Consider the following 56,641-nt stretch of genomic DNA (forward strand, 5'->3'; position numbering starts at 1 on the left):
CCCTCGCCGCGCGCTCCCTCGCCCGGACCCCGTCCCGCCCGGCCCTCGCCCGGTCTCGATCCGCCGCTCCGCCATCACTCGACCACCAGAAGGACACCGGCGGCCGCAGGCTCGCACTCCGATCCGCCACCCTCTCGCCGCACCCTCCGAGGCGAACCGGCGATCCGCGTGTCAGCGGATCGTCGTAGCCGGACGCACGACGCTCTCACCGACCCGGCCACCCTCCCCAGCCGACCGCGCCGAGCCGGTCGGGGACCGGCTCGCCACAGGCACCGCGAACCGGCGATCCGCGTGCCAGCGGATCGTCGTAGCCGGACGCACGACGCTCTCACCGACCCGGCCACCCTGCCCAGCCGACCGCGCCGAGCCGGGCAGGGACCGGCTCGGAATTCAATACAGACAGTTCGGCCCCAGCAGGCTCTTCAGCTCGCCGAAGAGGTCCGGGGTGATGCGCACGGGGAACGGCACCTCGAACACGCGGGCCGTGTCGCCCTTGATGAGCTTCAGCCGCACCTCGGTCTGGCCGGAGTGGCGGATGAGCACGTCGCTGAGCTGCGAGACCGTGTCGGTGGTCGCGCGCGACTCGGGCATCGAGACGGTGAGCGGTCCCGAGTCGCCGTCCTGGCTCATCTCGGGGGCGAACAGGCTGAACGCGTGCAGGTTCATCCCGTCGTCGCGCATGCTGACGCGGCCTCTGACGACGACGATGGAGTCGTTCGTGAGCGCCGGGGCGAACTCCTGGTACGCCTTCCCCATGAACATGCAGGTGATCTCGCCGCCGAAGTCCTCGACCTGGATCATCCCGTACTGGTTGCCGGAGGCCTTGGCCATGCGGTGCTGGACGCTCGTGACGAGGCCCGCGACGACCACGGTCTCGCCGTCGGCGATCGTCTCCGAGATCAGCAGGTCGGCGATCGTGGTGCTGTAGTGCTTGGCGAGCTCGGTCTCGAGTCCGGCGAGCGGATGGTCGGACACGTAGAGCCCGAGCATGTCGCGCTCGAAGGCGAGCTTGTCGCGCTTGGCCCATTCGGGCCGCTCGGGCACCTGGATCGCGGCCTGCGGCTCGTCCCAGAGGCTGTCGAAGTCGAAGCCGACCTGGCCGTTCGCCTCGTTGCGCTTCTCCCCCACCGCCGCCTCGACGGCGTCCTCGTGCACCTCGACCAGGGCGCGGCGCGTCGAGCCGAGCGAGTCGAAGGCGCCGGCCTTGATCAGCGACTCGATGGTGCGCTTGTTGGTCACCTGCAGCGGCACCTTGCGGAGGAAGTCGTGGAACGTCTCGAAGCGGCCCTTCTCCTCGCGGGCGGCCCGGATGCCCTCGACGACGTTCATGCCGACGTTGCGGACGGCGCCGAGGCCGAAGCGGATGTCGGTGCCGACGGCGGTGAAGAAGCCGATCGACTCGTTGACGTCCGGCGGGAGCACCTTGATCCCCATCCGCCGGCACTCGTTGAGGTAGGCGGCCATCTTGTCCTTGGAGTCGCCGACGCTGGTGAGCAGCGCGGCCATGTACTCCGCGGGGTAGTGCGCCTTGAGGTACGCCGTCCAGTAGGAGACGACGCCGTACGCCGCCGAGTGCGCCTTGTTGAAGGCGTAGTCGGAGAAGGGCAGCAGGATGTCCCAGAGGGTCTTGACGGCCTCCATCGAGTAGCCGTTGGCGATCATGCCGCCCGAGAAGCCCTCGAACTGCTTGTCCAGCTCGGACTTCTTCTTCTTGCCCATCGCGCGCCGCAGCAGGTCGGCCTGCGCGAGCGTGAAGCCCGCGAGCTTCTGCGCGATCGACATGACCTGCTCCTGGTACACGATCAGGCCGTAGGTCCCTCCGAGCACCTCCGAGAGCGGCTCCTCGAGCTCCGGGTGGATCGGGGTGATCTCCTGCACGCCGTTCTTCCGCAGCGCGTAGTTGGTGTGGGAGTCGGCGCCCATCGGGCCCGGCCGGTAGAGCGCGAGGACTGCGGAGATGTCCTCGAAGTTGTCGGGCTTCATCAGTCGGAGAAGGCCGCGCATCGGGCCGCCGTCGAGCTGGAACACGCCGAGCGTGTCGCCTCGGGCGAGGAGGTCGTAGGCGGCCTGGTCGTCGAGCTCGAGGTCCTCGAGCACGAGGTCCTGTCCGCGGTTGGCGCGGATGTTGTCGAGGGCGTCGTCGATGATCGTGAGGTTCCGCAGCCCCAGGAAGTCCATCTTGATCAGCCCGAGCGACTCGCACGCGGGGTAGTCGAACTGCGTGACGATCTGGCCGTCCTGCTCCCGCTTCATGATCGGGATGATGTCCAGCAGCGGATCGCTGGACATGATGACGCCGGCCGCGTGCACGCCCCACTGGCGCTTGAGGTTCTCGAGCCCGAGCGCGGTGTCGAAGACCAGCTTGGCCTGCGGGTCCTCGGCGATGACGTTGCGCACGTCGAGCGCTTCCTTGTAGCGCGCGTGGGCGGGGTCGTTGATGCCGCTGAGCGGGATGTCCTTGCCCATGATCGCGGGCGGCATGGCCTTCGTCAGCTTCTCGCCCATCCCGAACGGGAAGCCGAGGACGCGCGAGGCGTCCTTGAGAGCCTGCTTCGCCTTGATGGTGCCGTAGGTGACGATCTGCGCGACGCGCTCGTCGCCGTACTTCTCGGTGACGTAGCGGATGACCTCGCCGCGGCGACGGTCGTCGAAGTCGACGTCGAAGTCGGGCATGGACACGCGGTCGGGGTTGAGGAAGCGCTCGAAGATCAGGCCGTGGCGCAGCGGATCGAGGTCGGTGATCTTCATCGCGTAGGCCGCCATCGAGCCGGCACCGGAGCCGCGGCCGGGACCGACGCGGATCCCGTTGCGCTTGGACCAGTTGATGAAGTCGGCGACGACGAGGAAGTAGCCGGGGAAGCCCATCTGCAGGATGACGCGGGTCTCGTAGTCCGCCCGGTCGCGCACTTCCTGGGAGATGCCGTCCGGGTAGCGCTCGCGCAGTCCGGCCTCGACCTCCTTCACGAACCAGGTGTCCTCCGTCTCGCCCTCCGGCACCGGGAAGCGGGGCATGTAGTTCGCCGAGGTGTCGAACTGGACGTCGCAGCGCTCCGCGATGAGGAGCGTGTTGTCGCAGGCCTCGGGGTGGTCGCGGAAGACCTGGCGCATCTCGCGCGGCGACTTGAGGTAGAACTCGTCCGCGTCGAACTTGAAGCGCTTGGGGTCGTCGAGGGTGGTTCCGGACTGCACGCAGAGCAGCGCCGCGTGCGAGGTCGCGTCGTGCGCGTGCGTGTAGTGCAGGTCGTTGGTGGCGACCAACGGGAGGTCGAGGTCCTTCGCGAGCCGGATGACGTCGCCGATCACCCGCCGCTCGATGTCGAGGCCGTGATCCATGATCTCGGCGAAGAAGTTCTCCTTGCCGAAGATGTCGCGGTAGTCGGCGGCCGCCTGGCGGGCCTCCTTGTACTGGCCGAGACGCAGGCGCGTCTGGACCTCGCCGCTCGGGCAGCCCGTGGTGCCGATCAGGCCCTCGGAGTACTGCGAGAGGATCTCGCGGTCCATGCGCGGCTTGAAGTAGTAGCCCTCGATCGACGCGCGCGAGGAGAGGCGGAAGAGGTTGTGCATGCCCGTCGTGGTCGAGCTGAGCAGCGTCATGTGGGTGTACGCGCCGGAGCCGGACACGTCGTCCCCTCCGCCGTCGCCCCAGCGGATGCGGGTCTTGTCGGAGCGGTGCGTCCCCGGGGTGAGGTAGGCCTCGGTGCCGATGATCGGCTTGATCCCCGCCGCCGTCGCGGTGCGCCAGAAGTCGAAGGCGCCGAACACGTTCCCGTGGTCGGTCACGGCGATGGCCGGCATGCCCTCCTCGACCGCCGCGTCGATCAGCGGCTTCACCCGCGCTGCACCGTCGAGCATCGAGTACTCGCTGTGCACGTGGAGGTGGACGAAGGAATCGTTACTCGGCAAGGATGCGCCTCCGGCGGACTGCGGGCAGGGGAGGGATGGCCGGCGACAAGGGAGGGCCCGTGGACACGGCGGGAAGAAGTCTAACCGCGCCGGACGCGGGTCTGGCCGGGAGAGCGCGGATCACTCCCCGCGCAGCACCTCGAGGGCGTGCACCAGGTCCTCGGGGTAGGACGCCTCGAACTGCACCCACTCCCCCGAGCCCGGGTGGGTGAAGCCGAGCCGGACCGCGTCGAGCCACTGGCGGGTGAGGCCGAGCCGCTTCGAGAGGGTCGGATCGGCGCCGTACATCGCGTCGCCGACGCACGGGTGGCGCTGGGCGGCCATGTGCACGCGGATCTGGTGGGTGCGGCCGGTCTCGAGGTGGATCTCGAGGAGGGAGGCGAACGGGAAGGCCTCGATCGTCTCGTAGTGGGTCACCGAGGGCTTGCCGTCGGCGCGGACCGCGAACTTCCAGTCCGAGGACGGGTGGCGGCCGAGCGGGGCGTCGATCGTGCCGGCGAGCGGGTCGGGGTGGCCCTGCACGACCGCGTGGTAGACCTTCTCGACCGTGCGGTCGTGGAACGCGCGCTTGAGGTGCGTGTAGGCGCGCTCGGACTTCGCGACGACCATGAGGCCGCTCGTGCCGGCGTCGAGCCGGTGCACGATGCCCGCGCGCTCGGCCGCACCGGAGGTCGACACGGTGAAGCCCGCGGCGGCGAGGGCGCCGAGCACCGTCGGTCCCTCCCAGCCCACGGCGGGGTGCGCGGCCACTCCGACGGGCTTGTCGATCACCACGATGTCGTCGTCGTCGTGCACGATGCCGAGGCCGGGGACCGCCATCGGCACGATCCGCGGCTCCTCGCGCGGGCTCCACTCGACGCTCAGCCAGGTTCCGGCGTGCACGCGGTCGCTCTTGTCGAGGACCCGTCCGTCGGCGCTCACTCCGCCCGCCTCGGCGACCTCGGCCGCGAAGGTGCGCGAGAAGCCGAGCAGCTTCGCGACGGCCGCGTCCACGCGGAGGCCGTCGAGCCCGTCCGGGACCGGCAGCTCTCGGGACTGCGCCATCAGCGTCCGCCGGGGCGGTCGGCGTCGCGGGCCGCCTCCTCGACGGAGGAGGCCGCTGCGGGGGCGCCTGCTCCGGGGGTGGCGGGAGCGCCGTCCTCGGACGCGACCTGCTCCTGCTCGTCGCGGCCCGCGCGCTCGCGGGTGCCGTCGAGGCCGACGCCCCGCACGCTCAGGAGGACGAACAGCGCCATCGCCGTGCAGATCGCGATGTCGGCGACGTTGTAGATCGCCGGGAGCAGCCACGGCGTGAAGAGGAAGTCGACGACGTGTCCGAGCCCGAAGGAGGGCTCTCGGAACAGCCGGTCGAAGAGATTGCCGAGGGTGCCGCCGAGCAGCAGGCCGAAGAAGACGCCCCACGCGGTGGAGCGGATCCGGCGCGAGAACCAGATCACGGCGACGACGACGCACGCCGCGATGATCGAGAAGATCCAGGTCGACCCGCTCGCGAGGGAGAAGGCGGCACCCGGGTTCTTCACGTAGTGCAGGATCAGGACGTCGCCGAGGACGTGGACGTCCTCGCCCAGGGTCAGGTTCGTCGTGACCAGGAACTTCGCGGTCTGATCGATCGCGAAGACCGCGAGCGCGACGAGGCCGAGGGTGACGAGCACCCTCGGCCTGACGTCCGCTGCGGCGGGACTACGCCCCAAAGCCCGACAGCGAGGACTCCGTCGACGCCGGCTGGGTGTCGAGGTCGCGGAGCTGGCCCTCGATGTAGCTCTTCAGCTTCTGGCGGTACTCGCGCTCGAAGGTGCGGAGCTCGTCGATGCGGTGCTCGACCGTCGCGCGCTCCTCCTCGAGCTTCGCGACCTGCTGGCGCTGCTTGGCCTCGGCCTCGGCGACGATGCGGGCAGCCGTGGCACGGCCCTCGGCGACGAGCGCGTCGCGCTTCTCGGCACCCTCGCGCACGTGCTCCTCGTGGAGGCGGCGGGCGAGCTGCAGGAGTCCGCTGGAGCTCTCGGCCTCGTCGACCGGAGCCGACTGCGAGGAGCTGACGGGAGCGACGACCGGTGCGGGAGCCGGGGTGGGCTCGGGCTCGGGCTGCGGCTCCGGCTCGGGTGCCTCATCGACCACCGGGGCGGGAGCAGGAGTGCTCTCGCGCGGGGCGTCGGAGACTCGGGCGTCCGAGGGGCGGCTGTCGCCGGAGGACAGGCGCTGACGAAGCTCCTCGTTCTCCTGGTTCAGGCGGCGGAGCTCCACGACGACCTCGTCGAGGAAGTCGTCGACCTCGTCCTGGTCGTATCCCTCACGGAACTTGGTCGGCTGGAACCGCTTGTTGACAACGTCTTCGGGAGTGAGCGCCATGGCTTTCCACCTTCGATTTCAAGTAGGTACACGTTTAACAACGCGCGACTAAAGCTAGCAACTTCAGGCGCACGGCGCAGTGCTGACACCGCGGGGAACGTCCGGACGTGCCAACGATACAGGGACGGTCAGGCGCGCTGGAGCCACGTGGCGATGTACATGCCCACGATGACGCAGAGCATGGTGAGGCTCCAGCCGAAATCGAGGGCGATCGGACCGATCGAGACCGGCTTGATCAAGCGTCGGAAGAAGCCGATCGGCGGGTCCGTGACGGTGTAGACGCCCTCCGCGGCGACGAGGCCGGCACCGCGGGGGCGCCAGTCCCGTCGGATCACGCGGACGAGGTCGAGCACGAACCGCGCCCACATCGCGAAGAAGTAGAGCAGCAGCACGAAGTACAGGACGCTCCCGAGGAGCGAGACGACGGAGGTCACCGGGGGCCAGGGCTCCCCGGGATCAGGACTTCGCGAAGAACGACGCGTCGGCGTCGCTCTCGGCGGAGGCGGAGTCGCCGGCGACGGTGATGTGCGACGGCGAGAGCAGGAAGACCTTGCTCGTCACGCGCTCGATGCGGCCGTAGAGGCCCTGCGAGAGTCCGCTCGCGAAGTCGATGAGGCGGCGGGCGTCCGCATCGCTCATCTGCGAGAGGTTGATGATCACGGGGATGCCGTCGCGGAAGTTCTCCGCGATGACCTGCGCGTCGCGGTACTGCTTCGGGTGGACGGTGAGGATCTCGTTCATCTCGGCGGGTGCCGTCGCCTTCGGGGTCTGGGGGGTGGGCTTGCGGAGCGGGGTGACCGTCGCGCGGGGCTGCTGCACCGGCTCGACGGGAGGGACGGGCTGCACCGGGGAGACCGGTGCGCGGTGGGCCGTCGCCGGGGCCGCCTCGACGGGCTCTGCGCGCTCGTACTCGACCTCTTCGTCGGCGAGTCCGAGGTAGACCATCGTCTTCTTCAGCGGGTTGGCCATGGGGTGTCCTCCGTGTCGTGTGTGCTCCCACAGGTGGGTCACCACGAGGTTAGGTGCGGGCGGGGCGTTCTCCGGTGATTGCCGATCCGATTCGCAGGTGTGTCGCACCCTCCGCGATCGCCTCGGCGAAGTCGTTCGACATGCCCGCCGAGATCGCCGTGGCGGAGGGCTCGACGGCGCGCACGCGGTCGGAGATCGACCGGAGCCGGGCGAAAGCCGGACGGGGCTCCTCGTCCAGCGGAGCGACCGCCATCACGCCGCGCAGCGTGAGGCCGTGCGCCCCGGCGAGAGCCTCGGCGAGGGGCTCGACGTCGGCGGGCGACGCTCCCCCGCGGTCGGGATCCTCGGTGAGGTTGACCTGCAGGAACACGTCGAGCGGCTCCTCCCCCGCCTCCAGCAGCGGGACGAGCGCGAGCCGGTCGACGGAGTGGACGGCGTCGGCGTAGCGGCGCACCTGGCGCGCCTTCTTGCTCTGGAGCTGCCCGATGAAGTGCCAGCGCGCAGCGGTCCCCGCCAGCTCGGCCGACTTCTCCTGCGCCTCCTGGTGCCGGTTCTCGCCGAAGTCGACGACGCCCAGCTCGAGGAGGTCGCGGAGCAGCGACACGGGGTGGAACTTGGTCACCACGATGGTCGTGACCGAGGACGCCTCGCGACCGGCCGAGCGGGTCGCGTCGGCGACCCGCTCGGAGACCTCGGCCCAGCGCGCGGCCAGCTCCGGATCCGGCACGACTACTTGAGGAAGTCGGGGATGTCCAGGTCGCTGTCGTCGTCGTCGAAGGACGGGTCGGCGACAGGGGCCGGGGCGGCGACGGGGGTGCTCGACCAGATCGAGCCGGCCGCAGGGGCGGCGGCGGGAGCCGGGACGGGCTCGGCGGCCGACTCGCTCGCCGAGCTCTGCTGCTGGCGCGGCTGGGCGATCGCGGCCTGAGCGGTCCCGCCCGGCTCTCCGCCGTCGAAGCCCGCGGCGATGACGGTGACGCGCACCTCGTCGCCGAGCGTGTCGTCGATCACGGCACCGAAGATGATGTTCGCCTCGGCGTGCACCGCCTCCTGGACGAGGCGCGCCGCGTCGTTGATCTCGAAGATGCCGAGGTTCGAGCCGCCCTGGATCGAGAGGAGCACGCCGTGCGCGCCGTCGATGCTGGCCTCGAGCAGCGGTGAGGCGACGGCCAGCTCGGCCGCCTTGATCGCGCGATCGGCGCCGCGCGACGAGCCGATGCCCATCAGCGCCGAGCCCGCGCCCTGCATGACCGACTTCACGTCGGCGAAGTCGAGGTTGATCAGGCCGGGCGTGGTGATCAGGTCGGTGATGCCCTGGACGCCGGCGAGGAGCACCTGGTCGGCGGTCGCGAAGGCCTCGAGCATCGAGATGCCGCGGTCGCTGATCTCGAGCAGGCGGTCGTTCGGAACGACGATGAGCGTGTCGACCTCGTTCTTCAGCGTCGCGACGCCGGCCTCGGCCTGCGTCTGCCGACGGCGTCCCTCGAACCCGAAGGGCTTGGTCACGACGCCGATGGTGAGGGCGCCGATCGACTTGGCGATCCGCGCGACGACGGGCGCGCCGCCGGTGCCGGTACCGCCGCCCTCGCCCGCGGTGACGAAGACCATGTCGGCCCCCGCGAGGACCTCCTCGATCTCCTCGGCGTGGTCCTCGGCGGCGCGGCGGCCGACCTCGGGGTCGGCGCCGGCGCCGAGTCCGCGGGTCAGCTCGCGGCCCACGTCGAGCTTGACGTCGGCGTCGCTGAGCAGGAGCGCCTGGGCGTCCGTGTTGATCGCGATGAATTCGACACCGCGCAGGCCGAGCTCGATCATGCGGTTGACGGCGTTGACGCCGCCACCGCCGATGCCGACGACCTTGATCACGGCGAGGTAGTTCTGGTTTGAAGTCACGTCTCCGGCCTCCGGGCTGAACCTTAAACCTGTAGTTGAGGCTTAAAGTTATGCTGAGTATGCATTTGGGGTTCGGCTCCGACGGTAGGCGGAGTCCGGTCGCGCTCCCAGCAGACACGCCCGCAACGCTCGAAAGAACGCGCGGATCCGCCGCCGGTCAGGGCCGGGGCGCCACGACGGCGGCCTGGGGCGAGGACACGTCGTAGGTGCCGACGACGGCGGGGTCGGTCGCGGCCATCAGCTTCTCGAGCACGACGGCCTTGAGCGCCGACTCGTCCGACCCGCCCCAGACGACTTCCGTGCCGTTCTGCAGGGTGAGCGAGACGTCGTCGCCGGTCGTGGCCGTGGCGGCCGTCACCTGCGGAGCGAGCGATGCGGGCAGGGAGCGCAGCACCCGCGCGGTCGCGCGGAAGCCGGCTCCCGAGGCGTCGCCGGACGCGGTGGTGAGGACCGGGTAGCCGGGCTGCGCCGAGTCCGCCGTCTCGATGACGACTCCGGCCGCGTCCACGAGCTCGAAGCGGCCCCCCGCCGCGATCACGCCGAGGGGCGTGCGCTCGACGATCGACACCACGAGGGTGCTCGGCGGCCGGGTCTGCACCGAGTAGCTCTGGATGAGCGGGGACGCGCCCAGCACGCGGCCGACCTCGTCCCGGTCCACCAGGGTGAGCGGGACGCCGAGCTGGTCGTCGAGCTCGCTCTGCAGGGCGGCGGCGTCGACGCGCTGGGTGCCCGAGATCTCGATCGTGCGCACGGCCATGAGCGGCGAGAAGGCCGCGACTCCGACGATCAGGGCGAGGGCGACGAGCGACCCGGCCACGACCAGGGCGATCAGGCGGCGCCGACGCGCGCGCTTCGTGAAGCGGCGGACCTCCCCCCGCTCGTAGCGCCTCCGCTCGCGGGCGGCCCGGGAGACGGCCCGGTTCTCGGCACCGGGCAGACGCAGGCCCGAGAGGGTGCGGCGGACCGCGCCCGCGCGCGACGGAGTTCGCTCGGCCGGCTCCGGGTCCACGCGGATCGCGGGGACGATCCGGATCGGCTCGGTGTCCGGCTCCGGCTCGCCGCCGCGCGTGGGGACGCTCCGACCGCGCGCCGGAGGGCGTCCGCCGTCGGGCCGCTTCACGGCCGCTCCCCCGCTTCGGGCGCGAGGACCGCGGTCATCGTGCGACCGGCGCGGCCTCGCTCGCGCCGAGCGACTCGAGCACCTGCGGGATGATCCGGTAGACGTCGCCGCAGCCGAGGGTGATGACGAAGTCGCCCTCGCGCGCGATGCCGGCCGCGAGGCGGGCCGCCTCCGCCCAGTCCGGGACGAACGAGACGTGCGACGGGTCGGCGAACTTCTCGCTGACCAGCGCTCCGGTCACTCCGGGCTCCGGATCCTCGCGCGCCCCGTAGACGTCGAGGACGATCGTCTCGTCGGCGTAGCGCTCGAGCGTCTCGGCGAACTCGCGGGCGAAGAGGCGGGTGCGGCTGTAGAGGTGCGGCTGGTGCACGGCGATGATGCGGCCCTCGCCGACCACGGTGCGCGCGGCGGAGAGGGCGGCGGCCACCTCGGTGGGGTGGTGGGCGTAGTCGTCGTAGACGCTGACTCCGCGGACCGCTCCGTGCAGCTCGAAACGGCGCTCCGTGCCTCCGAACGCCGACACGGCCCCGAGCGAGGCGGCCGGATCGAAGCCCAGGCCCACCAGCACTGCGAACGCGCCGGCCGCGTTGATCGCGTTGTGCCGGCCGGGGATGCGGAGGCGGGCCGAGTAGCGCCTGCCCTCGTACTCGACCGAGAAGCCGACGGGGCCGACGAGGTCGAGGTCGACGACGCGGACGTCCGCCCCCTCGGCCTCGCCGAAGGTCAGCACCCGTCCGCCGTCCAGCCGCTCGGTGACGCGGACGGCGCCGGGGTCGTCGGAGGAGATGACGACGAGCTCACTCGCGGAGGAGGCGAAGGTGACGAAGGCCTCCTCGAACGCCTCCAGCGATCCGTAGTGGTCGAGGTGGTCCGGGTCGACGTTCGTGATGAGGGCGACCGCGGTGTCGTACAGGAGGAAGCTGCCGTCCGACTCGTCGGCCTCGACGACGAAGACCTCGCCGGAGCCGGCGGCGGAGGAGGTGCCGAGGCTCTCGATGATGCCGCCGTTGACGAAGCTGGGGTCGGCGTCGACGCCGAGGAGGCCGGTGACGATCATCCCGGTCGACGTGGTCTTGCCGTGCGCTCCGGCGACCGCGACCAGGCGCTTGCCGCGCACCAGCCAGGCGAGGGCCTGCGAGCGGTGCAGCACGGGCAGGCCGCGCTCCTTCGCGAGCAGGTACTCCGGATTGTCGGGCCACAGGGCGGAGGTGACGACGACCGCCTCGGCGTCCCCGAGGTTCGCCGCGTCGTGGCCGATGGCGACCGGGACGCCGAGCTCCCGCAGCTGCTCGATGGGGTGGGACTCGCGGACGTCGGAACCGGTGACCCGGTGCCCGGCGTGGTGGAACAGCCGGGCGATCCCGCTCATCCCGGAGCCGCCGATGCCGATGAAGTGGACCGAGCCGAGCTCGTCGGGGACGGTGATGCCGAGGTCGGGCTTGATCACGGGGCTCTCGCTTTCGGGTGGGTCGCGGCGGGCGGGAGGGGCCTCCCGCGGTGCGCCGGATCAGTGTAGACGGTGGGCGGGAGTGCTCTCCCGAGCCGCGCGGAGCGGGCTCAGCGCGGGTCGGAGAGGGTCGACTCGATCAGGTCGACGAGCCGCCCGGAGCCGTCGCGGACTCCCACGCGGGCGGCCCGGCGCGCCATCTCGTCGCGACGGGCGGTGTCGCCCAGGAGCGGTACGAGCTCCCGCTGGACCCAGCCGGGGAGGAAGGCGGCGTCCTCGACGAGGACCGCTCCCCCGGCGTCGACGACGCCGCGCGCGTTGTAGCGCTGCTCGCCGTTGCCGACCGGGTACGGGACGTAGACCGCGGGCAGGCCGAGGGCTGTCAGCTCGCTGACCGTCGCTGCCCCCGCGCGGGAGACGGCCACGTCCGCGGCGGACAGCGCGAGGTCCATCCGGTCGCAGTAGGCGAGGAGGTGGTAGCCGGCCACCCCCGGGTCCGTGATCTCGGCGCGGTCGCCCGTGATGTGGAGGACCTGGAAGCCGGAGGCGACGAGATCCCGGGCGGCGGCGTGCACCGTCGCGTTGATCCGTCGAGCGCCGAGGGAGCCGCCGGTCACCAGGAGGGTCTGCCGGGACGGGTCGAGGCCCAGCGCCGCCATCGCCTCGTCGCGGCGCGCGGCCCGGTCGAGCTCGGCGATCTCGCGGCGCAGCGGCATGCCGACGACCCGCGCGTGCGGCAGGGGCGTGCCCTCGAAGGCCACGCCGACCGAGCGGGTCGCGCGCGCGCCGAGACGGTTGGCGAGCCCGGGGCGCGCGTTGGCCTCGTGGACGGTGAAGGGGACGCCGGCGCGGCGCGCCGCCAGGTAGGCGGGTGCTGCCGCGTACCCGCCGAAGCCGACCACCGCGTCGATCCGCCGGTCGCGGATCGTCCGGACGATGCCGGCGATGGTCGCACGGAAGGCTCCGGGGAACCGCAGCGCCGCCGAGTTCGGACGGCGCGGGAACGGCAGCCGCGGGATCACCGAGAGCTCGTAGCCGCGGAGGGGGACGAGGCGGGCCTCGAGCCCCTCGGCGGTGCCGAGCACGAGCACCTCGTCGTCCGGGTTCCGCCTGCGGATCTCGTCGGCCGTCGCGAGCAGCGGATTGACGTGGCCGGCGGTGCCGCCGCCGGCGAGGAGGTAGCGGGTCACTCCGCCGCCGCCTTCCTGCGGCGCAGCACGCCCGCGCCGGGCAGGGGCGCGGTCTGAGTGCGGGCGAAGGAGAGGACGACGCCGATGGCGAGGAGCGAGCTGAGCAGGGCGGTGCCTCCGGAGGAGATCAGCGGCAGCGGGACCCCCAGCACCGGGAGCACCCCCAGGACGACGCCGATGTTGACGAACGCCTGGCCGATCAGCCAGACCATGATCGCGCCGGTGCTGATCCGCACGAACGGATCGGAGGACGCGTGGATGACGCGGAAGAAGGCGACCGCGAGGACCACGAACAGCGCCAGGACGACGATCGCTCCGATCAGCCCGAGCTCCTCGCCGATGATGGCGAAGATGTAGTCGTTGTCCGCGGCGGGCAGCCAGGACCACTTGGCCTTGGAGTTGCCGAGGCCCACGCCGAAGATCCCGCCGGAGGCCATCGCCCAGGTGCCGTGCACCGGCTGCCAGCACGAGTTCTGGTACTCCTCGACGTTGGAGCAGTCGCCGAGGAAGGACATGATCCGGGTGAGGCGGTTGTCGCTGGAGACGGCAAACAGTACCGCTCCGATCGCACCGACCACCACGATCGGCACGAGGACCTTCATCTGGACGTTCGCGTAGAAGAGTGCGGCGAGGACGATGCCCGCCATGATCACGACCGTGCCCAGGTCGCCTCCGATGAGGACCAGTCCGATCGCCGCACCGCCGACGATCAGGACGGGGATGAGCGCGTCCTTCCAGTCCTTCGGCGACCGGTAGCGGCGGGCGAGCAGGAGCCCCAGCCAGAGGGCGAGCGCGAGCTTGATGATCTCGGAGGGCTGCATGCTGAAGGCGCCGAGGCGGATCCAGTTGCGGTTCCCGCCGACGGAGTCGCCGAGCGGTGTGAAGAGAACGAGGCACTGGAGGACGCAGCCGGCGATGAGCAGGATCGGCGTCACGCGCTTCCACACGCCGAGGGGCAGCCGCGAGACCACCAGCATCATCGGGATCCCGAGGAGGGCGAACCCGCCCTGGCGCAGGAAGCCCCCGAAGGAGTCGTCGCTCGACACGTAGGAGGTGACCGACGAGGAGGAGAGCACCATCGTCAGTCCGAACAGCACCAGGAAGAGCGTGGTTCCGAAGAGGAGGTAGAAGTTCGGCGAGTGGGAGGCGAAGACCTTCGAGAGGACGATCCGCGCGGAGCGGGCCCCGCTCCGGTCCTTCCCGCGCGGCTCAGTGCGCGAGCGGCCCGCGGGGCGGCTCGTCGTCGGAGCGGTCATCGGCTCCCCCTCCCAGGTGTGTCGCCACGGCGGCCGCGAAGGAGCGGCCCCGAGCCGCGTAGTCGAGGAACTGGTCCATCGAGGCCGCGGCGGGTGCGAGCAGGACGACGTCCCCCGAGCGGGCGAGCGTCGCGGCCGCCTCGACGGCCGCCTGCATCACCGCACCAGTGTCGTCCGGCACCGCCTCGCTCACGGGGAGGGCGGGCGCGTGTCGTCGGAATGCCGCGAGCAGCGCCGAGCGGTCGGCGCCGATCACCACGGCGCCCCGCAGGCGGCCGACGTGCGCGGCCACGAGGGCGTCCACGTCGACGCCCTTGAGCAGGCCGCCGACGACCCAGACGACCGACGGGTACGCGCGCAGCGAGGCGTCGGCGGCGTGCGGGTTCGTGGCCTTGGAGTCGTTCACCCAGGTCACCCCGTCGTGCTCGGCGACGACCTGGATGCGGTGGGCGTCGAGCTCGAAGGACGCCAGCGCGGTGCGGACGGCCGTGACCTCGATCCCGCACGCTCGGGAGAGCGCTGCCGCGGCGAGCACGTTCTGGACGATGTGCGGAGCGGCGAGGTTCCGAGCGGCGAGCTCGTCCACGGTGGTGATCTCGAGGGCACTGGTGCGGCGGTCCTCGAGGAAGGCGCGGTCGCAGAGGATGCCGTCGACGATCCCGAAGTCGCTCGGCCCGGGCACGCCGAGGCCGAACCCGATCGCCCGGGCGCCCTCCACCACCTCGGCGTCGAGCACCATCTGCTCGGTCGCCGCATCGGCGCGGTTGTACACGCAGGCGACGCGGGTGCCGGCGTAGACCTTGCCCTTGGCCGCGCGGTAGGCGTCGAACGAGCCGTGCCAGTCGAGGTGGTCGTCGGCGATGTTGAGGCACGCGCTCGCGATCGGCTCGATCGCGCCCAGGTAGTGCAGCTGGTAGCTCGAGAGCTCCACGACGAGGACGTCGAAGCCCTGCGGGTCGCGGACCGCGTCGAGCACGGGCACGCCGATGTTGCCGCAGGGTGCGGCGCGGAGGCCGCCGGCTACGAGCATCGTCGCCGTGAGCTGGACGGTCGTGGTCTTCCCGTTGGTGCCGGTGACGGCCACCCATTCCGCCGGAGTGCCGTCGGCGCGCACGACCTTGTCGCGGACACGCCAGGCGAGCTCGACGTCGCCCCACACGGGGATCCCGGACTCCGCCGCCCACACGAGGATCGGGTGCGTCGGCCGGAAGCCGGGCGACACCACGACCAGCTCCGGTGCGAACGCGTGCAGCTCCTCCGGAGCGGAGTCGAGGCGGTCGGCCCGGTGCAGGCGGGCTCCGATCACCTCGAGCAGGCGCTCGCGCTCCTCGTCGGCGCGGTCGGCGAGGACGAGCACCTCGGAGCCGAGCTCGGTCAGCGTGTCGGCCACCGAGAACCCGGTGACGCCCAGGCCCAGCACGGCGACGCGCAGGCCGCGCCAGTCCGAGTGCCAGCTGCGGAGGGAGTCGGGACGGGCGGGATCGGTCATGCCAGCGACAGCCATTCCAGGTAGAAGAGCCCGACTCCGGCGGCGACGAAGATGCCGGCGATGATCCAGAACCGGACCACGACGGTGATCTCGGCCCAGCCCTTGAGCTCGAAGTGGTGGTGGAGCGGGCTCATCAGGAAGATGCGCTTGCCCCGGGTCAGCTTGAAGTAGATCCGCTGGAGGATGACCGAGCCGGTCACGATGACGAACAGGCCGCCGATGAGGATGACCAGCAGCTCGGTGCGGGTGAGGATCGCCAGGGCCGCGAGCGCGCCGCCGAGGCCGAGCGAGCCGGTGTCGCCCATGAAGATCTGCGCCGGCGAGGTGTTCCACCAGAGGAAGCCCACCAGGGCACCGGAGACGGCCGCCGCGATGATGGCCAGGTCGAACGGGTCGCTCACCTGGTAGCACTTGTCGACGACCTCGGGGTTGAGGTGCTGGTCGAAGCACCACTGGTTCGACTGCCAGAACCCGATGATGACGTAGGAGCCGATCGCGAGGATCGAGGACCCGGTCGCGAGTCCGTCGAGCCCGTCGGCGACGTTCACGCCGTTCGACGTGCTGGTGACGATGATGCAGATCCACAGCACGAACAGGCCGATGCCGATCCAGCCGAGGGAGGCGAAGTCGAACGGCAGGTCGCGGATGAACGAGATCGAGGTGGACGCGGGGGTGAGCCCGTTGGAGTCGCGGACCATGATCGCGATCACCGCGAAGGCCGCGGCGACGATGACCTGGCCGGCGATCTTCGCCCAGCCGCCGAGGCCGAGGCTGCGCTGGTTGCGGGTCTTCAGGAAGTCGTCGACGAAGCCGACGAGTCCGAGCCCGACCATCATGAAGAGCACCAGCAGGGCCGACGGCGCGATCGCCCGGTTGCCGAACAGCATCCCGAGGAAGTAGCCGACCACGGTGCCGATGATGATGACGATGCCGCCCATCGTCGCCGTGCCGTGCTTGACGTGGTGCGACTTCGGTCCGTCCTCGCGGATGAACTGGCCCCACTGCAGGCGGTGGAAGAGGCGGATGAACAGGGGCGTCATCAGGAGCGTGAAGGCTCCCGAGAACGCGCCGGACAGGAGGAGTGCCCTCATCGGTGACGCTCCCCGAGACGGTCGGCGAGGAAGCGCAGCCCCGCGGAGTTGGACGACTTGACCAGCACGGTGTCGCCGGGTCGCAGGTAGTCCTCGAGGAGGTCGAACGCCTCGTCGGAGGTCTCCGCGAAGACGGACTCGCCGCTCCACGACCCCTCGCGCTCGGCCGCGACGTGGATCCGGCGGGCGCCTCGGCCCACCACCACGATCTGGGAGATGTTGAGGCGGACGGCCAGCAGGCCCACGCGCTCGTGCTCCTCGTCGGCCCACTCGCCGAGCTCGCTCATCTCTCCCAGGACGGCGACGGTGCGCCCCCCGGGCTTCGCGATCTGGGCGAGGGTGCGCAGGGCGGCCGCGGTGGAATCGGGACTCGCGTTGTACGCGTCGTTGATGACGCGGACGTCCTCGCCGCCCAGGACCTCCATGCGGCCGCGCTCGGCGAGGGTGACGGTCGCGAGAGCCTCGACGATCGCGGGCAGCGCCACTCCGACAGAGAGCGCGGCGGCGGTCGCCGCGAGGGCGTTCATCACGTGGTGCTCGCCGAGGACGCGCAGCAGGAGCTCGGCGCGAGCGGCCTCGCGGCCCTCCCCCGCCGAGACCTCGATGGCGAAGCGGGTGCCGTCGGCGGTCGCGTCGATGTCGACGGCGCGGACGTCCGCGCTCTCGCCGCGGCCGAACCAGAGGACCCGGGCGGCGGTGCGGCCCGCCATCGAGGCGACCCGGCCGTCGTCGGCGTTCAGCACGGCGACGTCGTCGGCGGTGAGGTCGGCGACCATCTCTGTCTTGGCCTCGAGCGTGCGCTCGATCCCGCCGAACTCGCCGGCGTGCGCGAGGCCCACGGCGAGGACGACGCCGACGTCGGGCCTGGCCATCCGGACGAGGCGGCGGATCTCGCCGACCGCGCTCGCGCCCATCTCGGCGACGAGGAAGCGCGTCGACTCGGAGACCTGGAGCATCGTGATCGGCGCGCCGACCTCGTTGTTGAAGGATCCGCGCGGAGCGACCGTCTCGCCGACCCGCTCGAGGACGGTGCGGAGGAGGTTCTTGGTCGTCGTCTTGCCGTTCGAGCCGGTGACGCCGATGACGGTGAGCCCGCCCTTCGCGCGGACGCGCCGGACGACCTCGGTCGCCAGCGCTCCGAGCGCCTCGACGGAGTCGTCGACGAGGACCTGCGGCACGTCGAGGTCGAGCGGGCGCTCCACGATGAGGAGTGCGGCACCGCGCTCGAGAGCGGCGGGAGCGAAGAGGTGGCCGTCGGTGTGCTCGCCGCGCTTGGCGACGAAGATCCCGCCGGGCGCGATCTCGCGGGAGTCGGTCTCGGTCGCTCCGTCGATCACGGTGGCGGCCGTGGCGGACGAGCCGGCCAGGTGGAGGCGTCCGGAGACGGCCTCGGCGATCTCGGTGAGGGTGAGGGCGATCATCTACAGCCAGCCCGCCTCGCGCAGCGCGTGACGGACGTCGTCTCTGGCCGAATACGGCATGTGCACTCCTGCGATCTCCTGGTGGTCCTCGTGGCCGGGCCCGGCGTAGAGGATCGAGTCCCCTTCGCGCGCGAGGGCGACGGCGGCGCGCACGGCGGCGCGCGGGTCGGCGATCTCGTGGATCTCCCGGTCGGGCACGGCGGCCCGGGCGCCCTGGAGGAGAGCGGCGCGGATGGCGGCCGGATCCTCCCAGCGCGGGTGGAAGTCGGTGACGACCACGACGTCGGCGAGGCGGGCGGCGATGGCGCCCATGTCGCTCCGCTTGGTCGTGTCGCGGTCCCCGTCCGCCCCGAACACCATGAACAGGCGGCCGGGCGTGATGGTCCGCAGCGCCTCGAGCGCGTTCTGGAACGCGTCGGGGGTGTGGCCGTAGTCGACGTAGACGCGCGGTCCGCGCTCCCCCGAGACGAGCTCGGCGCGGCCCGGGATGTAGACGTCGAGACGGCTGTCCTCGAGCGCGTGCGCGACGGCGTCCAGGTCGAAGCCCGACTCCACCAGCATCACGATCGCCAGCGCCGCGTTGGACGCCATGTACCAGCCGATCAGCGAGACGGTGACGACGACGGAGCGGTTCTCGGGCCCCTCCAGGCGGAAGGTGGTGCTGTCGGGCGTCGCGTCCAGCACCGTCATCGACCAGTCGGCGGGCGTCGTCGGGGCGACTCCGACGACCGGAGAGCCGGCGAGCGTCGCGACGGGGATGCGGCTGCGCTCGGCGAGCTCGCGCCCCCAGGCGCTGTCGACCGTGACGACGCCGCGGCGTGCGCGCTCCGGCTCGAAGAGGTCGGCCTTGGCCTCGAAGTACTCGCGCAGATCGGAGTAGTCGTCGAGGTGGTCGTGGCTGAGGTTCGTGAAGCCGACGACGTCGAAGACGAGGCCGTCGATCCGGTGCCGCGTGAGCGCCTGCGCCGACACCTCGATGGAGACCGCGCGGACGGCGGACTCGCGCATCCGCGCGAGCAGGCCGTGCAGCTCGCTCGCCTCGGGAGTGGTCAGCGAGCTGACCACGGCGACGTCGCCGATCCGGCGCTCGGCGGTGGAGCTGAGGCCGGAGACGACTCCGAGCCGGCGCAGCAGCGCGTCGAGGATGTAGACGACGCTCGTCTTGCCGTTGGTCCCCGTCACGCCGAAGAGCGTCGGGACGTCCTCGCGGGTGCGGTGGATCCACGCGGCGACGTCGCCGAGGGCGGCCCGCGGGTCGGGGGTCACCAGCACGGGCAGGCCGCTGTCGGCGGCGAGCTCCGCTCCGGCCGGGTCGGTCAGCACGGCGACGGCTCCGGACGCCGCGGCGGCCGACGCGAAGACCGCGCCATGGGCACGGCGTCCTGCGACACCGACGTAGAGGTCTCCGGACTCGACCTGGTTCGAGTCCAGCGTGACTCCGCTCACCTCGACGCCCTCGAGGCCGCGGACCGGGCCGAGGGAGAACTCGGCCACGAGCTGCGAGAGACTCCGCGGCACGGGGTGCTCGGGGCGGAGGGAGGACTGCGGGCGAGGGTCGTGCACTGCCCGCTCTTTCTCTCGTTCTGGTGCGTGGATCGTGGTCCCGGCGGGGCTCACCACGTCGTCGGGTACTCGACGGGCGGCACCGTGGACGGCTCCACCCGGTTGGTCTTGAGCACCTGGGTCATGACCTGCTGGAAGACGGGAGCCGTCGCCTGGGACGTGTTCATCTTAACCGGATCGGCGATGGTGACCGTCACGACGTACTCCGGGTCCTCCGCCGGCGCGAGCCCGGCGAGCGAGACGGTGTAGCTCTTCGAGTAGCCGCCCTTCCCGTCGGGCTGCTGCGCGGTACCGGTCTTGGTGGCGATGTTGTAGCCGTCGACGTGGATGTCGTTCGCCAGCCAGCCCTCGTTGTAATGGGTCTGCAGCATGTCGACGACCTGCTTCGCGGCCGAGCTCGACACCACCTGGGTGCCCGTCGCATCGGGGACGTCCACGACGGAGCCGTCGGCCGTGGTGCAGCCGTCGATCAGCTGCGACGGGAGCCGCACTCCGCCGTTGCCGAGCGTCTGGTAGATGCTCGCGACCTGCACCGCGGTCGCCGAGACGCCCTGGCCGAACATCGTCGTGTAGTTCGTCTGGTTGTCCCAGTCCTGGTAGTCGGCGAGCAGGCCGCCCTCCTCGCCGGGGAAGCCGCTCGTGGTGGGCGTGCCGAGACCGAACTTCTGCAGGTAGTCGTAGCGGGTCTGGGCCGACAGGCGGGAGCCGAGCATCGAGATGCCGACGTTCGACGAGTCCTTGAGGATGCCGGTCAGCGTGTAGTTCGTCGGGGTGTGCGCGAAGTCGTCGCTGAACGAGGCGCCGTCCTTCTCGAAGGAGTCCGGGACGACGACCTGGGTCGTCGGGCCCGCCTGGCCCTGGTCGATCAGCATCGCGGCCGTCATCGGCTTGAAGGTCGAGCCCGGCTCGAACGGCGCGCGGAAGGCGCGCGAGCTGCGGTCGGCGGAGGCGCTCGCCTCGACGTTGTTGGGGTCGACGGTCGGCGTCTCGGCCACGGCGAGCAGCTTGCCGGTCTTGACCTCCTGCACCACGACGATCCCGTAGCTGCCGCCGACCTCGGCGACGCGCTGCGAGAGGACCTGCTGGGAGTAGTACTGGAGGTCGGAGTCGATAGTGAGCTTCAGCGTCCCGCCGTCGACGGCCGGAGTCTCCGAGACGGTGCTGCCCGGGATCCGGACGTAGTCGGCGCTGCGCTCGTAGCTCTCGGACCCGTTCTGCCCCGCGAGGCAGGTGTTCTCCGCGTACTCCATGCCCTCCTGGGCCGCTCCGTCCGCCCCGACGTAGCCGACGAGGTTGCCGGCCACCGCGCCGTTGGGGTAGCTGCGTCCCTGCTGGGTCTCGAAGTAGGTCCACGGGATGTCGAGCGCGACGAGCTTCTGGTAGGCCTCGAGGTCGAGCCCCTCCGAGAGGATCAGGTAGTTGGCCTTCGCGTCCTTCGCGAGCGCGGCGTCCACCGCTCCGGTGATCTGCTCGACCGACTGCCCGGTGATCGCGCCGATCTCGGAGGCGGCCTGCTGCACGCTGACCATGACCTTCTGGTCCTCGCCCAGCTCGCGCGGGAACTCGGCCACGTTCTTCGGCGAGGTCGTCAGCCGGTAGCGCGTGGTGGTGTCCGCGAGCACCGTCCCGGAGCGGTCCACGATGGGGCCGCGCTGGCCGTAGGTGACGACGCTGTTCGACTGGTTCTGGGCGGCCGCATCGGTGAGCTCGTTCGCCCGCACGATCTGGATGTCCACCAGCTTGCCGATGAAGAGTCCGACGACGGCGACGATGATGACGAACGTGACGGCCGTGCGGCGTCTGCTCGAGCGGTGGTGTCTCACTGCGGCGGTGTCCTTCTTGCTCCGGGCGGGCGGGCCGCCGTTCGTCGGGTCCGGATGGTCGTCGTGCGCCCCGCGGGGCGGGTGCCCGCGCGGAGGCGGACCGCGACGCCGTGCGTCAGTGCGTGATGGGCGCGGGCAGCTCGCCCTGCAACGGTACGGCCGCACCGTCGACAGCCAGGGAGGACGCGCTCGCGCCGGGCTGGAGAGCCGGGACGAGGGCGTTGGGCACGAGCGGCGCGGAGGCGGTGCCCGCGACTTCGCTCGACGCGGCGGAGGAGGGGTCGCCCAGCACGGCGCCGTCCGAGAGGCGGAGGTAGACCGGCGCGGTGTTGGCGACCATGCCCAGGCCCTGAGCGGCGGTGGCGAGGTTCTGCGGCGAGCTCAGCGTGTCGACGGCGTCCTGCTTCTCCGCGTTGCTGCGGGTGAGCGACTTCTGCTCGGTCTGCAGCGCCGAGATCTGGTAGGCCCCCTGCGAGAGGCCGACGCTCACCAGGAGCTGGACGACGATGATCGCGAAGAGGCCGGCGACGGCGACGATCCCGTAGACGAGCTTCGGGCGCGACTGCGCCTGACCGGCCGGGACGGCCTCGATGCGGGGGCGGGGCGCCTCCTCCTCGGGGCGTGCTCGGCGGGCGGTGTCGATGACGGCGGGGTCGATGACGGCGGTGGCGCTCATGCGGTGCTCCTGATCCTCTCGGCCGCGCGCAGACGCACGGGTGTCGCTCGGGGGTTGCGGGCCTTCTCGTCGTCGGAGGCGAGCTCGGCTCCGCGGATGACGAGTCGGAACTCGGGTCGATGCTCCGGCAGCTCCATCGGGAGGCCGGCCGGGGCGGTGGAGGAGGACGCGGCCTGGAGCGCGCGCTTGACGATCCGGTCCTCGAGCGACTGGTACGCCTCGACGACGATCCGCCCGCCCTCGTTGATCCGGCCCAGCGCGGCGGGGATCGCCCGCTCGAGGACGGACAGCTCCTGGTTGACCTCGATCCGCAGCGCCTGGAAGACGCGCTTGGCGGGGTGGCCGTTCCGCTGGATCGCGACCGGGGTCGCCGCCTGGATGATCTCGACGAGACGGCCGGAGCGCTCCAGCGGAGCGTCGCGGCGGGCCTCCACGATCTTCTTGGCGTAGCGCGCGGCGAGGCGCTCTTCGCCGTACTCGTGGAAGATGCGGCGCAGGGCGGTCTCGTCGTACTCGGCGAGGATGCTCGCCGCCGTGAGCGGGGCGGTCGAGTCCATCCGCATGTCCAGCGGCGCGTCCTTGGAGTAGGAGAAGCCGCGCTCGGTCTCGTCGAGCTGGAGCGAGGAGACGCCGAGGTCGAAGAGCGCACCGTCGATCGTGTCGATGCCCAGCTCGTCGAGCACGTCGGGCAGCTCGTCGTAGACGGCGTGCACGAGGTCGATCCGGGAGGCGTGGGCGGAGAGCCGCTCCCCCGCGAGCTGCAGCGCCTCGGGGTCGCGGTCCAGGCCCACGAGGTGCAGGCCGGGGAATCGCTCGAGCAGCGCGAGCGAGTGCCCGCCCATGCCGAGCGTCGCGTCGACGACGACCGCCCCGTCGCGCTCCAGCGCCGGAGCGAGGAGCTCGACGCAGCGCTCGAGCAGCACCGGGAGGTGCCGCTCCTCGGTCGGGCGCGGAGCGTCCTTCGGAGTGTTCTCTGCCATGGCGGTCCCGCCGTTCCCGTTCCTGTCGTCCGATCCCCATCCACCTCGCGTCCGGACACCGGGGAAGGTGCGTCCGGGCGCCGAGTGGCTGGGAGTCGCGCGACAGGACCTAGAACAGGCCGGGGATCACCTCCTCCTGGGTGTCGGAGAACACGGACTCCTGCTCCTGCAGGTAGGTCTCCCAGGCGCCCTGCGCCCAGATCTCGGCGCGGTTGCCCGCTCCGATGACGGTGAGGTCGCGGTCGAGGCCCGCGTACGCACGCAGCGGAGCCGGGAGGGTCACGCGGTTCTGCTTGTCCGGCGTCTCGGCGCTCGCGCCCGAGAGGAACACCCGGAGGAAGTCCCGCGCCTGCTTGCTGGTCACCGGCGCCTGCCGGATCTTCTCGTGCATCACCTCGAACTCGGCCTGGCTGAACACGTACAGGCACCGCTCCTGGCCGCGCGTGACGACGACTCCGGAGGAGAGCTCGTCGCGGAACTTGGCGGGGAGGATCACGCGGCCCTTCTCGTCGAGCTTGGGGGAATAGGTGCCGAGGAACACGGACTGCCCCCCACTTCTTCCGGCCAAGGATGGTGTGTCCTCCACAGTACTCCACTTCCCCCCACTCACAACCCCGGCGCGGCGCGGGGCGCGCCGGAGAGGCCCCGGTCATCCGCGTGTTTCCGCGGAATCGCGACAGTGGGGCGAAGTGGAGGGGGAATGCCGCGGGAGGGAGGCCGCGGGCACGAAAAAAGGGCCGATCCGTGAGGATCGACCCTGTGGTGGAGCGGAGGGGAGGCTAGCCGCGCCCGTCTCCGCGGTTGTCCCACCTGTCGTTCAGACGGTCCATGAAGCCGGACCCCTGGCGGTTGCCCGAGCGGGGCTTCGACGGACGGCCGACGTCGGGCAGGCCGGGCTCGGAGGAGCCGCCGGCGGCCGGGCGCATGGCCACGATCACGCCGCCGAGCATGAAGGCGAACCCGAGGATGCCGACGAGGGGCTGGCGCACGACCACGCCCGCGACGAGCACGGCGAGACCGAGGATGCCGAGCAGGATGCCGAGCACGAGGGCCCGGTAGTTGGTGCCGCCGCGCCCCTTGCCGACCGCCGCCACGAAATCGGCGTCGTTCTGGTAGAGGTTCCGCTCCATCTCATCGAGGAGCCGTTGCTCGTGTTCCGAAAGCGGCATCGTGACCCCTTCAGGGTGTGGCGTCGACCCTTTCGGGGATCGGCACCGGAATAGGCGGCGTCTGGGCTCGACCGGTCGGGCGGCGCTTCAGTGTAGACCGAGCCCGACGCAGGCACCAGGCACCTTCGGTGCATAGGCTGGTCGGGTGAACCACAGCTCTCGACTGGTCGATCGCGTCCAGCTCCGAATCGATGAATTCCTCACCGGGCGCACGCCAATTCTGCGCTCCATAGGAGAGGACGTCTCCGCCCTCGGCGACCTTTCGCGGGACTTTCTCAGCGGGGGCAAGCGGTTCCGCGCGCGCTTCTGCGAGGCGGGCTGGAACGCGGTGTCGAGCACCTCGAGCGAGGCCCATCCGAGCGGCTCCGATCCGATCGCGAGGGTGGGCGCCGGGCTGGAGCTGTTCCACGCCGCCGCCCTCGTCCACGACGACGTGATCGACAACTCCGACACCCGCCGCGGCGCTCCCGCGGCCCACCGGCGCTTCTCCTCCTTCCACGCCGACGGCGGCTGGACCGGCGACCGCGATGAGTTCGGCCGCTCCTCCGCGATCCTCCTCGGCGACCTCCTCCTGGTCTGGTCGGACGAGATCTTCGCCGCGGCGGAGTGGTCGCTCGGGGATCGAGTCGCAGCCGAGCGCGCGCGCGCGGAGTTCAACCTGATGCGCACCGAGGTCACGCTGGGCCAGTACCTCGACATCCTCGAGGAGAGCGCGTGGGTGCAGCACCCCGAGCACGAGCACCTGCAGCGGGCGGAGCGGGTGGTGGTCTACAAGAGCGCGAAGTACAGCATCGAGGCGCCGCTGGTGATCGGCGGCTCCCTCGCCGGCGGCGACGACGCTCAGCTGGACGCCCTGCGCCGCTTCGGGCTCCCGGTCGGGATCGCCTTCCAGCTGCGCGACGACGTCCTCGGAGTCTTCGGCGACCCGGCAGTGACGGGCAAGCCGGCCGGCGACGATCTGCGGGAGGGCAAGCGCACCGTGCTGCTCGGCCTCGCCCGCGGCGCGTGCTCGCCGGGCGAGCGGGCCGAGCTCGACGCGGTCGTGGGCCGGAGCGACGCCGACGCGGCGTCCATCGCGCGGGCGCAGGAGATCATCGCGGGCAGCGGCGCCCTCGAGCGGCTCGAGGAGCGCATCGACCAGGAGGTGGCCGCGGCGATCGCGGTCCTCCCCGACGCGCCGCTCCGCACGGAGGGCGTGGCGGAGCTGCGCGAGCTGGCCGCCCAGGTCACGGTCCGCACCTCCTAGGAGCGGACCGGCGTGATCAGGCCAGGGCCTGGGCGACCCGCCGGACCTCGGCCTTGCGGCCGGCGCGGAGGGCGACGATCGGGCTCGTGCCCAGGCTCTCCTCGACCGTCAGCATCCAGTCGACCGCCTCGTCGTCGGTGAAGCCGGAGTCGGCGAGCAGGATCGCGGTGCCGCGGATCTCGCTCATCGGCTCCCCGTCGCGGAGGAAGAGGGCGGGGACCTTCAGCACGCCGTCGCGGCGGGTGCCGAGCAGGTGGCGCTCCTCGAGGAGGCGGCGGACCCGGCCGGCGCCGAGCCCGGTCAGCTCCACGAGGTCGGGGACGGTCAGCCACTCGAGCTCGGAATCGGTCGAGGTGGCGGGGGAAGCGGACGAGTCGGTCACGCGTCAAGACTGCCACGAGCCCGGAGGGCCGCCAACTGCGGGCGCCCTTGAGAAGGAGTCGGGCCCGTCCTGCGCCGCCCGGGCGTCGCTCACCGGTTCCCCCGGGGGTCTTGCCTAGACTCGTCGCGTGACCACCAGCCAGCTCGACCCTCTCCTCGGCCGTCTCGTCGACGGCCGGTACGAGGTGCGCTCGAGGATCGCCCGCGGCGGCATGGCGACGGTCTACCTCGCGCACGATCAGCGCCTCGAGCGCCGCGTGGCGATGAAGGTCATGCACGGCCACCTCTCCGACGACGCGACGTTCAAGAACCGCTTCGTCCAGGAGGCGCGCTCCGCCGCCCGTCTCGCCCACCCGAACGTGGTCAGCGTCTTCGACCAGGGCCAGGACTCGGACATGGCCTACCTGGTGATGGAGTACCTCCCCGGGATCACCCTGCGCGACCTGCTCAAGGAGCGCGGCCGGCTGACCGCCCAGCAGGTCGTCGACATCATGCACTCCGTGCTCTCGGGTCTCGCCGCCGCGCACCGCGCCGGGATCCTCCACCGCGACCTCAAGCCCGAGAACGTGCTCCTCGCCGACGACGGCCGGATCAAGATCGGCGACTTCGGCCTCGCGCGCGCCGCCTCCGCCAACACCGCCTCCGGTCAGGCCCTCCTCGGCACGATCGCCTACCTCTCCCCCGAGCTGGTCACGCGGGGCACCGCCGACACCCGCAGCGACATCTACGCCATCGGGATCATGATCTACGAGATGCTCACCGGAGAGCAGCCCTTCACGGGCGAGCAGCCGATGCAGATCGCCTACCAGCACGCGAACGACTCCGTCCCGTACCCCAGCGCGACGGTCGCCTCCGTCCCCACCTCGCTCGACGAGCTCGTCCTCTGGGCGACCGAGCGCGACCCGGACATGCGGCCCCGCGACGCCGGCGTCATGCTCGCGCAGCTGCTCGAGGCCGAGCGGCTCATGGGCATCACACCGAGCGACCGCCGCGGCGACACGCAGGCGGTCACCCCGCTCCCGGCGCCCGTCGCCGATCCGGCGCCCGCGACGGCCGTCTTCGATCCGGCGGAGCCCGGGCAGACCTCGGTCTTCGACCCGGCGCCGGCGCCCGGAGCGGTGCTCGTGGTCGACGAGGACGACGACACCGTCGCCCGGCTCGCGAGCAGGCGCCGCGTCCGACGGCGTCGCGGCGTCCTGCTCACGGTGGTCGTGCTCCTCCTGGCGCTCATCGGCGGCGGGACGGCCTGGTGGTTCGGCGAGGGACCCGGCGCGATCGTGTCGATCCCGGACGTCGTCAGCCAGTCGCAGCAGGACGCGACGGCCCAGCTGCAGGCGCAGGGCTTCGAGGTGCAGCCGCAGGAGACGCCCGACCTCACCGTGCCCGCGGGGACGGTGGTGAGCTCCGATCCGCCCGGCGGGCAGGGGGTGCACAAGGGCTCCGTCATCACGCTGACCGTCTCGAGCGGGCCGCGCCAGCTGCCGGTCCCGTCTCTCGCCGGCCTCTCGGAGGCCGACGCTGCCGCCGCGGTGACGGGCGGCTCCTTCACCGTCGGCGACGTCTCGAAGATCTTCGACGCCGACGTCGACGCGGGTGTGGTCGTCTCCGCCTCGCTGCCTGACGGATCGGCGCTGCCCGAGACGATGTCCGAGACCAGCACCATCGCGATGGTGGTGAGCCTCGGACCGATCCCGAACGTCGTCGGCCTCTCGATCGACGACGCGACGGCGAAGGCGGAGGCGGCCGGTCTCGCCCTCGACCGCAGCGGCGAGGACTGGAGCGACACCGTGGCCGCGGGCGTCGTCCTCACGCAGGCGAACCCGGAGGCGCCCGCCGTGACCGGCGACACCGTCTCGGTCGTCGTGTCGAAGGGGCCCGAGCCCGTCGCCGTGCCGAACGTCGTGGGGATGAACCGCGACGAGGCGAAGGCGGCCCTCGAGGCGGCGGACCTGTCGTGGAGCTACTCCCTGACGACGCTCGGCCCGCTGATCGACGCGGCGCCGAACGAGCTGACCAAAGTCACGAACCAGTCCAACAAGGCCGGCGATCTCGTGCAGCGCGGCACGACGATCCAGCTGTCGATCACCATCACGACCTGACGCCGCCGGTCGAGCCCTCAACGAGGACTCGACCGGCGGTCGGGGTCGGATCAGATCGCGCGGCCCCGGAGCTCCTCCGCCACGAGGAACGCGAGCTCGAGCGACTGCATGTGGTTGAGGCGCGGGTCGCAGACCGACTCGTACCGGGTGGCGAGCGTCGCCTCGTCGATGTGCTCCGAGCCGCCGAGGCACTCGGTGACGTCGTCGCCCGTGAGCTCGACGTGGATGCCGCCCGGGTGCGTCCCCGCGGCGCGGTGCGCCTCGAAGAAGCCCTTGACCTCGTCGACCACGTCGTCGAAGCGACGGGTCTTGTAGCCGGTCGGCGTCGTCAGCCCGTTGCCGTGCATCGGATCGGTCACCCACAGCGGCAGGGCGTCGCTCCGCTTGACGGCCTCGAGCAGCGGCGGGAGGGCGTCGCGGATCCTCCCGGCACCCATGCGGGTGATGAAGGTGAGGCGACCGGGCTCCCGCTCGGGGTCGAGCTTGTCGATCAGCTCGAGCATCGTCTCGGGCGTGGTCGACGGGCCGAGCTTCACGCCGATCGGGTTGCGCACCCGCGACAGGAAGTCGACGTGCGCGCCGTCGAGCTCGCGGGTGCGCTCGCCGATCCAGATGAAGTGGCTGGAGGTGTTGTACGGCGTGCCGGTCCGCGAGTCGATGCGCGTCATGGGGCGCTCGTAGTCCATCAGCAGGCCCTCGTGGCCGGTGTAGAACTCGGTGCGCTTCATGCCCTCGAAGTCGGCCCCGCACGCCACCATGAACTTGACCGCGCGGTCGATCTCGCGGGCCAGCTGCTCGTAGCGCTGGTTCTGCGGGTTCTCGGTGAAGCCCTTGTTCCAGTAGTGGACGAGGCGCAGGTCGGCGAATCCGCCCTGCGTGAAGGCGCGGATGAGGTTCAGCGTCGAGGCGGCGGTGTGGTAGCCCTGCACGATGCGGCGCGGGTCCGCGGCGCGCGACTCCGGGGTGAAGTCGTAGCCGTTGACGATGTCGCCGCGGTAGGCGGGCAGGGTCACGTCGCCGCGGGTCTCGAGGTCGCTCGAGCGCGGCTTCGCGAACTGGCCGGCCATCCGGCCCATCTTGATGACGGGCATGCTCGCGCCGTAGGTCAGGACGACGGCCATCTGCAGCACGGTCTTGACGCGGTTCCGGATCTGCTCGGCGGTCGCTCCGGCGAAGGTCTCGGCGCAGTCGCCGCCCTGCAGGAGGAACGCCTCGCCGCGGGCCGCGGCTCCGAGACGCTCGCGCAGCTGGTCCACCTCGCCGGCGAACACCAGCGGAGGGAGCGCGGCCACCTCGGCGGACGCCGCTCGCACGGCCTCCGCATCGGGCCACTGCGGCTGCTGCTTGATCTCGAGCTCGCGCCAATAGTCCAGGCCGGCGACCACGGAGGGGGCGGCGAGGACGTACGGTTCGTTCGGATCGATGACCACGAGGGTGTTCCCGGTTCTGACGGGCGCCAGCGGCGCGCGGAGGGCCGCCGTCCGGACGGACGGCAGCGGTTGACGAGCTTATCGCCTGGCAGGGCGCTCGGCCGGGAGGGGCCCCCGGCATCGAGCGGGCGCTCAGCGGGTGAGGGCCGCGCGCTTCTCCTTGACCGAGGTCGCGTAGACGTCGAGGTACTCCTGGCCGCTCAGGGCGAGGAGCTCGTACATGATCTCGTCGGTGATCGAGCGGAGGATGAACCGGTCGCCCTCCATGCCCTCGAAGCGGCTGAAGTCGAGCGGCTCCCCGAAGACGATGCCGATGCGGCCCAGCTTCGGCAGGCGCTTGCCGATGGGCATGATGCGCGCGGTGTCGATCATGGCGACCGGGATGACGGGCACGCGGGCCTCGAGGACCATGCGGGCGACCCCGGTGCGGCCGCGGTACATGCGGCCGTCGGGGCTGCGCGTGCCCTCGGGATAGATGCCCAGGGCGTGGCCGCCCGCGAGGACGCGGAGGCCCGTGTTGAGCGAGGCCTCCGATGCCTTGCCGCCGGAGCGGTCGATCGGCAGCATCCCCGTGGCGGTGAAGAACGTCCGCGTCGCCCAGCCCTTGAGGCCCTTGCCGGTGAAGTAGTCGCTCTTGGCGAGGAAGACCATGTTCCGCTCGATCACCAGCGGGAGGATCACGGAGTCGATGAAGGAGAGGTGGTTGCTCGCGAGGATCACGCCGCCGTTCTGCGGCACCTTGTCGGCACCGACCACCCACGGCCGGAAGATCGTCTTCAGGAGCGGGCCCGCGACGATGTGCTTCATGAACCAGTAGAACATCGGGCTCCTCGGCGGTGCGGCGGATCGGGTGCGGCGGGTGCCGCTAGAGGGAGCTCGCGTGCAGGCGCGCCAGGTCGGCGGCCCCCACGACTCCGGCGTCGTTGACGAGCTCCGCGATGCGGAACTCGGGCTCGGGGTGGTAGCCCCGGGCGGGGAGGTTGTCGAGGTAGGCCTGGCGGATGGGGTCCAGCAGGAGGTCGCCCGCCTGCGCCACTCCGCCGCCGATGACGAACATCTGCGGGTCGAGGACGGCGCTCAGGCTGGCCGCCGCCTCGCCCAGCCAGTGGCCGAGCTGTCGTAGCGCCGCGAGGGCGCCGAGGTCGCCGGCGGTGATCAGCTCGGAGATGAGGTGGCCGTTCAGCTCGCCGCCGTTGCGGGCGCGGGCGTCGGCGATGCCCTGGCCGATCCCGCCCGCGTCGGCCAGCTCGCCGGCGAAGCGCTGGAGCGCGCGGCCCGAGCCGTACTGCTCGATGCAGCCGCGGGCGCCGCAGCCGCAGGGCAGGCCTCCGGGGACGACCCGCATGTGCCCGATCTCGGCCGCTGCGCCGAAGCCGCCGCGCAGGAGCCGGTCGTTGATGACGATCGCGCCACCCACTCCGGTGCCGATGGTGAGCATCAGCATGTCGCTGACGAGGCGGCCCGAGCCGTAGCGGAACTCGGCCCAGCCGGCGGCGTTCGCATCGTTCTCGATGATGATCGGCAGGTCGATGCGGGCCGAGAGCTTCTCGCGGAAGGGCTCGTTGCGCCAGTTGATGTTCGGGGCGTAGTAGACGATCGACTGCGAGGCGTCGATGAAGCCGGCGGCGGCGACTCCGACCGCGGAGACGTCTCCCGGGAGCAGGCCGGAGCGCAGATGCTCGACCATCTCGACCACGACGTCGACGATCAGCTCGGGGTGCCCGGCAGGAGTGGGCCGACGGTCCTCGCGGAGGATCCCCCCGAACTCGTCGACCAGGGCTCCGGCGATCTTCGTGCCGCCGATGTCGATCCCGATCGCGTGCACGCGAACCGCCTTCCCGTCGCCACCGGCGCGGCAGCGTCGGCGGGCCGCCCTGAGCGGCGGCCAGGACGAGTGTAGTGACCGCGAGCGCTCCGGTGCGGCTCAGCGGCGAGACCCGGCGACGCGTGTCGGCCCTCCTCGCGGAGCCACCCCTGGATCGTTACCCTGAACGGATCCACAGCTTGCGCCGCGCCGGTAGGGTGGAGACGACGTTCATTCAGGTACCGGAGGAGTTGCCGTGGACCAGTTCGATTCCCCCCTGGTGGTTCCGGCCGATCCCCAGGCCAACACGACCGCCCTCCTGCTGGACCGCGTCCGCGAGACGCCCGATCGCCCGCTCTTCGCGCTGCCCGACGGCGACGGCTGGCGCGATGTGACGGCGCAGGAGTTCCTCGACCAGGTCACGGCCCTCGCGAAGGGCTTCGTCGCCGTCGGCCTCGAGCCGGGCGAGAAGGTCGGGCTGATCTGCAAGACGCGCTACGAATGGACGCTGATCGACTTCGCCGTCTGGTTCGCCGGCGGGGTCCTCGTCCCGGTGTACGAGACCTCCTCTCCCGCACAGGTGCAGTGGAACCTCGCCGACTCCGGCGCGCACGCCGTGATCGTCGAGACCCCCGAGCACTTCGCCCGCTTCGACGAGATCCGCGCCGACCTTCCCGAGGTCCGCCTCGCCTGGCAGATCGGGCTGGGCGATCTGGACAAGCTCGTCGCCCGCGGCATCGACGTGCCGGATGCCGAGATCGAGCGCCGCCGCTCGCTGGCGACCGGCACCGACATCGCGACGATCATCTACACCTCCGGCTCCACCGGCCGCCCCAAGGGCTGCATCATCCGGCACTCGAACTTCGTCGAGCTCAGCCGCAACTCGGCGGTCGCCCTGACGGAGCTGATCCACCAGCCCGGCGCGTCGACGCTGCTGTTCATCACCACCGCGCACGTGTTCGCCCGCTTCATCGCGATCCTCTGCGTGCACGGCGGGGTGAAGGTGGGGCACCAGGCCGACACCAGGCAGCTGCTCCCCTCGCTCGCGTCCTTCAAGCCGACGTTCCTCCTGGCCGTGCCGCGCGTGTTCGAGAAGGTCTACAACTCCGCCGAGCAGAAGGCCGAGGCCGGGGGGAAGGGGAAGATCTTCCGCCGCGCGGCCGACGTCGCCGTCGCCCACTCGATGGCGCTCGAGGCGGGCTCGGTGCCGCTCGCGCTGAAGCTGCAGTTCCTCCTCTTCGACCGGCTCGTCTACTCGAAGCTGCGCACCGCCATGGGCGGGAACGTCCGCTTCGCCGTGTCCGGCTCGGCGCCGCTGGGAGACCGGCTCGGGCACTTCTTCCACAGTCTCGGCATCAAGATCCTCGAGGGCTACGGCCTCACGGAGACGACGGCGCCTGCCACGGTCAACCGCACCGAGCGGTTCAAGATCGGCTCGGTGGGCCCGGCGATGCCCGGGGTCTCGATCCGGATCGCGGGCGACGGCGAGATCCAGGTGCGCGGCATCGACGTCTTCGGCGGCTACTGGAACAACGAGGCGGCGACGGCCGAGTCGTTCGACGGCGAGTGGTTCCGCACGGGCGACCTCGGAACCCTGGACGAGGACGGGTACCTGCGCGTCACCGGGCGGAAGAAGGAGATCATCGTCACCGCCGGCGGCAAGAACGTCGCTCCGGCGGCGCTGGAGGATCCGATCCGCGCGAACCCGCTGGTCGGCCAGGTCGTCGTCGTCGGCGATCAGCGCCCGTTCATCGCCGCTCTGGTCACGCTCGACTCCGAGATGCTGCCGACGTGGCTCGCCAACAACGGGCAGGACAAGGGCCTCTCACTCGAGGACGCGGCCGTGAACCCGGTCGTTCTGGCCGAGGTGCAGCGGGCCGTCGATGCGGCGAACGAGCGCGTGTCCCGCGCCGAGTCGATCCGGAAGTTCGTGATCCTCCCGACCGAGTTCACGGAGGCGAGCGGTCACCTGACTCCGAAGATGAGCATCAAGCGCAACGTCATCCTCGCCGACTTCGCCGACACCATCGCCGCCGTCTACTCCGCCGCCCCCGCCACCGAGGGCATCTCCCTCCGCTGACCCCGCGCTCTCCCCGCGTCACCAGCAGGCCGTCCCGATCGCAGCCGCCTCCGGGACAGCGCACCCAGCTCTATCCCGTCGGCGGAACGCCCGACGCTCTCCTCGACGCGCCCCTGTCGCGGTGCCGACCGCGCCGGGCCGGGCAGGGACCGGCTCCCCCTCAACACAGCCGTAATTGGTGAAGCGCAGGCCAGCGCTTCACCGTCGGCGGAACGCACGACGCTCCACGAAACGCCCCCACCTCGCCAAGCCGACCGCGCCGAGCCGGGCAAGGACCGGCTCCCCCTCAACACAGCCGTATCCGGTGAAGCGCGTGCCAGCGCTTCACCGTCGGCGGAACGCACGACGCTCCATGGAACGCGCCCACCTCGAGCGGCCGACTGCGCGGAGCCGGGCAAGGACCGGCTCCCCACCAACACAGCCGTATCCGGTGAAGCGCGTGCCAGCGCTTCACCGTCGGCGGAACGCACGACGCTCCACGGAACGCCCCCACCTCGCTGAGCCGACCGCGCCGGGCCGGGCAGGGACCGGCCCGGAATCGAACTCAGAACCAGTCGGATTCCCGGACGGCCTTCATGGCGGCGCGGCGGTCGTCCTGGGAGAGGCGGTCGAGGTAGAGGCGTCCGTCGAGGTGGTCGCATTCGTGCTGGAGGGCCTGGGCCATGAGGCCGTCGCCTTCGAGGACGATCTCGTTGCCGTCGAGGTCGGTGCCGCGGACCTTCGCGTGCGGGTAGCGGATCGCGGGGTACCAGAGGTTCGGGACGGAGAGGCAGCCCTCGTCGACCGGTCGCGGGTCTCCGCTGAGCTCGATGATCTCGGGGTTGAGGATGTAGCCGATGACGCCGTCGACGTTGTAGCTGAAGGCGCGGAGGTTGACGCCGATCTGGGGGGCTGCGACGCCGGCGCGTCCGGGCGGGCGGACGCTGTCGACGAGGTCCTCGACGAGGCCGCGGACGCCGGCGTCGACCGTCTCGATGGTCGTGGACGGGGTCTTCAGCACCGGGTCCCCGAAGATGCGGATCTGGCGTTCGGTCATGTGGTGCGCTCCCTCAGGGCCTCCTCCGCGCTCAGGAGGGCGTTCTCGACGACTTCGCTCGCTGCGGGGTGCGGCCAGTACTGGCTGCGGGCGAGTCCGCGGATGCCGGTGCCGGCGCTGGCGGCCTGGACGAGCGGCTGAATGAGGATACTGGCCTGCGGCCCGATGATGTGCGCGCCGAGGAGGGCGCCGTCGAGTCCGACGACCAGGAGGCAGGCGCTGGAGTCGTCCTCGAGCGCCCAGCCGAAGGCGGTGGAGCCGTACTCCTGGGTGACGGTGACGACGTCCAGGCCCTGGTCTCGCGCTTCGGCCGCGGTGAGCCCGAAGTGGGCGATCTGCGGGTGGGCGAAGATCGCGCCGGGCACCGGCGAGAGGGTGTCGGAGAGCAGCTCGCCCGGGTGCAGGAGGTTGTGCGCCACGAGGCGCGCCTCGTGGTTGGCGACGTGCTTGAGCTGCCAGCGGGACGACACGTCGCCGAGGGCGAAGAGGCCGGGCACGGGGTGTCCGCCGGAGAGGACGCGCTGCTCGGGGTCGACGCTGATCCGGCCGTCCTCGTGCAGATCGATCCCGACGGAGGCGGCGGCGACCGTGTCGCTGTTGGGGTCGCGGCCGAGCGCGACGAGCAGCAGGTCGGTCTCGACCGTCGTGCCGTCGCTGAGGGCGACGCGGAGCCCGTCAGGGCGGGCGTCGACGCTCTCGGCGCTCACTCCGGTGAGCACCGTGTACCGCTCGGCGGCGATCCCGGTGAACCGGCGCGAGACGTCCTCGTCGAGGGCGCGGAGGAGGCGGTCGCCGCGGACGGCGACGGTCACGGCCGTGCCGAAGGAGGAGAAGACGTGGGCGAACTCGACGGCCACCGCGCCGCCGCCGAGGATCAGCATCCGCTCGGGGAGCTCGTCGAGCCGCATGACGGAGGAGGAGTCATGGATGCGGGGGTCCGGCTCGTACGCGGCCAGGAGCGGCCTGGGCCGCGAGCCGGCGGCCACGACCACCTGCGGCGCACTGATGCGGGCACCGCTGGCGCTGACGAGGACGTGCGGGCGGTCGCCGTCTCCGAGCGACTCGAAGCCGAAGCTCTCGCGGAGGACGGTCACGTTCGGGGAGCGCTGATCGCGGTACTCGAACCCGCCCTCGCTGATCGCGTCGATCCGGCCGAAGACCCGGTCGCGCACCTCGGCCCACTCGGGGCGGCGGAGGCGGGAGTGGACGCCGATCGGGCCGCCCTGGTCGACGTCGGTGACCACGTCGGCGACATGGACGAACATCTTGGTCGGGATGCAGCCGGCGTTGAGGCAGGTGCCGCCGAACCACTCGCCATCGTCGAGGATCGCGACCCGCAGGCCGTCGAACTCCGGACCGACGATCGAGTTGCCGGAGCCGGCCCCGACGACGATCAGGTCGAAGGCGTCGGTGGACGCGTCGGGCCCGTCGGTGCGGTCCTGGTGCGCGGCGGACGCCGCCCCGGAGCCCCGGGGCTCAGACACGTCGGACCGGCATGCCCTCGACCACGAGCGCGGCGAGCAGGCGTGCGGCGTCCTTCGTGCCCTCGCGCAGCTGCTCCCACTTCACCACGGAGCCGGCGGCGAGCACCGGGTCGTAGGGGATGCGGACGATGTCGCGGACGCGGGAGCGGAAGTGCGACTCGATCTCCTCCAGCTTCACCAGGCTCGTGCCCTGCGTCGCCGTGTTGAGCGCGACGACCGCGTTGCGCACCAGGGCGCCGTAGCCGTTCGCGTCCAGCCAGGTGAGGGTCTCGGAGGCCAGGCGGGCCTCGTCGACGCTGCCGCCCGAGACGATCACCACTGTGTCGGCGCGCTGCAGCGTGGGCCGCATCACCGAGTGCACGATGCCCGTGCCGCAGTCGGTGAGCATGATCGAGTAGAAGCGCTCGACCAGATCGGCGACCACGTTGTAGTCGTCCTCGTCGAAGGCCTCGGAGAGCTGCGGGTCGGTGTCGGAGGCGAGGACGTCGAGGCGGGTCTCGTCGCGGGAGACCATCGTCGAGAACTCGGTGAATCCGGTCACGCCGGCCGCGCGGTTCACGACATCGCGGACGGTCGCCCGCGTCTGCTTGGGGACGCGCTCGGCCAGGGTGCCGCGGTCGGGGTTCGCGTCGACCGCGATGATGCGGTCCTCGCGCGCATCGGCGAGGGCCATGCCCAGGAGCGTCGTGACCGTCGTCTTGCCGACGCCGCCCTTGCGGGTCATGACCGGGACGAAGCGGGTGCCGCCCTCGAACTGCCGGCCGATCCGCTCGTCCATCGCCTTCCACGCCTTCACCTTCGCGGAGTCGCCGAGGTTGACCGTGTGGAAGGTCAGGCCGTAGAGGAAGCGGTGCCAGCCGCCCGTGGGAGCGGGACGGGTCTTGCGGTTGACCTCCAGGAGCCTGTCCGGGGTGAGCATCGACGCCGACTCGGGGACGGCGGCGCTCGGCGCGGACGGGGCGGGAGCGGCGCTCGAGGACTCGGCGCGGAGGCGGTCGCGGCGCGTGGGGACGGCGGCGGGCTCCCCCGCGGACTCGGACGCCGCGGGCTTCTCGGCGGACTCCGCTCGGGCGGGGATCCCCGCCGAGACCGGTCCGTTCGCGCCGGACGGATGAGCGGGAGCCGGTGAGGGGGTCGGAGCAGGACTCGGCTCCGGGGGCACGAGAGCGTGCGAGCGCGAGGGCGGCAGGCCGAGGCGGCCGACGTCGATCGCGTCCTCGTCCTCGACCGGAGCGGGGGCGGTGGAGCGGCGCCGCGGGCCGGGCGGGGTGATCCGCACGCCGTCGGGCAGGAGGGTCGGAGCGGTGTCGCTCGCCCGCGGGGAGTACTGACCCGATTCCCGAGCCGCGTCCATGGCGGTCCGCGGCGTGGGACCGGTGCCGGTGTCGGGCTGTTCGTCGTTGCGCTCATCCATGCGAACGAGCCTCCTTCCGCTCAGAACGAGTGTACCGGCGGGCCCGGATCGCGCCGGGCGGCTTGGTCGGAGCGCGCTCCGACTGCTAGTGCGGCCCGCTTCCGGAGGCGGCGCGGACGGCGCGTGCAGCGAACGGTTAGGTTCTGCCGCCCGGAGGAACGTAAAGTAGTCAGCCATGCATGTACTCAGCGTGAGCTCCCTCAAGGGCGGCGTCGGCAAGACCACGGTGACGCTCGGCCTTGCATCCGCGGCGTTCTCGAAGGGCCTGCGAACGCTGGTCGTCGACCTCGACCCCCAGTCCGACGTGTCGACCGGAATGGACATCAACGTCGCCGGCCACCTCAACATCGCCGACGTCCTGACGTCGCCGAAGGAGAAGATCGTCCGCTCGGCGATCGCCCCCTCCGGCTGGACCAAGGAGCACCACGGCACGATCGACGTGCTGATCGGCAGCCCCTCCGCGATCAACTTCGACGGGCCGCACCCCAGCATCCGCGACATCTGGAAGCTCGAGGAGGCCCTCGCGAGCGTCGAGGCCGACTACGACCTCGTGCTGATCGACTGCGCCCCCTCGCTCAACGCCCTGACCCGCACGGCGTGGGCCGCGAGCGACCGCGTCGCCGTCGTCACGGAGCCGGGCCTGTTCTCGGTGGCCGCCGCCGACCGGGCGCTCCGGGCGATCGAGGAGATCCGCCGCGGACTCAGTCCGCGCCTCCAGCCGCTGGGCATCATCGTCAATCGCGCCCGCGTCCAGTCGCTGGAGCACCAGTTCCGGATCAAGGAGCTGCGCGACATGTTCGGACCGCTCGTGCTCAGCCCGCAGCTCCCGGAGCGCACCTCCCTCCAGCAGGCGCAGGGCGCGGCGAAGCCCGTGCACGTCTGGCCCGGGGAGAGCGCTCAGGAGATGGCGCACAACTTCGACCTGCTGCTCGACCGCGTGATCCGTACCGGTCGCATCGGCGAGCAGGTCCCCGCCGCGACCTAGGGCCGGCGGGTCCGCCGGACTTCTCCGGCTCGAGGTCTCGGGACGCGGGCGATGCTCGGTGCCCGAGGAGTGCCAGGGTCGGCGCCGGCGGACGCTCGGCGTCGGAGATCAGCGCGGACTCTCGATGCGCGGGCGGAGCCCGTCGTCGGATCCGCAGGGCGGGACACGGACGGAGCCCGTCATCGGACCAGCAGGGTGAGCGGGCGTGATCGGCGGGGAGCTCGCGTCCGGTGGACGGTTCACGCGGGCGGGGCCCGCCATTCGACCAGCACGGTGAGACTCGGGTGGCGCCCGTTGCTCGCACAGCACGGCTGCAGGCGGGTCCGCTCCTGACCAGTTGAGCGCGCGGAGGAGACCCGGGAGTCCCCGGAGCAGCGGCCGACCCGCGAGGGGTGGGCGGTCAGCCGACGCGGCGGGAGGCGCGGCGCTGGGCGAGCTCGTCGCCCGGGTCGACCGACTGGTGGTCGAGCTCGACGAGGCTCGACTCGACCTCGCGGAGGACCTTGCCGACGGCGATGCCGAAGACGCCCTGGCCGCGGCTGAGCAGGTCGATGACCTCGTCGTTCGAGGTGCAGAGGTAGACGCTCGCGCCGTCGCTCATCAGGGTCGTCTGCGCGAGGTCGTCGACCCCGGACTCGCGGAGCTGGTTGACCGCCGTGCGGATCTGCTGGAGCGAGATCCCGGTGTCGAGCAGGCGCTTGACCAGCTTCAGCACGAGGATGTCGCGGAAGCCGTAGAGGCGCTGCGTGCCGGAGCCGGACGCGCCGCGCACGGTGGGCTCGACGAGCTCGGTCCGCGCCCAGTAGTCGAGCTGCCGGTAGGTGATCCCCGCGGCGCGCGCCGCGACGGCCCCGCGGTAGCCCGCGTCGGCGTCGAGCTCGGGCAGTCCGTCGGTGAACAGGACGAGGTCGCGCTGGCCGCTGACGTCGCGGCTGACTTCTCTCATCCCTGTGCCTCTCGGATCCGGACGCCGGATCCTCCGAACGCGCTCCCTACCGTACCGACCGGCGCAGGCCGAGTAAACGACATCGGCCTCGGCGCCGCGGCGTGTCGCACGGGCCGCCCGTCGGCCGGCGGCGCGGCCCTCACGAGCGGGCGATCCGCGAGAGGGCGCTGCGCACCATCGCCCCGCGGATCGTGCCCAGCTGGGTCGCGAGCCCCACCGCGTTCTCGGCAGCACCGGCGGAGCCGGACGCCTCTCCGCGGCGGGCGCTGGAGGCGACGACGCTCTCGATGAGCGACATCTCGCGCTCGACGGCGACGCGGAGCGGTCGGAGGTGACGGGGCTCGATACCCGATCGGCCGAGGTCGACGAGCGCCTTGAGCGTCGTCACGGCCTCGTCCCCGAACACGTCGCCGCCCCGCACGAGCCCGGCGGCGATGGCCTCCTGGACGAGAGCGGGCGTGGCACCGGACTCGGCCGCGAGGCCCTCGCGGGTCAACCGCGTGGCGGGGCCGAGGAGCGAGGCGCTCGGACCCCCGACACCGGCCGGCAGGGCGGGCTCGCGTCCGGCGTCGATGTCGTCGAGGTATCCGCGGATGACCTTGAGGGGGAGGTAGTGGTCGCGCTGCAGAGCGAGGATCATCCGGAGCCGCTCGACGTCGGAGCCCGAGAACTTGCGGTAGCCGGAGTCGGTGCGGGCCGGCGAGACGAGCCCCTGCTCCTCGAGGAAGCGCAGCTTGGACGGGGTGACGTCCGGGAACTCACTGGTCAGCCTGGCCAGCACCTGCCCGATGCTCAGCAGAGCGGCGGAGCCGGTGGGGAGGGCGCGCGCGGAGGAGCGGCCCACGGCTCACGCGTCCGGAGCGGCGACGAGGTCGGCGCGGGACGCGTAGAAGGTGAGTCGGAACTTGCCGACCTGCACCTCGGAGCCGTCGGTGAGGATCGCGGACTCGATCCGGACCCCGTCGAAGTAGGTGCCGTTCAGGGAGCCGAGGTCGTGGACCTCGAACGCCGTGCCGCGGCGGACGAACTCGGCGTGCCGGCGCGAGACCGTGACGTCGTCGAGGAAGATGCCCGCGTCGGGGTGACGGCCGACCGTCGTGGAGTCGGTGTCGAGGAGGAAGCGGGCGCCGGTGTTCGGTCCGCGGCGCACGACCAGCAGCGCGGATCCCGAGGGCAGAGCCCCGACGGCCTCGGCCTCCTCGCGGGACGCGCGGTTGTCGAGAGCGGCGAGCTGGGCACCGATGTCGTCGGTGAACGTCAGAGTCGTCTCCGTCGACGGCTCACCGGGAACGGAATTGTGCTGGGCGGATGATGCTCCACCGACGGGCTCGACCAAGACGTACCTCCTATCAGGTCAGCGTATCCGAATCGTGACCCTCGTCGGACCCCTGAGCACCTGTGCGGACCCCCAGGACGAGGTCCCGCGTCTGGACGGCGTAGACGATCCCGGCCCACCAGTAGAGGAACGCGCCCCACAGCGCGAAGGCCCAGGCGATGGGGAGCGAGGCGGGCGCGAGAGCCGGGAACGCCTGCCCCAGCATGATCAGCGGGAGCGCGTAGAAGAGGCAGAAGGTCGCGAATTTCCCCAGGTGGTGCACGGGAAGCGGTCCGTAGCCGTTGTTCGCCAGGACGACCGCCAGGACCACGAGCATCAGGTCGCGGGCGAGCAGCACGGCGACCAGCCACCAGGGCACCAGTCCGCGGGCCGCGAGGCCCAGCACGGTGGCGAAGATGTAGAGGCGGTCGGCGGCCGGATCGAGGACGCGGCCGAGGCGCGTCATCTGGTCGAAGCGGCGCGCGATCCAGCCGTCGAGGTAGTCGGTGAGGCTCGAGACGACGAGGGTCAGGAGCGCGAGCGCGTCCTCGCCGAGGACCACGAGCACGAGGAACACCGGCACCAGCGCGAGACGCACCATGCTGAGGACGTTCGGGACCGTCCAGATCCGGTCCTCACCGGTGCGCGCCATGCGCCCAGCCTAGGCGGGGCGCACGGCGGCGTGGTCAGCGCTTGTCGCGCCAGACCCGCTCGAACGGCAGGCGCCAGGCGTGCGGCGCGATCAGCTGGTGGATGGCGTTCGGCCCCCAGGAGCCGGGCGCGTAGAGACGGACGGGCGGCGGATCCTGCAGGAGCGGCGCGGAGACCTCCCAGAGCCGCTCGATGCCCTCCGCGGTGGTGAACAGCGTGTGGTCTCCGCGCATCGCGTCGAGGATCAGGCGCTCGTAGGCCTCGAGCGCGTCGCCCGCGCGGTCGGTCTCCTGGAGCGCGAACTGCATGCTCAGCTTGTCGAGCCGCATGCCGGGACCGGGGCGCTTCCCGTAGAACGAGAGCGAGACCTTCGAGGCGTCCGCCAGGTCGAAGGTGAGGTGGTCCGGGCCGTGGGCACCGACTCCGGAGCCCTGCGGGAACATGCTCTTCGGGGGCTCGCGGAACGCGATCGAGATGATGCGCTGGCCCTCGGCCATCCGCTTGCCGGTGCGGAGGTAGAACGGCACTCCCGCCCAGCGCCAGTTGTCGATCTCGCACTTCAGCGCGACGAAGGTGTCGGTCTCGGAGTCGGCGGCGACGCCCGGTTCGTCGCGGTAGCCGATGTACTGGCCGCGCACCACGTTCTCGGGGTTCAGCGGACGCATCGAGCGGAAGACCTTGTTCTTCTCCTCGCTGATGGCCTGGGGCTCCAGCGCGGTCGGCGGCTCCATCGCCATGAACGCCAGCACCTGGAAGAGGTGGGTGACGACCATGTCCTTGTAGGCGCCGGTGGACTCGTAGAACTCGGCGCGGCGGTCGAGCGTGAGGCGCTCGGGGATGTCGATCTGGACGTGATCGATGAAGTTGCGGTTCCAGATGGGCTCGAAGAGGCCGTTGGCGAAGCGGAAGGCCAGGATGTTCTGCGCCGGCTCCTTGCCGAGGAAGTGGTCGATCCGGAAGATCTGCTCCTCGCTGAAGGTCTCGTGGAGCTCCGCGTTGAGGACGACCGCGCTCTCGAGGTCGACGCCGAACGGCTTCTCCATGATGATCCGCGAGCGCTCGACCAGCCCGGCCTCGGCGAGCATCCGCACGACGGAGAGAGCTGCCCTGGGCGGGACGCTGAGGTAGTGCAGCCGGCTCACGTCCGGGCCGAGGACCGCCTCGGCGTCGGTCACGGCGGCGGCCAGCGCGGCCGGACCGGCGGACTGCGGGACGTAGCGGAGCTTGGACGCGAACTCGTCCCACTGCGCCGGCGTCAGGGAGCGGCTCCCGAACTCGTCGTAGGCCAGCTTCGCGAAGGCGCGGAACGAGGCGTCGTCGTGCTCCTCGAGCGAGGTGCCGACGATCTGCAGGTCCGGTGCGAGGGAGGAGAGCGCGAGGTGGGCCATCCCCGGGATGAGCTTGCGCCGGGCCAGGTCGCCGACGGCGCCGAACAGCACGACGACATGGGGTGCCGCCTGCTCGGTCTGGACGGCGGGAGCGGGGGGTGCGGTTGTCACGGTCACCCCTCGATCATTCCAGTTCGGATCGTGACGCAGGCGTCATGTGCTCGATACGCACCGCCGCTAAGGTCTCTCCCGTGCCTCCGTTCTCCGACGCGTCCGCCGCGACCGCAGCACCCGCCTCCGCCACCGCCCCCTCCTCCGCCGACGGGACGACCGCGCCTCCGCTCGACGAGAGGATCCGCGCCGACGTCCACCTGCTGGGCGAGCTGCTCGGCCAGGTGCTCCGCGAGTCGGGCGAGCCCTCCCTCTACGAGGACGTGGAGCGCCTGCGCGCGCTCACGATCAGCGCCTACGACAGTGGCGACGCCGCCGGGACCGCGGAGGCGGAGGAGTTCGTCGCCTCGCTCACGCTCGAGCGCGCCGAGGAGGTCGCCCGGGCGTTCACCTGCTACTTCCACCTCGTCAACGTGGCGGAGGAGTTCCACCGCGTCCGCGTGCTGCGCCGGCGCGAGGCCGACGCCGGTGCGCAGTCGCCCGAGGACTCGATCCTCGCCTCGATGCGCCGGCTGACCGGCGAGCTCGGGGAGGACGAGGCGTTCGCGCGCCTGTCCCGGCTGGAGTTCCGCCCTGTCCTCACGGCGCACCCGACCGAGGCGCGCCGCCGCGCGGTGGCCTCGACCATCCGCCGCATCAGCGACCTGCTCGAGCAGCGAGACGACCCGCGCATGGGCGGCGTCGTGCTGGTGGAGATCCGCCGCAAGCTGCTAGCCGAGGTCGACACGCTGTGGCGCACCGCTCCGCTGCGCGAGTCCAAGCCCACTCCTCTCGACGAGGTGCGCACCGCGATGAGCGTCTTCGACGAGTCGCTGTTCTCGGTGCTCCCCCGGGTCTACCGCCGCCTCGACGACGCTCTGCTCGGCGAGGGCTCGGGCACCCGGGCTCCGGTCGCACCGGCCTTCGTCCGCCTGGGCACCTGGATCGGCGGCGACCGCGACGGCAATCCCTTCGTCACCGCCGAGACGACCCTCGCTGCGGTCGACATCGCCTCCGAGCACGTCCTCATGGGTCTCGAGCGCGTCGCCCGCCGCGTGGGCCGCGCGCTGACCCTCGACGCGTCGACCACTCCCCCGTCGGCCGCCGTCGAGGCGCTCTGGGCCTCCTGCGTCGAGCGGGCTCCCGAGCTCGCCGCCGACATCGCCGAGCGCTCGCCCAACGAGGCGCACCGCCGCGTCCTGCTCTTCGCGGCCGAGCGCCTGGCCGCGACCCGCTCCGAGGGGCCGCTGGCCTACTCCGCCGCCACCGAGCTGCTGGCCGAGCTGCGCACCCTCCAGGAGTCCCTGGTCGAGGCCGAGGACGTCCGCGCCGCCTACGGCGACCTCCAGGACTTCGTCTGGCAGCTCGAGACCTTCGGCTTCCACCTCGCCGAGATCGAGGTGCGCCAGCACTCGAAGGTGCACCGCGAGACGATCGCCGCGATCCGCGCCGGCGAGGAGCTCGACGAGCGCGGCCTCGAGGTCCTGTCGGTGTTCCGGGCGATCGCGAAGGTCCAGGAGCGCTTCGGCACCGACGCGGCGAGGCGGTACATCGTCTCCTTCACGCAGTCGGCCGACGACCTGCGGACGGTCTTCGAACTGGCCGAGGCGGCGACCGACGGCAAGCCGCCGATCATCGACGCGGTCCCGCTCTTCGAGACCTTCGCCGACCTCGACGCCTCGACCGACATCCTCGCCGAGATGATCCGCCTCCCCCAGGTGCAGGCGCGCCTCGCGGCCACCGGCAACCGGCTCGAGGTGATGCTCGGCTACTCCGACTCGTCGAAGGACGTCGGACCGGTCTCGGCGACGCTCGCGCTCTACGACGCGCAGGCGCGCATCGCGCAGTGGGCGGCCGACGAGGGCATCGTGCTCACGCTGTTCCACGGGCGCGGCGGAGCGCTCGGCCGCGGCGGCGGGCCGGCCAACCGGGCCGTCCTCGCGCAGCCGCCCGGATCGGTGGACGGCCGCTTCAAGCTGACGGAGCAGGGCGAGGTCATCTTCGCCCGCTACGGCAACCCGGACATCGCCACCCGGCACATCGAGCAGGTGGCGGGAGCGACGCTGCTCGCCTCCTCCCCCGCGGTCGGCGAGCGCAACGCGGGCGCCGCGGAGCGCTTCGCCGAGGTGGCGGCGACGATGGACCGCGAGTCGCGCCGCCGCTTCTTCGAGCTCGTGAAGGCCGACGGCTTCGCGCCGTGGTTCGCCCGGGTCACCCCGCAGGAGGAGGTGGGCCTGCTCGCCCTCGGCTCGCGTCCGGCCCGCCGCGGCCTCTCCGTCGAGTCGCTCGAGGACCTGCGAGCGATCCCGTGGGTGTTCGCCTGGACCCAGGCCCGCGTCAACCTGACCGGCTGGTTCGGGCTGGGCAGCGCGCTCGAGGCCGTCGGCGACCTCGACCTGCTCCGCGAGGCCTACGCCTCCTGGCCGCTGTTCACGACGATGGTCGACAACGTCGAGATGTCGCTCGCGAAGACCGACGAGGGCATCGCCCGCCGCTACCTCGCCCTCGACTCCCGCGACGACCTCGCCGGACTCGTGCTCGACGAGATGGCGCTCACCCGCCGTTGGGTGCTCTCGATCACCGGCGAGGAGAGCCTGCTCACGGGCCACCGCGTGCTCGGCCGTGCCGTGCGCCTGCGCACCCCGTACGTCAACGCGCTCTCGCTCCTGCAGCTGCGCGCACTGAAGGCGCTCCGCACCGACCCGGGCGGATCCGGGACGGAGCAGAACCAGCGGCTGCTCCTGCTCGCGGTCAACGGAGTCGCGGCGGGTCTGCAGAACACCGGCTGATCCCGGCTCGGAACGACGGAACCCCCGGCGGCCTCACGGCTGCCGGGGGTTCTCGTGCGTCTGCGGGCGCCTCCCGCCTGCGGAGCGGGTCGAGGCGCCGGGCGGATCAGGCCTGCGGGGCGGCGCCGGCCTCCTGAGCGGCCTTCGCCTCCTCGTACTGGCGGCGCACCTCGACCATGTCGAGGCCGCGGACCTGCTCGATCAGGTTGTCGAGCGCGGGGGCGGGCAGGGCGCCGGGCTGAGCCATCAGCGGGATCCCGTCGCGGTACACCACGAGGGTGGGGATGGAGGAGATGCCGTAGCTCGCGGCGAGCTGCTGCTGGTCCTCCGTGTCGACCTTCGCGAACGTGATGTCGGCGTTCTTCTCGCTCGTGGCCTCGAAGACCGGAGCGAACTGCTTGCACGGGCCGCACCAGTCGGCCCAGAAGTCGATGAGGACGATGCCGTCGGCGATCGTCTGGTCGTGGGAGTCGAGGGTCATCGCAGTCGTAGCCATGGGGGATGCAACCGGGTGCCCCCGCGGCCTATTCCCGGGCGGGATCGAGGAGGTCGAGCAGCGAGCGCGGACCGACCACGGCGGCCCCGAGCGCCTCGACGCGGGCGGCCAGTCCCCGGTCGGCCGTGACGACGACCGCGGTCTCGAGCGCGCCGACCAGCTCGACGATCGCGTCGTCGCCCGAGCCGTCGGCCGAGTGGACCGTGAGCCGCTCCGTGAGAGCGCCCGCCTCCGGGCGGGCGGCGCGCGCCGCTCCCTCGAGCACCACGGCGATGCGCGGCCAGACCGTGTCGGCGTCGATCCCCAGGAGACGGCCGGGGACGCCGGCCTCCGCGAGGCGGGCCAGGGTGGCGAGGAGGCGCTCCGCGGCGCCGGCGCGGTCGCGCCACCAGCCGTCGGGGCGTGAGCCGACCACGTTGGCGGCGTCCACGACGAGCACCGGGATCGAGGAGCCGAGCGCGCGCAGGCCCGGCCAGGCCGCTCCGAAGCCCGGGTGCAGCGGCAGGGAGTCGACCTCGTCGGGGGCGACCCAGCGCAGCTCGGTGCTCTCGGCGTCGCTGATGCGGGGAGTGAAGTGCTCGCGGGACTCGGCCAGGACTGTGGAGTAGCTCCACGGTCCGATCACGACGACGCTGGAGAGCACGGGCCGGATCAGGTCGGCGGGGACGCCCGCCTCCTCCTCCGACTCCCGGAGGGCCGCCTCGAAGGCCGTCTCCTCGGGGTGACGGGCGCCGCCGGGCAGCCCCCAGGTGTCCCCGAAGTGGCTCCAGCTGACGCGGTGCTGGAGCAGGACGCGTCCCGACGGATCGCGCAGGAGGAGGCCGGCGGCGCCGAAGCGCCCCCAGAAGCGGCGTCCGTCGCCGATCTCGACCCAGCCGTCGCCGAGCGACGCGTCGAAGGGGTGGCGCGGGAGCACGGCGTCCGCGCCGGGGTCCTCGCTGGTCATGCCCTCCAGCCTCCCACACCGCGCCCGCCGCACCCGACCCCGACGGGCTGGCAGAATCGGACGATGCGCCGCTCGAGACCCCTCCGCCTCGCGACGCTCGCCTGGCTCGCGCTGATCGCCCTGATCACGCTGACGCCCGCGCCCTACCCGGCCGGGGAGCCCAACGCGCTGATCCGCGGGATGATCGCCTTCCTCGCCTCCACGCCGCTCACCGGCTGGTTCGACTTCGACGTGGCGGAGTTCACCGCGAACGTGCTGCTCTTCGTGCCGCTCGGTGCGCTGATCGCCGCGCAACTGCCGGCGGGGCGCCGCCTGTGGGCCGCCGCCATCGGGCTCGGGGTGTCGGCGGCCGTCGAGACCGCGCAGCTGCTGTGGCTGCCGACCCGCGTCTCCGACGTGCAGGACCTGGTCTCGAACGGCAGCGGCTCCCTGATCGGCGCCCTGCTGACGATCGCGCTGCTCCGCTTCTCCCCCCGCCGCCGCTCCCGGAAGGACCGCACCGCCCATGCCCGCTGAGACCCTCGTCGTCCTCGACCGACCCTCCCTCGACGCCGAGGCGCACTCGCCGGGAGGTCCCGCGCACCGCATCGATCCGAGCGGGCGCGGCGATCTGGACGTCACCGACCTCGGCTTCACCCGCGGCGACGGCGTGTTCGAGACGATCAACCTCGTCGACGGACGGCTGCAGGCGCTCGACGCGCACCTGGACCGCTTCGAGCGCTCGGCCCGGATGCTCGACCTGCCCCGGCCGGACCGGGCCGCCTGGCTCGAGGCGATCGGAGCGGCGGTGGCCGCGCACCCGCCCGTCGCCGAGGCGATGGTGAAGACGATCCTGACCCGCGGCGTCGAGGGCGGCGGGCGGCCCACCGGCGTCGTCTTCGTGCAGACCAGCCCGGACTTCGGCCCGGCCCGCCGCGACGGCGTGCGCGTGGTGCTCCTGGACCGCGGGCTGCGCTCGGACGTCCAGTCGACGTCCCCCTGGCTGCTCGCCGGCGCGAAGACGCTCTCGTACGCGGTGAACCGTGCGGCCGCGCGGGAGGCCGCCCGGCGCGGTGCCGACGACGCCCTGTTCGTGTCGAGCGACGGCTACCTGCTCGAGGGGCCGACCTCGAACCTCGTGCTGCTGACGGGCGGGGAGCTCGTGACTCCTCCGCCGAGCCTCGGGCTGCTGCCCGGCACCACGCAGGCCGACCTGTTCGCGCTCGCGCCGGGCCTCGGCCTCGAGACGGCGGTGCGTCCGCTGCGCTCGGGCGATCTGGAGGCGGCGGACGCGGCGTGGCTGGTCTCGAGCGCGCGCAACGCCGCTCCTGTCCGCGCCGTCGACGGGACCGACCGCCGCGTCGACGCCGACCTCTCGGCCCGGATCAACGCCGCGCTGCTCGCCCGCTGAGACTCCGATCCTCCCCGTGGGACGCCCCGCGCCGAGCGCGGACGGCGTCCCGGAGGAGAGAGGGCTCAGGAGAGGCCGTCGACGTCCGCGGGGCCGCGGCTGATCAGTCCGCCGCGGACGTGCTCGACGGTGGGGTCGAGCTGGACCGGATCGCGCTCGTCCGCCGCCTCGTCGTTGATCACGGCCGAGACGATGCCGCGCCAGTCGGTGCCCTCGGCCACGGCGTCCTCGGAGCCGACGCGGCGCGTGACGAACACGGCCTCCGACTCCTCGCCCGCGTGCGAGATGACGGCGAGGACGCCGACGGTGCGACCGCCCGGGTGCTCGATCCGCCACTCCTCGTGCCCGGACGGGACGAGCGAGAACTCCAGGCCCGCGTGCGGGAAGCCGGTGGGGCGCAGCTCGGACGGGGATCCGCTCTGCGGAGGCGCGCCGCGGGTGGGGACCCCGGTGCCCTCGCCGCTCGTCGTGCTCATGCCGACGTCGCCGCGGGTTCCGCCGGCTCCGGAGCTGTCGTTCGCCGCGACCATGCGGTCGTCGCCGCTCCGCAGCGCGTCGTCCGCTCCGGTGTAGATGCTGTCGTCTCGGTTCATGGGAACCTCCTTGTCGGCGGCCAGTGTAGGACCGCGGGGTGGGTGGCGAGCGGGCGCCGTTCGTAGACTGGGGGGATGCAGATCCCGGTGACCGGTGCCGTGCGGGTGGACGCGTGGCTCTGGGCGGTGCGCATCTACAAGACGCGCTCCGCCGCGACGACCGCGGCTCGGGCCGGCCACATCCGCGTCAACGGCGAGCGGGCCAAGGCGGCGCAGACCGTGCGGGTGGGCGATGAGGTCCGCGCCCGGATCGGCGGCTTCGACCGGGAGCTGATCGTCCGCGGACTCGTGGTCAAGCGGGTCGGTGCGCCGGTGGCTGCCGAGTGCATGGAGGACCGGACGCCCCCGCCGCCACCCCGGGAGTCCGCGCCGGGCGTGATCGTCCGTGACCGCGGAGCGGGCCGCCCGACCAAGCGCGACCGGCGCGACATCGAGCGCCTCCGCGGATTCTGACCGCGCGACCCGCCGGCGGCCTCAGGGGGCGAGTGCGCGCAGGCGCTCCAGGAGCCCCTCCGCCGCCTCGTCGAGGAACCGCTGCTGCAGCTCGTCGCCGACCTGGACGAGGGCGATGTCGGTGAAGCCCGCCTCGATGTAGGGCACGAAGCTCTGGGCGAGCTCGTCGAGATCGGGGCCGCAGGCGATCTGCTCGGCGACGTCCTCCGGGCGCACGAACTGGCTCGCTCCGGCGAAGCCGGCGGGGGTCGGCAGATCGGAGTTGACCGCCCAGCCGCCGGCGAACCAGCGGAACTGCTCGTGGGCCAGCGCCACTCCCTGCTCCTTGTCCGGCGCCCAGCAGATCGGGATCTGGCCGATCGTGCGCGAGGGGGCGGCGTCCGCACCGCGGACCGCGGTCCACTGCGAGATCAGCTCCGCGTCGGGCTCGGTCGTGATGAGGTGGTCGCCGATCGGCGCGAAGCGGGCGATCGACTTCTCCCCCGAGACCGCCAGGCCGATCTCGACCGGCTTGTCCGGCAGGTCCCAGATGCGGGCGGAGTCGACGCGGAAGTACTCGCCCTCCCAGGTCACCAGCTCGCCGGTGTGCAGCTCGCGGATGAGGTGGACGGCCTCCTCGAGCATGTCCTGGCGCACGGCGACCGAGGGCCAGCCCTCGCCGACGACGTGCTCGTTGAGGTTCTCGCCCGAGCCGAGGCCGAGCGTGAAGCGGTCGTCGGAGAGGATCGCGAGCGTCGCGGCCTTCTGCGCGACCACGGCCGGGTGGTAGCGGATGGTCGGCGCGGTGACGTAGGTCGTGAGGTCGATGGTCGACGTGGCCTGCGCGACCGCTCCGAGCATCGTCCAGGCGTAGGAGGCGTGCCCCTGCTCGGTCAGCCACGGCGAGTAGTGGTCGCTCGAGACCGCGAACTCGAAGCCGAGCCTCTCGGCGTCGACCGCGTAGCCCACCAGCTGCTTGGGTCCGCTCTGCTCGGTCATCAGGGTGTATCCGAATCGCACCATGGTCCGTCCTCGTTCCGCTCGTCGTGGGATGCCCGGGGGCACGTCCCATGGTGGGCGGGGCGCCGGATGCGCGCTAACCCCTTGCCCCGGTCGCGAGCGGCGGCTAGCGCGGTGTCAGACGAAGCGGATGCGGTTCTGCACGCGGGTGCGGACCTCGAACGACTCGCCGTACCCGCCGAGCCGCGGGTCGTCCGTGCCGGAGCGCAGCAGCTGCGGCAGCAGCGAGCGGCGGATGACGACGGCGCCCTGGTGCCTGCCGCGCTCGACCTGCTCGAACGGCTGCTCCAGCGCGTCGTCCGGCACGACCACGACGCTCGTCGAGAAGCGGACGCCCAGCTCGCGGCCGAGACGGCGCGCGGCCTTCGCGAGCGAGGCGATCGGCTTCTCGTCCTCGGCGATCCCGGGGCCCTCGAGCTCGCCCTTCCTCAGGCGGACCGGATCGCCCCAGTCGGCGGAGGTCAGCGCGAGCAGGCCGGCCGGTCCGAGCACGAGGTGGTCGATCTTGAGCCCTCCGTCGCCGACCGCGACGTCGTTCCAGATCGTGTAGGCGATGCCGAGCGCGCCGACGAGCGCGGCCGTCGCCTCCTCGGCCTGAGCCTTCGCGAGCCAGGAGCGGACCTCGCGAGGAGCGGAGCGGACGATCGCCGGGTCGAAGGGGTCCTCGGTCTCGACGCCGCGGCCGAGCCACTCGCGCACCAGGCGCAGGTAGTACTCGCGCGCCGCGCCTCCCGGGTGACCGTAGGAGCGGGCACGCACGGCCGAGGCGGTCTGCGGGCGCGGTGAGCCGGTGTACGGCGACTGCGGGGAGGACCTCCCGGGGGCGGGAGCGCCTCGGTCGTAGTCGCCGCGGGCGGAGGCGCTGCCGATCCGCTCCCAGGCGAGCTGCACCGCGTGGAACGACGCGGCGTCGCCTCCCGTGTCCGGATGGGTCTCGCGGAGGCGGAGCCGGTACGCCCGGCGGAGCTCGTCGTCGGACGCGGTGGCGGCGACGCCCAGCACCTCGTAGGGGGTGCGGGCGGCGTGGCTGTCGGGCATGTGCTTCCGGGAGGGTCGGGGCGGGGGGTTCCGAGTGTATCGACGCGGGCCGGGCGCCCGGTGGGAGCGCGCACCGCGTCGGCTCGGAACGCGCCGAGCGCCCAGCGGGGGAACGGGCGCCCGGCGGGGGTCAGTGCGCGAGCAGCTCGCGCACCCGCGGGATGACCTGCGTGCCGTAGAGCTCGATGTTGCGCATGATCGCCGGGTGCGGCAACGTCCCGGCGCTGTACTTGAGGTCGAAGCGGTCGATGCCCAGGGCCTCGACCGTTCGCGCGATCTTCCGGGCGACCGTCTCGGGCGAGCCGAGGTGGATGGCGCCGTCGGGGCCGGCCTCCTCCTCGAAGCGCTCGCGGGTCATCGGGGACCAGCCGCGCTCGCGGCCGATGGCGTCCATCATCGCCTTGTGGTGCGGGAAGTACAGCTCGCGCGCCTCCTCGTCGGTGTCGGCGACGAAGCCGGGCGAGTGCACGGCGACCGGGAGGCGGGGCTGCTCGAGCTGGTCGAGCGCGCGGCCGAAGAGGTCGACGTAGGGGCGGAAGCGGGCCGGCGAGCCGCCGATGATCGCCAGGACGAGCGGGAAGCCGTACCGGGCGGCGCGGACGACCGACTCGGGGCTGCCGCCGACGCCGATCCAGGTGCGGAGGGTGCCGTTGTCGAGCGTCGGGTAGACGCTCTGCTCGGTGAGCGCGGGGCGGGTCGTGCCCTGCCAGGTGACCGGGCCGCCCTGGATCAGGGCGTGGAAGAGGTCGAGCTTCTCCTCGAAGAGGACCTCGTACTGCGCGAGGTCGTAGCCGAAGAGCGGGAAGGACTCGGTGAAGGAGCCGCGGCCGAGGATGACCTCGGCCCGGCCGCCGGAGAGTCCGTCGAGGGTGGCGAAGCGCTGGTAGACGCGCACCGGGTCGTCCGAGGAGAGGACCGTCACGGCGGAGCCGAGGTGGATGCGCTCGGTGCGGGCCGCGATCGCGGCGAGCACGACGTCCGGTGCGCTCACGGCGAAGTCGGCGCGGTGGTGCTCGCCGATCCCGAAGAAGTCGATGCCGACCCGGTCGGCCAGGACTCCCTCCTCGACCACGTCGCGGAGGACCTGGCCGTGCGGCAGCGGGGCGCCGTCGGGGCCGGCGGTGACGTCGCCGAACGTGTCGACGCCGAACTTGACTTCATGCATACTCATGGACTTCTGCAACCTCCGGGGGTCGACGGCTATTCCTGCGGGCGGGGTCCGACGTCCCCGGGCAGGAGCGCGTCGGAAGAGACGATCCCCGCCTCGAGCGCCGGCTCGCGGTAGGCGCGCCCGAGCGAGGCGACGGTGTCGTGCGCGTTCAGGCCGCTCGGGTTCGGCAGCACCCAGAGCGGCGCGCCCGCCACGTCCTCCTCCTGCCTGCCCTGCACCGCCCTGCGGCGTCCGAACGCGATCCGGTAGGCGGTGATGCCGACGACCGCGACGGCCCGGGGCCGCACCCGCTCCACGGTGGCGACCAGCCGCTGAGCGCCCTCGCGCAGCTCCTCCGCGGTCAGCTCGTCGGCGCGGGCGGTCGCCCGGGAGGCGAGATTGGTGATGCCGACGCCGCGGGAGACGAGCTCCGCGCGGTCCGCGGCGCTCATCCCCTCGGACACGCGCGGCGCGCGCTCGAGGATCCCGGCCGCGACGAGCGCCGGGTAGAAGCGGTTGCCGGGGTGGGCGAAGTGCGCGCCGGTGGCGGCGGTCCACAGTCCCGGGTTGATGCCGACGAAGAGGAGCCGGACGTCGTCGCCCAGCAGGTCCTCGACGGTGCGGTCCTGGAACGCTGCGAGCTCGGCGCGGGTGAACGGCATGCGACCATCCTGCCGCGGCGCAAGTCCTCTCGGCACGGGGTCGCCGGTGCCAGCATGGAGGCATGACGAACGCATCCCAGGACCACCCGATCCAGCACGGCAGCGACGACGCACAGCTCGACGAGAAGCTGCGCGGCGTGCTGCTGCAGGTCGCCGGCGACGCCGAGCTGCGACCGGAGGAGGACGTCGAGACCCTGCTGCGCCAGCGCCTGCGCGACACGCGCATCTCGATCTCGGACGAGGCGATCCCGGGGCTCGCCAAGCGCATCCCCGGCCTCATGCAGCGCGGGGGCGGCGACGTGAACCCCGGGGCGCACTAGCCCCGAGGGACGGGCGCGGGCCGAGCGGCCGCTCGGGCCGCGCCGGCTCGCGCTACTCGGGGACCGCCGGGCCCTTGCGGTGGTGGTCGAACACCAGGCTCGTGCGCGTCGAGGCCACCGCCGGGTTCGCCGAGAGGTTCGAGACCACGAAGTCCCGCACGTCGCTGGAGTCGCGGACCGCGACGTGGATGATGAAGTCCTCCGAGCCGCCGAGGAAGAACACCTGCACCACCTCTGGCAGCGCGCGGATCTCCTCCGCGAAGCGCGTGATCGCCTGGCGCTGGCCGACGCGGATGCTGACGCTGATCAGCGCCTGCAGGGTCAGGCCGAGCGCCGCCGGGTCGAGCTCGGCGGTGAAGCCGGTGATGACGCCGCGCTCGACGAGGCCCCGGACGCGTGCGACGCAGGTCGACGGGGCGATGCCGGCGCGCTCGGCGAGCCGGCTGTTGGGCGTCCGCGCGTCGGCGCGGAGGAGGCGCACCAGGGTCCGATCGACCGGATCCAGGTCGTCGAGGTCGTGCAGATCCTTCGGTGGCATGCGCCCGCTCCCTCACTCCGCCGACGAACCTTCGGCCCGTGCGGTGACTTCCGACCGATCCTGCGGAGTTCCTCCGCTCCGGGCACGATCTTCGCACGATGGGGGCAGAGCCGGTGCAGGATCGGCGCCCACCGCCCGCCCCGCGGGCCGCAGCGAAGGAGCCGCCGTGCGCGTCGGGATCCCCACCGAGATCAAGAACAACGAGAACCGGGTCGCCGCCACTCCGGCCGGCGTCCACGAGCTGGTGCGCCGCGGCCACGAGGTCCTCGTCGAGGCCGGCGCGGGCCTGGGCTCGCGCGTGTCGGACGACGACTTCCGCCGCGCCGGCGCCCTCGTCGTCGACGGGCCCGACGAGGTCTGGGGCGAGTCCGAGCTGGTCCTCAAGGTCAAGGAGCCGATCGAGGCCGAGTACCCGCGGATGCGCCGCGACCAGGTGCTCTTCACCTACCTCCACCTCGCCGCCTCCCGCCCGTGCACCGATGCGCTGCTCGCGGCGGGGACGACCTCCATCGCCTACGAGACGGTCCAGCTGGACGACCGGCGGCTGCCGCTGCTCTCGCCGATGAGCGAGGTCGCCGGGCGCCTGTCGATAACGGTCGGCGCCTACCATCTCATGAGCGCCGTCGGCGGACGGGGCACGCTGCTCGGCGGGGTCCCCGGCACTCCGAAGGCGAGGGTCGTCGTGATCGGCGGCGGCACGGCCGGCGAGCACGCCGCGGCCAACGCCCTCGGCATGGGGGCCGACGTCACGATCGTCGACCTCTCGCTCCCCCGCCTCGCGCAGCTCGAGAACCGCTTCCAGGGCGCGATCCAGACCCGCGCCTCCTCGGCCTACGAGATCGCCGCGCAGCTGGCCGACGCCGACCTCGTGATCGGATCCGTCCTCATCCCGGGCGCCAAGGCGCCCAAGCTGGTGACCGACGAGATGGTCGCCACGATGAAGCCGGGCTCGGTGCTGGTCGACATCGCGATCGACCAGGGCGGCTGCTTCGAGGGCTCGCGTCCGACCACGCACGACGACCCGGTGTTCCCCGTGCACCGGAGCGTCTACTACTGCGTCGCGAACATGCCCGGCGCCGTTCCCGAGACCTCGACCCGCGCGCTCACCAACGCGACGCTCCCCTACGCGCTCGCGCTGGCCGACCGCGGGTGGCGGGCCGCCCTGGCCGCCGACCCGGCGCTCGCCCGCGGCCTGAGCACCCACGACGGCCGGGTGACGAACGCCGCCGTCGCCGCGGCCTTCGACCTCCCGGCCGTGCCGGTGGAGGCGCTGCTGGGCTAGGCGCCCGCGGGGGCGAGGCCGAGCCCTCCGAGGATCTCGGCGATCTCCTCCTCCGGAGCGCCGCCCACGTCGACCGTGACGTGGAGCTCGTCGTCGCCGAGGGGCTCGAGCGCCTCGAACTGCGAGTCGAGCAGCGTGGTCGGCATGAAGTGGCCGACCCGCGAGGCGAGCCGCCCGGCGATACGGTCCCTCGATCCCGCGAGGTGCGCGAAGACGAGGTCGTCGCGGCGCAGGACGTCGCGGTAGCGGCGGCGCAGGGCAGAGCAGGTCACGACGACCGAGCCGCCCGCGGCGATCCGCTGGTCCACCACGCGGGCGATCTCGGCCAGCCAGGGCGCCCGGTCCTCGTCGGTCAGCGGGATGCCGGCGTGCATCTTGTCGACATTCGCCTGCGGGTGCAGGTCGTCCCCCTCGAGGAACTCCCAGCCCAGTCGGCGCGCCAGGAGCGACGCGACGGTCGACTTGCCGCTGCCGGAGACGCCCATGACGACGACGGCGCGGACGGGGACGGTGGGAAGAGCGGTCATCAGATACCTCCTACGAAGAGACCGATCAGGAGGACCCCGGCGAGCCCGGTCACCGAGACCAGGCACTCCATCACGGTCCAGGTCTTGAGCGTCTGGCCGATGCTGAGCCCGAGGTACTCCTTCACCAGCCAGAACCCGGCGTCGTTGACGTGCGACAGGAACACCGAGCCGGCGCCGATCGCGAGCACCATGAGGGCGACCATCGGCCCGTCCATGGTCTCGGTCAGCGGCTGGAGGATCCCTGCGGCGGTCACGGTGGCGACGGTCGCGGAGCCGGTGGCGACGCGGATCACGACGGCCACGAGCCAGGCGAGCAGCAGCGCCGAGGCGCCGCTCCCCTCCGCGAGCTGGGCGACCACCCCGCCGATCCCGGTGTCGACGAGGACCTGCTTGAAACCGCCGCCCGCGCCGACGATGAGCAGGATGCCCGCGATCGGCGGCAGCGAGCTCGAGAGCGAGGCCTGCAGCTCGGTGCGGTTCATCCGGCCGCCGCGGCCGAGCAGGACCAGACCGGCCAGGAGCGCGATCCCCAGCGCGATGGTCGGCGTGCCGAGGAAGTCGAGGGCCCCCTTCCAGGCGTCCGTGGAGCCCGGGGCCGCGATGTCGGCGATCGCCTTGCCCAGCATCAGCACGACCGGCAGCAGGATGCTCGCGACGGCGGCGGCGAAGCCCGGGCGGTGCTCGCGCGTCTCGCCCGCGCCCTCGCCGAAGAGCGGCGGCGTCTCCACCGGCGCCCAGCGGGCGGCGACCCGGCCGAAGAGCGGGCCGGCGACGAC

At 72.1% G+C, this 56,641-nt stretch carries 53 protein-coding genes (1 of these 53 cut by a window edge); 10 read left to right on the forward strand and 43 right to left on the reverse strand.

The window, feature by feature from the left end; genetic code table 11:
• Nucleotides 1-390: 390 nt before the first annotated feature.
• From dnaE to C5C10_RS07160, 21 genes are all read right to left on the reverse strand, one after another.
• Entirely contained in the window at nt 391-3,852 is a 3,462-nt protein-coding gene (gene dnaE, locus C5C10_RS07060) for a DNA polymerase III subunit alpha (protein ID WP_244229655.1), read from the reverse strand.
• A gap of 171 nt (nt 3,853-4,023) precedes the next feature.
• Entirely contained in the window at nt 4,024-4,947 is a 924-nt protein-coding gene (locus tag C5C10_RS07065) for an RluA family pseudouridine synthase (RefSeq protein WP_104328909.1), read from the reverse strand.
• A complete protein-coding gene (gene lspA, locus C5C10_RS07070; protein ID WP_104283727.1) occupies nt 4,947-5,555 on the reverse strand; it encodes a signal peptidase II in 609 nt (202 codons plus the stop codon). The genes C5C10_RS07065 and lspA overlap by 1 nt, the downstream gene beginning before the upstream one ends.
• Nucleotides 5,556-5,583: 28 nt before the next feature.
• Nucleotides 5,584-6,249, reverse strand: a complete 666-nt coding sequence (locus tag C5C10_RS07075; protein WP_104222600.1) for a DivIVA domain-containing protein — start codon at nt 6,247-6,249, stop codon at nt 5,584-5,586.
• Between the two features lie 128 nt (nt 6,250-6,377).
• Nucleotides 6,378-6,683: a YggT family protein gene (locus C5C10_RS07080; RefSeq protein WP_258059242.1), complete on the reverse strand. Its 306-nt coding sequence runs from the start codon at nt 6,681-6,683 to the stop codon at nt 6,378-6,380.
• A 22-nt stretch (nt 6,684-6,705) separates the two neighbouring features.
• The gene (locus C5C10_RS07085; protein WP_104222599.1) at nt 6,706-7,218 is read right to left on the reverse strand and encodes a cell division protein SepF; all 513 of its coding nucleotides are present in this window, start codon (nt 7,216-7,218) and stop codon (nt 6,706-6,708) included.
• Nucleotides 7,219-7,267: 49 nt separating this feature from the next.
• Nucleotides 7,268-7,945 carry a YggS family pyridoxal phosphate-dependent enzyme gene (locus tag C5C10_RS07090; RefSeq protein WP_104283728.1) on the reverse strand — a complete coding sequence of 226 codons (678 nt, stop codon included), beginning with the start codon at nt 7,943-7,945 and terminating at the stop codon, nt 7,268-7,270.
• Nucleotides 7,946-7,947: 2 nt separating this feature from the next.
• A complete protein-coding gene (ftsZ, locus tag C5C10_RS07095) occupies nt 7,948-9,108 on the reverse strand; it encodes a cell division protein FtsZ (RefSeq protein WP_104222597.1) in 1,161 nt (386 codons plus the stop codon).
• 157 nt (nt 9,109-9,265) lie between these two features.
• Entirely contained in the window at nt 9,266-10,228 is a 963-nt protein-coding gene (locus C5C10_RS07100; RefSeq protein WP_104328910.1) for a cell division protein FtsQ/DivIB, read from the reverse strand.
• A 34-nt stretch (nt 10,229-10,262) separates the two neighbouring features.
• A complete protein-coding gene (gene murC / locus C5C10_RS07105; protein WP_104328911.1) occupies nt 10,263-11,675 on the reverse strand; it encodes a UDP-N-acetylmuramate--L-alanine ligase in 1,413 nt (470 codons plus the stop codon).
• Between the two features lie 110 nt (nt 11,676-11,785).
• The gene (gene murG / locus C5C10_RS07110; RefSeq protein ID WP_104328912.1) at nt 11,786-12,865 is read right to left on the reverse strand and encodes an undecaprenyldiphospho-muramoylpentapeptide beta-N-acetylglucosaminyltransferase; all 1,080 of its coding nucleotides are present in this window, start codon (nt 12,863-12,865) and stop codon (nt 11,786-11,788) included.
• Nucleotides 12,862-14,121 (reverse strand): putative lipid II flippase FtsW, encoded by a 1,260-nt coding sequence (ftsW, locus tag C5C10_RS07115; RefSeq protein WP_104222593.1) that lies wholly within the window; start codon nt 14,119-14,121, stop codon nt 12,862-12,864. Before ftsW ends, murG begins: the two co-directional genes overlap by 4 nt.
• Nucleotides 14,075-15,610 (reverse strand): UDP-N-acetylmuramoyl-L-alanine--D-glutamate ligase, encoded by a 1,536-nt coding sequence (murD, locus tag C5C10_RS07120; protein ID WP_104222592.1) that lies wholly within the window; start codon nt 15,608-15,610, stop codon nt 14,075-14,077. Before murD ends, ftsW begins: the two co-directional genes overlap by 47 nt.
• Nucleotides 15,607-16,701 (reverse strand): phospho-N-acetylmuramoyl-pentapeptide-transferase, encoded by a 1,095-nt coding sequence (gene mraY / locus C5C10_RS07125; RefSeq protein WP_104222591.1) that lies wholly within the window; start codon nt 16,699-16,701, stop codon nt 15,607-15,609. The genes murD and mraY overlap by 4 nt, the downstream gene beginning before the upstream one ends.
• Entirely contained in the window at nt 16,698-18,122 is a 1,425-nt protein-coding gene (murF, locus tag C5C10_RS07130) for a UDP-N-acetylmuramoyl-tripeptide--D-alanyl-D-alanine ligase (RefSeq protein ID WP_104222590.1), read from the reverse strand. The genes mraY and murF overlap by 4 nt, the downstream gene beginning before the upstream one ends.
• Complete coding sequence (locus C5C10_RS07135) at nt 18,123-19,685, reverse strand: Mur ligase family protein (protein ID WP_104328913.1); 1,563 nt, start codon at nt 19,683-19,685, stop codon at nt 18,123-18,125.
• Nucleotides 19,686-19,735: 50 nt separating this feature from the next.
• The gene (locus C5C10_RS07140; protein WP_244229623.1) at nt 19,736-21,508 is read right to left on the reverse strand and encodes a penicillin-binding protein 2; all 1,773 of its coding nucleotides are present in this window, start codon (nt 21,506-21,508) and stop codon (nt 19,736-19,738) included.
• A 115-nt stretch (nt 21,509-21,623) separates the two neighbouring features.
• Complete coding sequence (locus tag C5C10_RS07145) at nt 21,624-22,184, reverse strand: hypothetical protein (protein WP_104328914.1); 561 nt, start codon at nt 22,182-22,184, stop codon at nt 21,624-21,626.
• Complete coding sequence (gene rsmH, locus C5C10_RS07150; RefSeq protein WP_104328915.1) at nt 22,181-23,164, reverse strand: 16S rRNA (cytosine(1402)-N(4))-methyltransferase RsmH; 984 nt, start codon at nt 23,162-23,164, stop codon at nt 22,181-22,183. Before rsmH ends, C5C10_RS07145 begins: the two co-directional genes overlap by 4 nt.
• A gap of 109 nt (nt 23,165-23,273) precedes the next feature.
• Nucleotides 23,274-23,705: a division/cell wall cluster transcriptional repressor MraZ gene (gene mraZ / locus C5C10_RS07155; protein WP_104222586.1), complete on the reverse strand. Its 432-nt coding sequence runs from the start codon at nt 23,703-23,705 to the stop codon at nt 23,274-23,276.
• A 238-nt stretch (nt 23,706-23,943) separates the two neighbouring features.
• Nucleotides 23,944-24,333, reverse strand: a complete 390-nt coding sequence (locus C5C10_RS07160) for a DUF3040 domain-containing protein (RefSeq protein WP_104233350.1) — start codon at nt 24,331-24,333, stop codon at nt 23,944-23,946.
• A 145-nt stretch (nt 24,334-24,478) separates the two neighbouring features.
• On the opposite strand from C5C10_RS07160, the gene C5C10_RS07165 reads away from it, so the two are divergent.
• Nucleotides 24,479-25,579 carry a polyprenyl synthetase family protein gene (locus C5C10_RS07165; RefSeq protein ID WP_104222584.1) on the forward strand — a complete coding sequence of 367 codons (1,101 nt, stop codon included), beginning with the start codon at nt 24,479-24,481 and terminating at the stop codon, nt 25,577-25,579.
• A gap of 16 nt (nt 25,580-25,595) precedes the next feature.
• Here the strand turns inward: C5C10_RS07165 and C5C10_RS07170 are convergent, their stop codons facing one another.
• Nucleotides 25,596-25,961 (reverse strand): Rv2175c family DNA-binding protein, encoded by a 366-nt coding sequence (locus C5C10_RS07170; RefSeq protein WP_104222583.1) that lies wholly within the window; start codon nt 25,959-25,961, stop codon nt 25,596-25,598.
• Between the two features lie 127 nt (nt 25,962-26,088).
• Here C5C10_RS07170 and pknB point away from each other — a divergent pair, with 127 nt between their 5' ends.
• Nucleotides 26,089-28,059, forward strand: a complete 1,971-nt coding sequence (pknB, locus tag C5C10_RS07175; protein ID WP_104250750.1) for a Stk1 family PASTA domain-containing Ser/Thr kinase — start codon at nt 26,089-26,091, stop codon at nt 28,057-28,059.
• A 50-nt stretch (nt 28,060-28,109) separates the two neighbouring features.
• Here pknB and C5C10_RS07180 read toward each other — a convergent pair whose 3' ends face one another.
• The 3 genes from C5C10_RS07180 to C5C10_RS07190 all read right to left on the reverse strand — a co-directional run bounded on the left by C5C10_RS07180 (nt 28,110) and on the right by C5C10_RS07190 (nt 31,314).
• Nucleotides 28,110-29,444, reverse strand: coding sequence for a class II 3-deoxy-7-phosphoheptulonate synthase (locus tag C5C10_RS07180; protein WP_104222617.1), 1,335 nt, complete (start codon nt 29,442-29,444; stop codon nt 28,110-28,112).
• A 177-nt stretch (nt 29,445-29,621) separates the two neighbouring features.
• Entirely contained in the window at nt 29,622-30,311 is a 690-nt protein-coding gene (locus C5C10_RS07185) for a 1-acyl-sn-glycerol-3-phosphate acyltransferase (RefSeq protein ID WP_104222581.1), read from the reverse strand.
• A gap of 43 nt (nt 30,312-30,354) precedes the next feature.
• Nucleotides 30,355-31,314: an ROK family glucokinase gene (locus C5C10_RS07190; protein ID WP_104222580.1), complete on the reverse strand. Its 960-nt coding sequence runs from the start codon at nt 31,312-31,314 to the stop codon at nt 30,355-30,357.
• A 235-nt stretch (nt 31,315-31,549) separates the two neighbouring features.
• On the opposite strand from C5C10_RS07190, the gene C5C10_RS07195 reads away from it, so the two are divergent.
• On the forward strand, nt 31,550-33,373 hold the full coding sequence (locus tag C5C10_RS07195) for a long-chain fatty acid--CoA ligase (RefSeq protein ID WP_104328916.1): 1,824 nt from the start codon (nt 31,550-31,552) through the stop codon (nt 33,371-33,373).
• Nucleotides 33,374-33,917: 544 nt separating this feature from the next.
• Here the strand turns inward: C5C10_RS07195 and def are convergent.
• From def to C5C10_RS07210, 3 genes are read right to left on the reverse strand one after another with little or no spacing between them, the layout of a single operon-like run.
• Complete coding sequence (gene def, locus C5C10_RS07200) at nt 33,918-34,409, reverse strand: peptide deformylase (protein ID WP_104225378.1); 492 nt, start codon at nt 34,407-34,409, stop codon at nt 33,918-33,920.
• A complete protein-coding gene (locus C5C10_RS07205) occupies nt 34,406-35,893 on the reverse strand; it encodes a mycothione reductase (RefSeq protein ID WP_104328917.1) in 1,488 nt (495 codons plus the stop codon). The genes def and C5C10_RS07205 overlap by 4 nt, the downstream gene beginning before the upstream one ends.
• On the reverse strand, nt 35,886-37,307 hold the full coding sequence (locus C5C10_RS07210) for a MinD/ParA family protein (RefSeq protein ID WP_258059940.1): 1,422 nt from the start codon (nt 37,305-37,307) through the stop codon (nt 35,886-35,888). The genes C5C10_RS07205 and C5C10_RS07210 overlap by 8 nt, the downstream gene beginning before the upstream one ends.
• A gap of 175 nt (nt 37,308-37,482) precedes the next feature.
• On the opposite strand from C5C10_RS07210, the gene C5C10_RS07215 reads away from it, so the two are divergent.
• Nucleotides 37,483-38,292 (forward strand): ParA family protein, encoded by an 810-nt coding sequence (locus C5C10_RS07215; RefSeq protein WP_104222576.1) that lies wholly within the window; start codon nt 37,483-37,485, stop codon nt 38,290-38,292.
• 400 nt (nt 38,293-38,692) lie between these two features.
• Here C5C10_RS07215 and C5C10_RS07220 read toward each other — a convergent pair whose 3' ends face one another.
• The 5 genes from C5C10_RS07220 to zwf form a co-directional block, all read right to left on the reverse strand.
• On the reverse strand, nt 38,693-39,238 hold the full coding sequence (locus C5C10_RS07220) for a MerR family transcriptional regulator (RefSeq protein WP_104222575.1): 546 nt from the start codon (nt 39,236-39,238) through the stop codon (nt 38,693-38,695).
• A gap of 139 nt (nt 39,239-39,377) precedes the next feature.
• On the reverse strand, nt 39,378-40,082 hold the full coding sequence (locus C5C10_RS07225; protein ID WP_104222574.1) for a MerR family transcriptional regulator: 705 nt from the start codon (nt 40,080-40,082) through the stop codon (nt 39,378-39,380).
• Nucleotides 40,083-40,085: 3 nt separating this feature from the next.
• Nucleotides 40,086-40,574 (reverse strand): FHA domain-containing protein, encoded by a 489-nt coding sequence (locus C5C10_RS07230; protein WP_104222573.1) that lies wholly within the window; start codon nt 40,572-40,574, stop codon nt 40,086-40,088.
• Between the two features lie 13 nt (nt 40,575-40,587).
• A complete protein-coding gene (locus tag C5C10_RS07235) occupies nt 40,588-41,205 on the reverse strand; it encodes a CDP-alcohol phosphatidyltransferase family protein (protein ID WP_104222572.1) in 618 nt (205 codons plus the stop codon).
• 34 nt (nt 41,206-41,239) lie between these two features.
• Nucleotides 41,240-42,703: a glucose-6-phosphate dehydrogenase gene (gene zwf, locus C5C10_RS07240; protein ID WP_104225448.1), complete on the reverse strand. Its 1,464-nt coding sequence runs from the start codon at nt 42,701-42,703 to the stop codon at nt 41,240-41,242.
• 80 nt (nt 42,704-42,783) lie between these two features.
• Between zwf and C5C10_RS07245 the strand changes: the two genes are divergently transcribed.
• A complete protein-coding gene (locus tag C5C10_RS07245) occupies nt 42,784-45,471 on the forward strand; it encodes a phosphoenolpyruvate carboxylase (RefSeq protein ID WP_374953343.1) in 2,688 nt (895 codons plus the stop codon).
• A 106-nt stretch (nt 45,472-45,577) separates the two neighbouring features.
• On the opposite strand, the gene trxA is transcribed toward C5C10_RS07245, so the two are convergent.
• Together trxA and C5C10_RS07255 are read right to left on the reverse strand one after the other, a co-directional pair.
• Nucleotides 45,578-45,967: a thioredoxin gene (gene trxA / locus C5C10_RS07250; protein ID WP_104225382.1), complete on the reverse strand. Its 390-nt coding sequence runs from the start codon at nt 45,965-45,967 to the stop codon at nt 45,578-45,580.
• Nucleotides 45,968-45,995: 28 nt separating this feature from the next.
• Entirely contained in the window at nt 45,996-46,913 is a 918-nt protein-coding gene (locus tag C5C10_RS07255; protein ID WP_104315567.1) for an NUDIX domain-containing protein, read from the reverse strand.
• Nucleotides 46,914-46,976: 63 nt separating this feature from the next.
• Between C5C10_RS07255 and C5C10_RS07260 the strand changes: the two genes are divergently transcribed.
• Together C5C10_RS07260 and C5C10_RS07265 are read left to right on the forward strand one after the other, a co-directional pair.
• Entirely contained in the window at nt 46,977-47,429 is a 453-nt protein-coding gene (locus tag C5C10_RS07260) for a VanZ family protein (RefSeq protein WP_104328919.1), read from the forward strand.
• Entirely contained in the window at nt 47,419-48,303 is an 885-nt protein-coding gene (locus C5C10_RS07265; protein WP_104328920.1) for an aminotransferase class IV, read from the forward strand. Before C5C10_RS07260 ends, C5C10_RS07265 begins: the two co-directional genes overlap by 11 nt.
• A 65-nt stretch (nt 48,304-48,368) precedes the next feature.
• Here the strand turns inward: C5C10_RS07265 and C5C10_RS07270 are convergent, their stop codons facing one another.
• Nucleotides 48,369-48,896 carry a hypothetical protein gene (locus C5C10_RS07270; protein WP_104225386.1) on the reverse strand — a complete coding sequence of 176 codons (528 nt, stop codon included), beginning with the start codon at nt 48,894-48,896 and terminating at the stop codon, nt 48,369-48,371.
• A 75-nt stretch (nt 48,897-48,971) separates the two neighbouring features.
• Between C5C10_RS07270 and C5C10_RS07275 the strand changes: the two genes are divergently transcribed.
• Nucleotides 48,972-49,349, forward strand: coding sequence for an RNA-binding S4 domain-containing protein (locus C5C10_RS07275; RefSeq protein ID WP_181027140.1), 378 nt, complete (start codon nt 48,972-48,974; stop codon nt 49,347-49,349).
• Nucleotides 49,350-49,370: 21 nt separating this feature from the next.
• Here the strand turns inward: C5C10_RS07275 and C5C10_RS07280 are convergent, their stop codons facing one another.
• From C5C10_RS07280 to C5C10_RS07295, 4 genes are all read right to left on the reverse strand, one after another.
• Nucleotides 49,371-50,351 carry a TIGR03557 family F420-dependent LLM class oxidoreductase gene (locus tag C5C10_RS07280; RefSeq protein WP_104328921.1) on the reverse strand — a complete coding sequence of 327 codons (981 nt, stop codon included), beginning with the start codon at nt 50,349-50,351 and terminating at the stop codon, nt 49,371-49,373.
• Between the two features lie 114 nt (nt 50,352-50,465).
• The gene (locus tag C5C10_RS07285) at nt 50,466-51,386 is read right to left on the reverse strand and encodes a J domain-containing protein (RefSeq protein WP_104222564.1); all 921 of its coding nucleotides are present in this window, start codon (nt 51,384-51,386) and stop codon (nt 50,466-50,468) included.
• A gap of 130 nt (nt 51,387-51,516) precedes the next feature.
• The gene (locus C5C10_RS07290; protein ID WP_104225389.1) at nt 51,517-52,551 is read right to left on the reverse strand and encodes an LLM class flavin-dependent oxidoreductase; all 1,035 of its coding nucleotides are present in this window, start codon (nt 52,549-52,551) and stop codon (nt 51,517-51,519) included.
• A 35-nt stretch (nt 52,552-52,586) separates the two neighbouring features.
• Nucleotides 52,587-53,198: a mismatch-specific DNA-glycosylase gene (locus tag C5C10_RS07295; protein ID WP_104222562.1), complete on the reverse strand. Its 612-nt coding sequence runs from the start codon at nt 53,196-53,198 to the stop codon at nt 52,587-52,589.
• A gap of 62 nt (nt 53,199-53,260) precedes the next feature.
• Here C5C10_RS07295 and C5C10_RS07300 point away from each other — a divergent pair, with 62 nt between their 5' ends.
• Nucleotides 53,261-53,518 carry a hypothetical protein gene (locus C5C10_RS07300; RefSeq protein ID WP_104222561.1) on the forward strand — a complete coding sequence of 86 codons (258 nt, stop codon included), beginning with the start codon at nt 53,261-53,263 and terminating at the stop codon, nt 53,516-53,518.
• 52 nt (nt 53,519-53,570) lie between these two features.
• Here the strand turns inward: C5C10_RS07300 and C5C10_RS07305 are convergent, their stop codons facing one another.
• Nucleotides 53,571-54,056, reverse strand: coding sequence for an Lrp/AsnC family transcriptional regulator (locus tag C5C10_RS07305; protein WP_104222560.1), 486 nt, complete (start codon nt 54,054-54,056; stop codon nt 53,571-53,573).
• 166 nt (nt 54,057-54,222) lie between these two features.
• Between C5C10_RS07305 and ald the strand changes: the two genes are divergently transcribed.
• Nucleotides 54,223-55,338, forward strand: a complete 1,116-nt coding sequence (ald, locus tag C5C10_RS07310) for an alanine dehydrogenase (RefSeq protein WP_104328922.1) — start codon at nt 54,223-54,225, stop codon at nt 55,336-55,338.
• On the opposite strand, the gene C5C10_RS07315 is transcribed toward ald, so the two are convergent.
• Together C5C10_RS07315 and C5C10_RS07320 are read right to left on the reverse strand one after the other, a co-directional pair.
• The gene (locus C5C10_RS07315) at nt 55,335-55,865 is read right to left on the reverse strand and encodes a gluconokinase (RefSeq protein ID WP_104225392.1); all 531 of its coding nucleotides are present in this window, start codon (nt 55,863-55,865) and stop codon (nt 55,335-55,337) included. The two genes, ald and C5C10_RS07315, sit on opposite strands and share 4 nt — an antisense overlap.
• Nucleotides 55,865-56,641, reverse strand: partial view of a GntP family permease gene (locus C5C10_RS07320; protein WP_104273301.1) — the 3' portion only. 630 nt of this gene lie beyond the right edge of the window; the window shows 777 of its 1,407 coding nt (coding positions 631-1,407); its start codon lies off the right edge, out of view; its stop codon occupies nt 55,865-55,867. Before C5C10_RS07320 ends, C5C10_RS07315 begins: the two co-directional genes overlap by 1 nt.

The sequence above is a fragment of the Rathayibacter sp. AY1A3 genome (assembly GCF_002930975.1).
Classification (GTDB): Bacteria; Actinomycetota; Actinomycetes; order Actinomycetales; family Microbacteriaceae; genus Rathayibacter.

What these genes read in the sequence shown, in the direction of transcription:
- C5C10_RS07145 (WP_104328914.1), bottom strand. Translation starts at nt 22,184, where the DNA reads ATGAGCGCCACCGCCGTCATCGACCCCGCCGTCATCGACACCGCCCGC.
- C5C10_RS07235 (WP_104222572.1), bottom strand. Translation starts at nt 41,205, where the DNA reads ATGGCGCGCACCGGTGAGGACCGGATCTGGACGGTCCCGAACGTCCTC.
- C5C10_RS07265 (WP_104328920.1), top strand. Translation starts at nt 47,419, where the DNA reads ATGCCCGCTGAGACCCTCGTCGTCCTCGACCGACCCTCCCTCGACGCC.
- C5C10_RS07210 (WP_258059940.1), bottom strand. Translation starts at nt 37,307, where the DNA reads ATGGATGAGCGCAACGACGAACAGCCCGACACCGGCACCGGTCCCACG.
- C5C10_RS07280 (WP_104328921.1), bottom strand. Translation starts at nt 50,351, where the DNA reads ATGGTGCGATTCGGATACACCCTGATGACCGAGCAGAGCGGACCCAAG.
- ftsW (WP_104222593.1), bottom strand. Translation starts at nt 14,121, where the DNA reads ATGACCGCTCCGACGACGAGCCGCCCCGCGGGCCGCTCGCGCACTGAG.
- trxA (WP_104225382.1), bottom strand. Translation starts at nt 45,967, where the DNA reads ATGGCTACGACTGCGATGACCCTCGACTCCCACGACCAGACGATCGCC.
- C5C10_RS07270 (WP_104225386.1), bottom strand. Translation starts at nt 48,896, where the DNA reads ATGAACCGAGACGACAGCATCTACACCGGAGCGGACGACGCGCTGCGG.
- C5C10_RS07315 (WP_104225392.1), bottom strand. Translation starts at nt 55,865, where the DNA reads ATGACCGCTCTTCCCACCGTCCCCGTCCGCGCCGTCGTCGTCATGGGC.
- C5C10_RS07075 (WP_104222600.1), bottom strand. Translation starts at nt 6,249, where the DNA reads ATGGCGCTCACTCCCGAAGACGTTGTCAACAAGCGGTTCCAGCCGACC.
- C5C10_RS07260 (WP_104328919.1), top strand. Translation starts at nt 46,977, where the DNA reads ATGCGCCGCTCGAGACCCCTCCGCCTCGCGACGCTCGCCTGGCTCGCG.
- C5C10_RS07065 (WP_104328909.1), bottom strand. Translation starts at nt 4,947, where the DNA reads ATGGCGCAGTCCCGAGAGCTGCCGGTCCCGGACGGGCTCGACGGCCTC.
- mraY (WP_104222591.1), bottom strand. Translation starts at nt 16,701, where the DNA reads ATGAGGGCACTCCTCCTGTCCGGCGCGTTCTCGGGAGCCTTCACGCTC.
- C5C10_RS07285 (WP_104222564.1), bottom strand. Translation starts at nt 51,386, where the DNA reads ATGCCCGACAGCCACGCCGCCCGCACCCCCTACGAGGTGCTGGGCGTC.
- C5C10_RS07220 (WP_104222575.1), bottom strand. Translation starts at nt 39,238, where the DNA reads ATGAGAGAAGTCAGCCGCGACGTCAGCGGCCAGCGCGACCTCGTCCTG.
- murF (WP_104222590.1), bottom strand. Translation starts at nt 18,122, where the DNA reads ATGATCGCCCTCACCCTCACCGAGATCGCCGAGGCCGTCTCCGGACGC.
- C5C10_RS07085 (WP_104222599.1), bottom strand. Translation starts at nt 7,218, where the DNA reads ATGGCCAACCCGCTGAAGAAGACGATGGTCTACCTCGGACTCGCCGAC.
- C5C10_RS07300 (WP_104222561.1), top strand. Translation starts at nt 53,261, where the DNA reads ATGACGAACGCATCCCAGGACCACCCGATCCAGCACGGCAGCGACGAC.
- C5C10_RS07275 (WP_181027140.1), top strand. Translation starts at nt 48,972, where the DNA reads ATGCAGATCCCGGTGACCGGTGCCGTGCGGGTGGACGCGTGGCTCTGG.
- rsmH (WP_104328915.1), bottom strand. Translation starts at nt 23,164, where the DNA reads ATGGCAGAGAACACTCCGAAGGACGCTCCGCGCCCGACCGAGGAGCGG.
- C5C10_RS07295 (WP_104222562.1), bottom strand. Translation starts at nt 53,198, where the DNA reads ATGCCGTTCACCCGCGCCGAGCTCGCAGCGTTCCAGGACCGCACCGTC.
- C5C10_RS07160 (WP_104233350.1), bottom strand. Translation starts at nt 24,333, where the DNA reads ATGCCGCTTTCGGAACACGAGCAACGGCTCCTCGATGAGATGGAGCGG.
- murD (WP_104222592.1), bottom strand. Translation starts at nt 15,610, where the DNA reads ATGACCGATCCCGCCCGTCCCGACTCCCTCCGCAGCTGGCACTCGGAC.
- C5C10_RS07255 (WP_104315567.1), bottom strand. Translation starts at nt 46,913, where the DNA reads ATGACCAGCGAGGACCCCGGCGCGGACGCCGTGCTCCCGCGCCACCCC.
- C5C10_RS07290 (WP_104225389.1), bottom strand. Translation starts at nt 52,551, where the DNA reads ATGCATGAAGTCAAGTTCGGCGTCGACACGTTCGGCGACGTCACCGCC.
- C5C10_RS07305 (WP_104222560.1), bottom strand. Translation starts at nt 54,056, where the DNA reads ATGCCACCGAAGGATCTGCACGACCTCGACGACCTGGATCCGGTCGAT.
- C5C10_RS07215 (WP_104222576.1), top strand. Translation starts at nt 37,483, where the DNA reads ATGCATGTACTCAGCGTGAGCTCCCTCAAGGGCGGCGTCGGCAAGACC.
- C5C10_RS07185 (WP_104222581.1), bottom strand. Translation starts at nt 30,311, where the DNA reads ATGTTCTACTGGTTCATGAAGCACATCGTCGCGGGCCCGCTCCTGAAG.
- dnaE (WP_244229655.1), bottom strand. Translation starts at nt 3,852, where the DNA reads ATGCTCGACGGTGCAGCGCGGGTGAAGCCGCTGATCGACGCGGCGGTC.
- def (WP_104225378.1), bottom strand. Translation starts at nt 34,409, where the DNA reads ATGACCGAACGCCAGATCCGCATCTTCGGGGACCCGGTGCTGAAGACC.